General features: G+C 62.7%; 52 protein-coding genes and 4 tRNA genes (2 of these 56 running past the window's edge). 27 read left to right on the forward strand and 29 right to left on the reverse strand.

Features of this window, described 5'->3' with window-relative positions:
- From der to BM436_RS23815, 9 genes are all read left to right on the forward strand, one after another.
- Window positions 1-25, forward strand: the end of a protein-coding gene (gene der / locus BM436_RS23775; RefSeq protein WP_093558028.1) for a ribosome biogenesis GTPase Der. The gene continues 1319 nt to the left of window position 1, outside the view; only the last 25 of its 1344 coding nucleotides appear in the window; its start codon lies off the left edge, out of view; the stop codon is at window positions 23-25.
- 171 nt (window positions 26-196) lie between these two features.
- A complete protein-coding gene (hfq, locus tag BM436_RS23780) occupies window positions 197-433 on the forward strand; it encodes an RNA chaperone Hfq (RefSeq protein WP_093558029.1) in 237 nt (78 codons plus the stop codon).
- A 39-nt stretch (window positions 434-472) separates the two neighbouring features.
- Complete coding sequence (gene hflX / locus BM436_RS23785; protein ID WP_093558030.1) at window positions 473-1645, forward strand: GTPase HflX; 1173 nt, start codon at window positions 473-475, stop codon at window positions 1643-1645.
- A 1-nt stretch (window position 1646) separates the two neighbouring features.
- Complete coding sequence (gene hflK / locus BM436_RS23790; protein ID WP_093558031.1) at window positions 1647-2945, forward strand: FtsH protease activity modulator HflK; 1299 nt, start codon at window positions 1647-1649, stop codon at window positions 2943-2945.
- The gene (hflC, locus tag BM436_RS23795; RefSeq protein ID WP_093558032.1) at window positions 2945-3823 is read left to right on the forward strand and encodes a protease modulator HflC; all 879 of its coding nucleotides are present in this window, start codon (window positions 2945-2947) and stop codon (window positions 3821-3823) included. The genes hflK and hflC overlap by 1 nt, the downstream gene beginning before the upstream one ends.
- A gap of 242 nt (window positions 3824-4065) precedes the next feature.
- The gene (locus BM436_RS23800) at window positions 4066-5226 is read left to right on the forward strand and encodes an ATP phosphoribosyltransferase regulatory subunit (RefSeq protein WP_093558033.1); all 1161 of its coding nucleotides are present in this window, start codon (window positions 4066-4068) and stop codon (window positions 5224-5226) included.
- Window positions 5227-5230: 4 nt separating this feature from the next.
- Window positions 5231-6544, forward strand: coding sequence for an adenylosuccinate synthase (locus BM436_RS23805; protein WP_093558034.1), 1314 nt, complete (start codon window positions 5231-5233; stop codon window positions 6542-6544).
- Between the two features lie 11 nt (window positions 6545-6555).
- Complete coding sequence (locus tag BM436_RS23810) at window positions 6556-7101, forward strand: phosphoribosyltransferase (RefSeq protein ID WP_093558035.1); 546 nt, start codon at window positions 6556-6558, stop codon at window positions 7099-7101.
- 78 nt (window positions 7102-7179) lie between these two features.
- On the forward strand, window positions 7180-7776 hold the full coding sequence (locus BM436_RS23815; RefSeq protein ID WP_093558036.1) for a MarC family protein: 597 nt from the start codon (window positions 7180-7182) through the stop codon (window positions 7774-7776).
- 13 nt (window positions 7777-7789) lie between these two features.
- Here BM436_RS23815 and uvrB read toward each other — a convergent pair whose 3' ends face one another.
- Window positions 7790-9862: an excinuclease ABC subunit UvrB gene (gene uvrB, locus BM436_RS23820; protein WP_093558037.1), complete on the reverse strand. Its 2073-nt coding sequence runs from the start codon at window positions 9860-9862 to the stop codon at window positions 7790-7792.
- 134 nt (window positions 9863-9996) lie between these two features.
- Between uvrB and BM436_RS23825 the strand changes: the two genes are divergently transcribed.
- From BM436_RS23825 to BM436_RS23840, 4 genes are all read left to right on the forward strand, one after another.
- Window positions 9997-11199: an amino acid aminotransferase gene (locus tag BM436_RS23825; RefSeq protein WP_093558038.1), complete on the forward strand. Its 1203-nt coding sequence runs from the start codon at window positions 9997-9999 to the stop codon at window positions 11197-11199.
- Window positions 11200-11308: 109 nt separating this feature from the next.
- Window positions 11309-11384 (forward strand) — tRNA-Asn (locus BM436_RS23830).
- Between the two features lie 192 nt (window positions 11385-11576).
- The gene (locus BM436_RS23835; RefSeq protein ID WP_093558039.1) at window positions 11577-12653 is read left to right on the forward strand and encodes a sensor histidine kinase; all 1077 of its coding nucleotides are present in this window, start codon (window positions 11577-11579) and stop codon (window positions 12651-12653) included.
- A gap of 10 nt (window positions 12654-12663) precedes the next feature.
- A complete protein-coding gene (locus BM436_RS23840; protein ID WP_093558040.1) occupies window positions 12664-13452 on the forward strand; it encodes a LytR/AlgR family response regulator transcription factor in 789 nt (262 codons plus the stop codon).
- Between the two features lie 71 nt (window positions 13453-13523).
- Here BM436_RS23840 and BM436_RS23845 read toward each other — a convergent pair whose 3' ends face one another.
- The 5 genes from BM436_RS23845 to BM436_RS23865 are packed head-to-tail and all read right to left on the reverse strand — an operon-like array spanning window position 13524 to window position 17861.
- The gene (locus BM436_RS23845) at window positions 13524-14573 is read right to left on the reverse strand and encodes a hypothetical protein (RefSeq protein ID WP_093558041.1); all 1050 of its coding nucleotides are present in this window, start codon (window positions 14571-14573) and stop codon (window positions 13524-13526) included.
- The gene (locus tag BM436_RS23850; protein WP_093558042.1) at window positions 14570-15301 is read right to left on the reverse strand and encodes an outer membrane lipoprotein-sorting protein; all 732 of its coding nucleotides are present in this window, start codon (window positions 15299-15301) and stop codon (window positions 14570-14572) included. The genes BM436_RS23845 and BM436_RS23850 overlap by 4 nt, the downstream gene beginning before the upstream one ends.
- Window positions 15294-16523, reverse strand: coding sequence for an ABC transporter permease (locus BM436_RS23855; RefSeq protein ID WP_093558043.1), 1230 nt, complete (start codon window positions 16521-16523; stop codon window positions 15294-15296). The genes BM436_RS23850 and BM436_RS23855 overlap by 8 nt, the downstream gene beginning before the upstream one ends.
- Window positions 16513-17217, reverse strand: a complete 705-nt coding sequence (locus BM436_RS23860) for an ABC transporter ATP-binding protein (RefSeq protein WP_229490648.1) — start codon at window positions 17215-17217, stop codon at window positions 16513-16515. Before BM436_RS23860 ends, BM436_RS23855 begins: the two co-directional genes overlap by 11 nt.
- Window positions 17214-17861, reverse strand: coding sequence for a hypothetical protein (locus BM436_RS23865; RefSeq protein WP_093558044.1), 648 nt, complete (start codon window positions 17859-17861; stop codon window positions 17214-17216). The genes BM436_RS23860 and BM436_RS23865 overlap by 4 nt, the downstream gene beginning before the upstream one ends.
- A gap of 242 nt (window positions 17862-18103) precedes the next feature.
- Here BM436_RS23865 and BM436_RS23870 point away from each other — a divergent pair.
- Window positions 18104-18179, forward strand: a tRNA-Asn gene (locus BM436_RS23870).
- Between the two features lie 170 nt (window positions 18180-18349).
- Window positions 18350-19135 (forward strand): hypothetical protein, encoded by a 786-nt coding sequence (locus BM436_RS23875; protein ID WP_093558045.1) that lies wholly within the window; start codon window positions 18350-18352, stop codon window positions 19133-19135.
- Here the strand turns inward: BM436_RS23875 and BM436_RS23880 are convergent.
- The 3 genes from BM436_RS23880 to BM436_RS23890 form a co-directional block, all read right to left on the reverse strand.
- The gene (locus BM436_RS23880; protein WP_093558046.1) at window positions 19122-19334 is read right to left on the reverse strand and encodes a hypothetical protein; all 213 of its coding nucleotides are present in this window, start codon (window positions 19332-19334) and stop codon (window positions 19122-19124) included. The two genes, BM436_RS23875 and BM436_RS23880, sit on opposite strands and share 14 nt — an antisense overlap.
- A 13-nt stretch (window positions 19335-19347) precedes the next feature.
- Window positions 19348-19962: a PEP-CTERM sorting domain-containing protein gene (locus tag BM436_RS23885; protein WP_143133290.1), complete on the reverse strand. Its 615-nt coding sequence runs from the start codon at window positions 19960-19962 to the stop codon at window positions 19348-19350.
- 125 nt (window positions 19963-20087) lie between these two features.
- Window positions 20088-20921, reverse strand: coding sequence for a DUF6597 domain-containing transcriptional factor (locus BM436_RS23890; RefSeq protein WP_093558048.1), 834 nt, complete (start codon window positions 20919-20921; stop codon window positions 20088-20090).
- A gap of 110 nt (window positions 20922-21031) precedes the next feature.
- Here BM436_RS23890 and BM436_RS23895 point away from each other — a divergent pair, with 110 nt between their 5' ends.
- Complete coding sequence (locus tag BM436_RS23895) at window positions 21032-21664, forward strand: glutathione S-transferase family protein (RefSeq protein WP_093558049.1); 633 nt, start codon at window positions 21032-21034, stop codon at window positions 21662-21664.
- A 22-nt stretch (window positions 21665-21686) separates the two neighbouring features.
- Here BM436_RS23895 and BM436_RS23900 read toward each other — a convergent pair whose 3' ends face one another.
- The 3 genes from BM436_RS23900 to BM436_RS23910 all read right to left on the reverse strand — a co-directional run bounded on the left by BM436_RS23900 (window position 21687) and on the right by BM436_RS23910 (window position 27314).
- On the reverse strand, window positions 21687-24140 hold the full coding sequence (locus tag BM436_RS23900; RefSeq protein WP_093558050.1) for a methyl-accepting chemotaxis protein: 2454 nt from the start codon (window positions 24138-24140) through the stop codon (window positions 21687-21689).
- A 7-nt stretch (window positions 24141-24147) separates the two neighbouring features.
- Window positions 24148-25290 (reverse strand): ABC transporter substrate-binding protein, encoded by a 1143-nt coding sequence (locus BM436_RS23905; protein ID WP_229490649.1) that lies wholly within the window; start codon window positions 25288-25290, stop codon window positions 24148-24150.
- 143 nt (window positions 25291-25433) lie between these two features.
- On the reverse strand, window positions 25434-27314 hold the full coding sequence (locus tag BM436_RS23910) for a tetratricopeptide repeat protein (RefSeq protein WP_143133291.1): 1881 nt from the start codon (window positions 27312-27314) through the stop codon (window positions 25434-25436).
- Between the two features lie 260 nt (window positions 27315-27574).
- Between BM436_RS23910 and BM436_RS23915 the strand changes: the two genes are divergently transcribed.
- From BM436_RS23915 to BM436_RS23925, 3 genes are all read left to right on the forward strand, one after another.
- Window positions 27575-28669: a sensor histidine kinase gene (locus BM436_RS23915; RefSeq protein ID WP_177307453.1), complete on the forward strand. Its 1095-nt coding sequence runs from the start codon at window positions 27575-27577 to the stop codon at window positions 28667-28669.
- Window positions 28666-29424 carry a LytR/AlgR family response regulator transcription factor gene (locus BM436_RS23920; RefSeq protein WP_093558053.1) on the forward strand — a complete coding sequence of 253 codons (759 nt, stop codon included), beginning with the start codon at window positions 28666-28668 and terminating at the stop codon, window positions 29422-29424. Before BM436_RS23915 ends, BM436_RS23920 begins: the two co-directional genes overlap by 4 nt.
- 91 nt (window positions 29425-29515) lie before the next feature.
- A complete protein-coding gene (locus BM436_RS23925; RefSeq protein ID WP_093558054.1) occupies window positions 29516-31534 on the forward strand; it encodes a DUF6351 family protein in 2019 nt (672 codons plus the stop codon).
- A 12-nt stretch (window positions 31535-31546) separates the two neighbouring features.
- On the opposite strand, the gene BM436_RS23930 is transcribed toward BM436_RS23925, so the two are convergent.
- Entirely contained in the window at window positions 31547-32317 is a 771-nt protein-coding gene (locus BM436_RS23930) for a substrate-binding periplasmic protein (RefSeq protein WP_093558055.1), read from the reverse strand.
- A 194-nt stretch (window positions 32318-32511) separates the two neighbouring features.
- On the opposite strand from BM436_RS23930, the gene BM436_RS23935 reads away from it, so the two are divergent.
- On the forward strand, window positions 32512-34728 hold the full coding sequence (locus BM436_RS23935) for a TonB-dependent receptor (RefSeq protein WP_093558056.1): 2217 nt from the start codon (window positions 32512-32514) through the stop codon (window positions 34726-34728).
- Between the two features lie 83 nt (window positions 34729-34811).
- Window positions 34812-34887, forward strand: a tRNA-Asn gene (locus BM436_RS23940).
- A 338-nt stretch (window positions 34888-35225) separates the two neighbouring features.
- Here BM436_RS23940 and BM436_RS36435 read toward each other — a convergent pair.
- From BM436_RS36435 to BM436_RS23965, 10 genes are all read right to left on the reverse strand, one after another.
- Window positions 35226-35990: an ATP-binding protein gene (locus BM436_RS36435; RefSeq protein ID WP_143133292.1), complete on the reverse strand. Its 765-nt coding sequence runs from the start codon at window positions 35988-35990 to the stop codon at window positions 35226-35228.
- Window positions 35991-36303: 313 nt separating this feature from the next.
- Window positions 36304-37653 (reverse strand): HEPN domain-containing protein, encoded by a 1350-nt coding sequence (locus tag BM436_RS36440; protein ID WP_143133293.1) that lies wholly within the window; start codon window positions 37651-37653, stop codon window positions 36304-36306.
- Between the two features lie 853 nt (window positions 37654-38506).
- Window positions 38507-39100 carry a DUF4276 family protein gene (locus BM436_RS36445; RefSeq protein WP_177307455.1) on the reverse strand — a complete coding sequence of 198 codons (594 nt, stop codon included), beginning with the start codon at window positions 39098-39100 and terminating at the stop codon, window positions 38507-38509.
- Window positions 39097-40254, reverse strand: a complete 1158-nt coding sequence (locus BM436_RS23945; RefSeq protein ID WP_093558057.1) for an AAA family ATPase — start codon at window positions 40252-40254, stop codon at window positions 39097-39099. Before BM436_RS23945 ends, BM436_RS36445 begins: the two co-directional genes overlap by 4 nt.
- A gap of 29 nt (window positions 40255-40283) precedes the next feature.
- Window positions 40284-40880 carry a hypothetical protein gene (locus BM436_RS36450; protein ID WP_143133295.1) on the reverse strand — a complete coding sequence of 199 codons (597 nt, stop codon included), beginning with the start codon at window positions 40878-40880 and terminating at the stop codon, window positions 40284-40286.
- A 599-nt stretch (window positions 40881-41479) separates the two neighbouring features.
- Window positions 41480-41578: a DUF5076 domain-containing protein gene (locus BM436_RS38730; protein WP_143133296.1), complete on the reverse strand. Its 99-nt coding sequence runs from the start codon at window positions 41576-41578 to the stop codon at window positions 41480-41482.
- A gap of 72 nt (window positions 41579-41650) precedes the next feature.
- Entirely contained in the window at window positions 41651-42052 is a 402-nt protein-coding gene (locus BM436_RS23950; protein ID WP_093558058.1) for a DUF7668 domain-containing protein, read from the reverse strand.
- A 414-nt stretch (window positions 42053-42466) separates the two neighbouring features.
- On the reverse strand, window positions 42467-42796 hold the full coding sequence (locus BM436_RS23955) for a DUF2322 family protein (RefSeq protein WP_093558059.1): 330 nt from the start codon (window positions 42794-42796) through the stop codon (window positions 42467-42469).
- A 146-nt stretch (window positions 42797-42942) separates the two neighbouring features.
- On the reverse strand, window positions 42943-45045 hold the full coding sequence (locus BM436_RS23960; RefSeq protein ID WP_218164917.1) for a PQQ-dependent sugar dehydrogenase: 2103 nt from the start codon (window positions 45043-45045) through the stop codon (window positions 42943-42945).
- A gap of 267 nt (window positions 45046-45312) precedes the next feature.
- Window positions 45313-45711, reverse strand: coding sequence for a VOC family protein (locus BM436_RS23965; protein ID WP_093558060.1), 399 nt, complete (start codon window positions 45709-45711; stop codon window positions 45313-45315).
- A gap of 353 nt (window positions 45712-46064) precedes the next feature.
- Between BM436_RS23965 and BM436_RS23970 the strand changes: the two genes are divergently transcribed.
- Entirely contained in the window at window positions 46065-46436 is a 372-nt protein-coding gene (locus BM436_RS23970; protein ID WP_218164918.1) for a BlaI/MecI/CopY family transcriptional regulator, read from the forward strand.
- Entirely contained in the window at window positions 46436-47857 is a 1422-nt protein-coding gene (locus BM436_RS23975) for a M56 family metallopeptidase (protein WP_093558061.1), read from the forward strand. Before BM436_RS23970 ends, BM436_RS23975 begins: the two co-directional genes overlap by 1 nt.
- 58 nt (window positions 47858-47915) lie before the next feature.
- Here the strand turns inward: BM436_RS23975 and BM436_RS23980 are convergent, their stop codons facing one another.
- On the reverse strand, window positions 47916-48830 hold the full coding sequence (locus tag BM436_RS23980; RefSeq protein WP_093558062.1) for a LysR family transcriptional regulator: 915 nt from the start codon (window positions 48828-48830) through the stop codon (window positions 47916-47918).
- Window positions 48831-48931: 101 nt separating this feature from the next.
- On the opposite strand from BM436_RS23980, the gene BM436_RS23985 reads away from it, so the two are divergent.
- Entirely contained in the window at window positions 48932-49765 is an 834-nt protein-coding gene (locus BM436_RS23985; protein ID WP_093558063.1) for an NAD(P)H-dependent oxidoreductase, read from the forward strand.
- Window positions 49766-49787: 22 nt separating this feature from the next.
- On the opposite strand, the gene BM436_RS23990 is transcribed toward BM436_RS23985, so the two are convergent.
- Window positions 49788-51590, reverse strand: a complete 1803-nt coding sequence (locus tag BM436_RS23990; RefSeq protein WP_093558064.1) for a DUF4214 domain-containing protein — start codon at window positions 51588-51590, stop codon at window positions 49788-49790.
- Window positions 51591-51875: 285 nt separating this feature from the next.
- Window positions 51876-52466 carry a YdeI/OmpD-associated family protein gene (locus BM436_RS24000; RefSeq protein ID WP_093558066.1) on the reverse strand — a complete coding sequence of 197 codons (591 nt, stop codon included), beginning with the start codon at window positions 52464-52466 and terminating at the stop codon, window positions 51876-51878.
- Between the two features lie 172 nt (window positions 52467-52638).
- Here BM436_RS24000 and BM436_RS24005 point away from each other — a divergent pair, with 172 nt between their 5' ends.
- The 3 genes from BM436_RS24005 (at window position 52639) to BM436_RS24015 (ending at window position 53930) form a co-directional block, all read left to right on the forward strand.
- Window positions 52639-52890 carry a type II toxin-antitoxin system Phd/YefM family antitoxin gene (locus BM436_RS24005; RefSeq protein ID WP_093558067.1) on the forward strand — a complete coding sequence of 84 codons (252 nt, stop codon included), beginning with the start codon at window positions 52639-52641 and terminating at the stop codon, window positions 52888-52890.
- A gap of 169 nt (window positions 52891-53059) precedes the next feature.
- The gene (locus BM436_RS24010; RefSeq protein WP_093558068.1) at window positions 53060-53758 is read left to right on the forward strand and encodes a DUF3334 family protein; all 699 of its coding nucleotides are present in this window, start codon (window positions 53060-53062) and stop codon (window positions 53756-53758) included.
- Window positions 53759-53854: 96 nt separating this feature from the next.
- Window positions 53855-53930, forward strand: a tRNA-Asn gene (locus BM436_RS24015).
- Window positions 53931-54009: 79 nt separating this feature from the next.
- Here the strand turns inward: BM436_RS24015 and BM436_RS24020 are convergent.
- From BM436_RS24020 to BM436_RS24030, 3 genes are all read right to left on the reverse strand, one after another.
- A complete protein-coding gene (locus BM436_RS24020; protein WP_093558069.1) occupies window positions 54010-54693 on the reverse strand; it encodes a gamma-glutamylcyclotransferase in 684 nt (227 codons plus the stop codon).
- Window positions 54694-54702: 9 nt separating this feature from the next.
- Window positions 54703-56025: an LLM class flavin-dependent oxidoreductase gene (locus tag BM436_RS24025; RefSeq protein ID WP_093558070.1), complete on the reverse strand. Its 1323-nt coding sequence runs from the start codon at window positions 56023-56025 to the stop codon at window positions 54703-54705.
- Between the two features lie 94 nt (window positions 56026-56119).
- Window positions 56120-56598, reverse strand: partial view of an NAD(P)H-dependent oxidoreductase gene (locus tag BM436_RS24030; protein WP_218164919.1) — the 3' portion only. Its footprint extends 238 nt past the window's final position; 479 of the gene's 717 nt are visible here — the last part of the coding sequence; its start codon lies beyond the right edge, outside the window; its stop codon occupies window positions 56120-56122.

The raw sequence follows: 56598 nt of genomic DNA on the forward strand, positions 1-56598 counted from the left end.
TCCGTTCGATAAGCGCGAGAAATAATCACGATAATTAGCAGAAAATAATGTAAGCCGTGCACGTCTCGCACTGCACAAAAAGCAAAAACAGGTTACAGTAGCTTGGAAGCATTATTCTCCCGTAGAGAGTGGTGCTTGGCACTTGAAAAACCGCGAGTCGCCTCCATTCTTATACAACAACATCATCGGAGCTGTTATGAGCAACAAAGGGCAATTGTTACAAGACCCATTCCTGAACGCGCTGCGCAAGGAACACGTACCGGTCTCGATCTATCTGGTCAACGGCATCAAGCTGCAGGGCCATATCGAATCGTTCGACCAGTATGTCGTCCTGCTGCGCAACACCGTCACGCAGATGGTGTACAAGCACGCCATTTCCACGGTGGTGCCGGCCCGCGCGGTCAATCTGAACATTGATTCCGAGGCGGAATAAAGCGTTGAGCTTTCGCCTCCCAACCTGCCTGACCGTCGTATGCGCGCAGCTTTAGTCGGGGTGGACTTCGGTCAGGGCGATTTCGCCGCCAGCGTCGAGGAACTGTCCCTGCTCGCCCGCTCGGCCGGCGTCGAGCCCGTCACCACGATCACGGGCAAGCGCTCCAGCCCCGACGCCGCCTATTTCGTCGGCAGCGGCAAGGCCGACGAGATCGGCTTCGCGGTGCAGGACCTCCAGCTCGAAATCGTCATCTTCAACCACGCGCTGTCGCCCGCCCAGCAGCGCAACCTGGAAAAGCGCCTGAACATCCGCGTGCTGGACCGGACCAGCCTGATCCTCGACATCTTCGCCCAACGCGCCCAGAGCCACGAGGGCAAGCTGCAGGTCGAGCTGGCGCAGCTGCAGCATCTGGCCACGCGCCTGATCCGCGGCTGGACCCACTTGGAACGCCAGAAGGGCGGTATCGGCCTGCGCGGCCCCGGTGAAACCCAGCTCGAGACCGACCGCCGGCTGATCGGCGAGCGCGTCAAGATGCTGCGCGCCCGGCTCTCCAAGCTGCGCAAGCAGCACGAGACCCAGCGCCGCTCGCGCGGCCGCAGCCACACCTTCTCCGTGTCCCTGGTCGGCTACACCAACGCCGGCAAATCCACGCTGTTCAACGCCATGACCAAGGCCGGCGTGTACGTCGCCGACCAGTTGTTCGCCACGCTGGACACCACCTCGCGCCGCGTCTACATGGGCGAGGAGGTGGGCAACGTGGTGGTGTCGGACACGGTGGGCTTCGTGCGCGAACTGCCGCACCAGCTGGTGGCGGCCTTCCGCGCCACGCTGGAGGAGACCATCCACGCGGACCTGCTGCTGCACGTGGTCGACGCGGCCAGCCCGGTGCGCATGGAGCAGATCGAGCAGGTCAACCTGGTGCTCAAGGAGATCGGCGCCGATCACATCCCCCAGATCCTGGTGTGGAACAAGATCGACGCGGCCGGCCTGGAGCCGACGGTCGAACGCGATGAATATGATAAGATTTCCCGCGTCTTCACCAGCGCCCGCACGGGCGCCGGCATGGACCTGCTGCGCGGCGCCATCACCGAGGCCGCCAAGTCCGCACCTGGCATGGCTTATCTGTACGAGGCGCCGGACGGCGAGCCCGACGACGATGTAGCGGGCGAACCGGACGGCCATTCCACTTTTACCCAAGTCGGATCACATTAGTATGCCTTTTTCCTCCATAAAGAAAAAAATAGGCTTGAAGCTGACCCTGAACGATCCCCGCTGGGGCCCGGACAAGGACAACAACAAGCAGGCCCAAGAAGGCAAGAAACCCGGCGAGGGCGGCCCCCCCGACCTCGACCAGCTGTGGCGCGACTTCAACCAGCGCCTGAACGGCCTGTTCGGCAACAAGAACCGCAACGGCGGCAACGGTTCCGGCGGCGGCGGCAATGGCGGCGGCGACATGCGCGGCGCGGGCATCACGGCCGGCGCGGTGGGCGCGATCGCGGCGCTGGTGTGGCTGGCCAGCGGCGCCTTCATCGTGCAGGAGGGCCAGACCGGCGTGGTGTTCACGTTCGGCAAGGTCAGCCACACGACCCCGGCCGGCTTCAACTGGCGCTGGCCCTACCCGTTCCAGAGCGACGAGACGGTCAACGTGTCGCAGGTGCGCACCGTCGAGGTGGGCTACCGCACCAACGTCAAGAACAAGCAGGCGCGCGAATCGCTGATGCTGACCGACGACGAGAACATCATCGACATCCAGTTCGCGGTGCAGTACCGCCTGAAGGACCCGGTGGCCTGGATCATCAACAACAGCGACCCGCAGGAAACCGTGCGCCAGGTGGCCGAGACGTCGATCCGCGAGATCGTCGGCAAGAGCAAGATGGACTTCGTGCTGTACGAGGGCCGCGAGAAGGTGGCCTACGAGACCCAGCAGCTGATGCAGCAGATCCTGGACCGCTACGCGTCCGGCGCGCAGATCACCAACGTGACCATGCAGGGCGTGCAGCCTCCGGAGCAGGTGCAGGCGGCGTTCGACGACGCCGTCAAGGCCGGCCAGGACCGCGAGCGCCTGAAGAACGAGGGCCAGGCCTACGCCAACGACGTGGTGCCGAAGGCGCGCGGCGCCGCGGCGCGCCTGTTGCAGGAGGCCGAGGCCTACCGCTCGATGGTGGTGGAGAACGCGGAGGGTAACGCCGCCCGCTTCAAATCCGTGCTGACCGAATACCAGAAGGCGCCGGCCGTCACGCGCGACCGCATGTACCTGGACACCATGCAGCAGATCTTCACCAGCACCAGCAAGGTGATGGTGGACTCCAAGTCCGGCAGCAACCTGCTGTACCTGCCGATGGACAAGCTGATCGCCCAGGCCGCGGCCAGCGACGCGGCGACCCGCGCCAACGCCGCGCCGCCGCCGCCCACCGCCGTGATGCTGCCGAACGAGGGCCTGCCCTCGGTCGACATCGCCCGTCCCCGCGACAGCCGCTCGCGCGAATCCTCACGTGACCGGGAGAGCCGTTAATGAACCGCATAGTAACCATCCTGGTGACGGGCTTCATCGCCCTGATGCTGCTGTCCTCCACCGTGTTCCTGGTCGACCAGCGCCGCTACGCCATCGTGTTCGCGCTGGGCGAGGTCAAGCAGGTGATCAGCACCCCGGGCCTGCACTTCAAGCTGCCGCCGCCGTTCCAGAACGTGTTGTACCTGGACAAGCGCATCATGACCATGGACTCGGCCGACGCCGACCGTTTCATCACGGCCGAGAAGATGAACATCCTGATCGACTCGTTCGTCAAATGGCGCATCGCCGAGCCCAAGCTGTACTTCGTCTCCTTCGGCGGCGACGAGACCCGGGCGCGCGACCGCATGTCGCAGATCGTCAAGGCGGCGCTGAACGACGAGATCACCAAGCGCACCGTGCGCGAAGTGATCTCGGGCCAGCGCGGCAAGGTGATGGAGTCCATCGTCACCAAGGTGATCACCGAGTCCAAGCAGATCGGCGTCGAGATCATCGACGTGCGCCTCAAGCGCGTGGACTATGTCGAGCAGATCAACAACTCCGTGTACGAGCGCATGAAGGCCGAGCGCAGCCGCGTGGCCAACGAGCTGCGTTCGACCGGTTCGGCCGACTCGGAGAAGATCCGCGCCGACGCCGACCGCCAGCGCACCGTGGTGCTGGCCGAGGCCTACCGCGAGGCGGAGACCATCCGCGGCCAGGGCGACGGCAAGGCCAGCCAAATCTACGCCGAGGCCTTCGGCCGCAACCCGGAGTTCTACAAGTTCTACCGCAGCCTGGACGCCTACCGCAACTCGTTCAAGAGCAAGGGCGACGTGATGGTGGTGGACCCGAACTCGGACTTCTTCAAGTACTTCAAGAACCCCGGCAGCGGCGGCAAGTAATTCAAAACCGGGGACAGACCCGCGTTCCGCGTCGCAAATCCAAGTGTTGGCTCGTGGCGCGGAGGGTCTGTCCCCTGTGCCACGGGTTGGGTTTTCCACCCTCCGCCCCCGTCTTTTCGTTGGCACTTATTCCATCAAACCGCATTTTCGCGTAAAATATGCGGTTCGGCCCTCCGATTGCCGCATGCGTCCCCTGAAGACGCATAGACGATATCTCAACTACACCGTTTCCGGTTTTCTCCATGCCGAATTGGCTATTGCCCGAACATATAGCGGACGTATTGCCGTCCGAAGCGCGCAAGATCGAAGAGCTGCGCCGCCAGATGCTGGATAACTTCCGCCTCTACGGCTACGAACTCGTCATGCCGCCCCTGCTGGAATACGTCGAGTCCCTGATGACCGGCGCCGGCCAGGACACCGAGCTGCGCACCTTCAAGCTGGTCGACCAGATCTCCGGCCGCATGCTGGGCCTGCGCGCGGACATGACCACGCAAGTGGCCCGCATCGACGCCCACCTCTTGAACCGCAACTCCGTCACCCGCCTGTGCTACGCCGGCAGCGTGCTGCACACCCGTCCGTCGGGCCTGCACACCACCCGCGAGCCGCTGCAGATCGGCGCCGAGATCTACGGCCACGCCGGCCTCGAGGCCGACGCCGAGATCCAGGAACTGGCGCTGGCCTCGCTGGCCATGGCCGGCTTCACCGACGTGCGCCTGGACCTGTCGCATGTCGGCGTGCTGCGCGCCATCCTGGCCGAGGACCCGGCCGCCGCGAAGGACGAGGCCGCGCTGTACCTGCTGCTGCGCGCCAAGGACGTGCCGGGCCTGGAAACGCAGACCGCCGGCTACGCGCCCGCCATCCGCGCCGCGCTGCTGGCCCTGCCCAGCCTGTACGGCGACGTGGAAGTGCTCAAGCGTGCGCGCGACGTGCTGCCGGACCTGCCGGGCATCGCCAAGGCGCTGGCCGAACTGGCCGCGCTGGCCGCGTCGGCCATCGGCCGCGCCGACGTCGCGATCGACCTGGCCGACCTGCGCGGCTACCAGTACGAGAGCGGCGCGATGTTCGCGCTGTACGTGCCGGGCCTGCCGAACGCGGTGGCGCGCGGCGGCCGCTACGACCATGTCGGCGAAGCCTTCGGCCGGGCCCGTCCCGCCACCGGCTTCTCGATGGACCTGCGCGAGCTGGCGCGCCTGCTGCCGACGGCGGAGCGCAAGCATTCGATCCGCGCGCCGTGGGGCAACGCGCCCGAGCTGAAAGAGAAAATCGCCGAGTTGCGCAAGGCCGGCGAAGTGGTGATCCAGAGTCTGCCGGGTCACAGCAATGAACAGGACGAGTTCGAGTGCGACCGCGCGCTGGTGCTCGACGATAGTGGTAGCAACTGGATTCTTAAAAACTTAGGTTAGTGTGATGTCAAAGAAAAACATGGCAAAGAACGTCGTTGTCATCGGTACCCAGTGGGGCGATGAAGGCAAAGGTAAAATCGTTGATTGGCTGACCGATCACGCCCAGGGCGTGGTGCGCTTCCAGGGCGGCCACAACGCCGGCCACACGCTGGTCATCGGCGGCGTGAAGACCGCGCTGCAGCTGATCCCGTCGGGCATCATGCGCCCGGGCGTGGCCTGCTACATCGGCAACGGCGTGGTGGTGTCGGTGCCGGACGTGCTGCGCGAAATCGACAAGCTCGAAGCGGTCGGCGTGGAAGTGGCCTCGCGCCTGAAGATCTCCGAAGCCTGCCCCGTGATCCTGCCTTACCACAGCGCGCTCGACGCCGCCCGTGAGACGGCGCGCGGCGCGGCCAAGATCGGCACCACCGGCAAGGGCATCGGCCCGGCCTACGAGGACAAGGTCGCGCGCCGCGCGATCCGCGTCGCCGACCTGCTGAACGAGGAACGTTTCGCCGAGAAGCTGCGCGAAAACCTGGACTACCACAACTTCGTGCTGGAAAACTACCTGAAGGCCCCGAAGGTCGACTACCAGAAGACCCTGGACGACGCGCTGGCCTACGTGCCGCGCCTGCGCCCGATGGTGGCCGACGTGTCGAGCGCGCTGTACGCCGCGCACAAGGCCGGCGGCAACCTGCTGTTCGAAGGCGCCCAGGGCTCGCTGCTGGACGTGGACCACGGCACCTATCCGTTCGTCACCTCGTCGAACTGCGTGGCCGGCAACGCCGCCGCCGGCGCCGGCGTGGGTCCGGGCATGCTGCACTACATCCTGGGCATCACCAAGGCCTACACCACGCGCGTCGGTTCCGGCCCGTTCCCGTCGGAGCTGCCGACGGACGCCGGCGTCGGCCACCACCTGTCGTCGGTCGGCCACGAGTTCGGCACCGTCACGGGCCGCGCCCGCCGCTGCGGCTGGTTCGACGCCGCGCTGCTGCGCCGCTCGGTCCAGATCAACGGCGTGTCCGGCATGTGCATCACCAAGCTGGACGTCATGGACGGCCTGGAGACCATCAAGATCTGCACCAGCTACACGCTGGATGGCCGCACCGTGGATATCTTCCCGGTCGGCGCGGAAGACGCAGCTCGCTGCCAGCCCATCTACGAAGAGATGCCGGGCTGGAGCGAGAGCACCGTCGGCGCTAAATCGCTGGCGGCGCTGCCTGCAAACGCGCGCGCTTACATCAAGCGCATTGAGGAACTGGTTGGCGTGCCAGTCGACATGGTTTCCACCGGTCCGGACCGCGAAGAGACCATCGTGCTGCGCCATCCCTACGAATAAGAGAACCGCATATGAGCACTCCCCCATCCGACGACAAGCACCTGTGGGTGTCCTGGGATGAATACCACCGCCTGATCGAGCGCCTGGCGCTCAAGGTGCACGAATCGGGCTGGAAATTCGACCAGGTGTTGTGCCTGGCGCGCGGCGGAGTGCGTCCCGGCGACGTGTTCTCGCGTATCTTCGACGTGCCGCTGGCGATCCTGTCGACCAGCTCCTACCGCGCCGACAAGGGCACGGTGCAGGGCGACCTGGACATCGCCAAGTACATGACGATGACCAAGGGCCCGCTGTCCGGCAAGATCCTGCTGGTGGACGACCTGGCCGATTCCGGCGTGACCCTGATGAAGGTGATCGACCACCTGAAGGCCAACTTCGACGGCGTGACCGAGGTGAAGACGGCCGTGATCTGGACCAAGGGCAGCTCGGCCTTCCGTCCGGACTACCAGATGCAGGAATTGCCGCACAATCCGTGGATCCACCAACCGTTCGAGGACTACGACGGCCTGCGCCCGCACCAGCTGGCGGCGTGGATCAAGAAGGGCGAGACCGCGGCGTAAGCCGCGTTGAAAAAGGGGTCAGGTTCGGTATTTTTTTAATACCGAACCTGACCCCTTTTTCTTTTTTAAGAGGGCGCCATGACGCAAGACTTCTTCCAGACCTTCATCCTGCTGTTGCTGGTGACCGACCCCTTCGGCAATGTGCCGCTGTTCGCCACCGCGCTGGCGCCGGTGCCGCCGGCGCGGCGCGCGAAAATCGTGGTGCGCGAGTGCATAATCGCCTTCGTCGTGCTGCTGGTGTTCATGTTCTTCGGCAGCCACTTCCTCAAGGCCCTGAGCCTGTCCGAGGCCTCGCTGCGCATCGCCGGCAGCGTGATCCTGATGCTGATCGCGATCCGCATGATCTTCCCGCACCCGGACGGCGTGCTGGGGCGCAGCGAGGGCGGCGAGCCGTTCATCGTGCCGCTGGCCATTCCCGCGCTGGCGGGGCCGTCGGCGCTGGCCACGGTGCTGCTGTTCTCGCGCGACAGCACCGGCGAGGTGCTGGTGCACGTGGCCGGGCTGGGCGCCGTGGTGGTGGTGTGGCTGGCCGTGTTCCTGGGCGCCGAGCGCCTGCAGAAGGTGCTCGGGCCGCAGGTGATGACGGCCTTCGAAAGGTTGATGGGCCTGATCCTGGCCGCGATGTCGATCGAGATGCTGCTGGGCGGCGTGCGCGAGTTCGTCAAGACCCTGTAGCCGGCCGTGGCGATCAGGCGATCACGTCGGCGCCCGGCGCGCCGAACAGCTGCTGCTTGAGCTTGTGCAGCTGGTCGCGCACCTGCGCGGCCTTCTCGAACTCCAGGTTCTTGGCGTGGTCCAGCATGGCCTTCTCGAGCCGCTTGATCTCCTTGCTGATCTGCTTCTCGCTCATGGCCTCGTACTTGGCCGCCTCCTCGGCCACCTCCAGCTGCTCGCGCGCGTCCTGCGGGCTGTAGACGCCGTCGATCATGTCCTTGATGATCTTGTGCACGCCGCGCGGCGTGATGCCGTTGGCCAGGTTGAAGGCGATCTGCTTGTTGCGCCGGCGCTCGGTCTCGCCGATGGCGCGCTCCATCGAATCGGTCATGCGGTCCGCGTACAGCAGCGCCACGCCGTTCAGGTTGCGCGCCGCGCGGCCGATGGTCTGGATCAGCGAGCGCTCGGAGCGCAGGAAGCCCTCCTTGTCCGCGTCCAGGATGGCCACCAGCGACACCTCCGGCAAGTCCAGGCCCTCGCGCAGCAGGTTGATGCCGACCACCACGTCGAAGGTGCCGATGCGCAGGTCGCGCAGGATTTCGACGCGCTCCACGGTCTCGATGTCGCTGTGCAGGTAGCGCACCTTGATGCCATGGTCGCTCAGGTACTCGGTCAGCTGCTCGGCCATGCGCTTGGTCAGCGTGGTCACCAGCACCCGCTCGTTCTTGGCGATGCGGTCGTTGATCTCGGACATCAGGTCGTCCACCTGGGTGCGGGCCGGGCGCACGATCACCATCGGGTCGACCAGGCCGGTGGGGCGCACCACCTGTTCGACCACGTTGTCCGAATGCGTCTTCTCGTAGTCGGCCGGCGTGGCCGAGACGAACACGGTCTGCCGCATCTTGCGCTCGAACTCCTCGAACTTCAATGGCCGGTTGTCCAGCGCGGACGGCAGGCGGAAGCCGTAGTCCACCAGGTTGGTCTTGCGCGAACGGTCGCCGTTGTACATGGCCGAGAGCTGGCCGATCAGCACGTGCGACTCGTCCAGGAACATCAGCGCGTCCTGCGGCAGGTAGTCCACCAGCGTCGGCGGCGGCTCGCCCGGCATGGCGCCGGACAGGTGGCGCGAATAGTTCTCGATGCCCTTGGTGAAGCCGATCTCGGCCATCATCTCCAGGTCGAAGCGGGTGCGCTGCTCCAGCCGCTGTTCCTCGATCAGCTTGTTCTCCTGGCGGAAGAACTCGAGCCGGTCGCGCAGCTCGGCCTTGATGGTCTCGACCGCGCGCAGCACGGTGGAGCGGGGCGTCACGTAGTGCGAGCCGGGGTAGACGGTGAAGCGCGGAATCTTTTGCTTGACGCGCCCCGTCAGCGGGTCGAACAGCTGGATCGATTCCAGCTCGTCGTCGAACATCTCCAGCCGCACCGCCAGCTCCGCGTGCTCGGCCGGGAAGATGTCGATGGTGTCGCCGCGCACGCGGAAGGTGCCGCGGCCGAAGTCGACCTCGTTGCGGGTGTACTGCATCTGGATCAGGCGGGCGATGATGTCGCGCTGGGCCACGCGGTCCTTCTGGCGCAGCGTCAGGATCATCTGGTGGTATTCGTTGGGATTGCCGATACCGTAGATGGCCGACACGGTGGCCACGATCACCACGTCGCGCCGCTCCATCAGCGACTTGGTGCAGGACAGGCGCATTTGCTCGATGTGCTCGTTGATCGACGAGTCCTTCTCGATGAACAGGTCGCGCTGCGGCACGTAGGCCTCGGGCTGGTAGTAATCGTAGTACGAGACGAAGTACTCGACCGCGTTCTCCGGGAAGAACTCGCGGAATTCACTGTAGAGCTGCGCGGCCAGCGTCTTGTTGGGCGCGAACACGATGGCGGGGCGGCCCATGCGGGCGATCACGTTGGCCATGGTGTAGGTCTTGCCGGAACCGGTCACGCCCAGCAGGGTCTGGTAGGACAGGCCGTCCGAAATACCCTCGCACAGGCCATCGATGGCGGTGGGCTGGTCGCCGGCGGGCGGGAAGGGCTGGTGCAGCTTGTAGGGCGAACCGGGGAAGGTGACGACGGTGGGCTCCGGCGAGCCGGGCGATTGCGAATCTTGCATTGGGGAAGACCTTTTACTCAGACCTTGATAGAATGTGCGATTGTTGCCGTTCACGACCGGATTTTGTTCGGGCGCCGGCAACTGTTGTTGCAAAACCTTGCTGCGAACCGCTTCTAATCGAATCCAATCTTATCATGACGACCCCTTCCGTTTTCAGCGCCATCGAGATGGCCCCGCGCGACCCGATCCTCGGTATCACCGAAGCCTTCAACGCCGACACCAACCCAGGCAAAATCAACCTGGGCGTGGGTGTCTATTATGACGACAATGGCAAGGTGCCGCTGCTCGCCTGCGTGAAGAAAGCAGAAGCGATTCTGATCGAGCAATCCGCCCCGCGCACCTACCTGCCGATCGAGGGCCTGGCGGCTTACGACAAGGCGGTGCAGGAACTGGTATTTGGCGCCGACAGCGCCGTGATTCAAGAGAAGCGCGCGGTCACCGTGCAAGCCATCGGCGGCACCGGCGCCCTGAAAATCGGCGCCGACTTCCTGCAGCGCTTCGCGCCGGGCGCCCAGGTCTACATCAGCGATCCGAGCTGGGAAAACCACCGCGCGCTGTTCGAAAGCGCCGGTTTCAAGGTCAACAACTACACCTATTACGACCCAAGCACCCACGGCGTGAACTTCGCCGGCATGCTGGCCGACCTGAAGGCCATGCCGGCCGGCTCCATCGTGCTGCTGCACGCCTGCTGCCACAACCCGACCGGCGCCGACCTGACCCAGGCCGAATGGGACCAGGTGATCGCCGTGATCGCCGCCAACAACCTGGTGCCGTTCCTGGACATGGCCTACCAGGGCTTTGGCGCCGGCATCGCCGAAGACGGCGCCGTGGTGCGCCGCTTCGCGGCCACCGGCGGCCCGCTGCTGGTGTCGAACTCCTTCTCCAAATCGTTCTCGCTGTACGGCGAGCGCGTGGGCGCGCTGAGCGTGGTGGCCTCGTCGGCCGAGGAAGCGTCGCGCCTGCTGTCGCAGCTGAAGCGCGTGGTGCGCACCAACTACTCCAACCCGCCGGTACACGGCGGCAAGACCGTCGCCACCGTGCTGACCAGCCCAGAGCTGCGCCAGCTGTGGGAAGACGAACTGGCCGGCATGCGCGTGCGCATCAAGGAAATGCGCGACGCGCTGGTGAAAAAGCTGAAAGAGAAGGCGCCATCGCACGACTTCGAATTCGTGCGCCAGCAGGTCGGCATGTTCTCGTACTCGGGCCTGACCAAGCAGCAGGTCGACGCGCTGCGCGCCGAATCGATCTACGCCGTGGACACCGGCCGCATTTGCGTGGCCGCGCTGAACTCGACCAACATCGACAAGGTCGTTGACGCGATCGCTAAAGTGCTCTAAAATCTTGTTTCTTCGAGCTGAACGAAAGAACGGCTCGAAAGGCGGCAGAAAGTACCGAAGGAAACGCTCTTGTGGGCTCGGATTCGACAGTATATAATGCGGCCTCTAATCCCTGATAGCTCAGTCGGTAGAGCGACGGACTGTTAATCCGCAGGTCCCTGGTTCGAGTCCAGGTCGGGGAGCCAGAACACGAAAAGCCACGTTGAAAAAACGTGGCTTTTTTCATTGACGCTCAAACGGCGGCACTGCGGGGCTGTCCCCGGTTTCGCTCCGTCGGCATCGCCTTCCGCTCCACCGGCGCCGGGTTTCATCGCATCGCGATTGCCAATAACGCAACGGCACGGGACAATGGCCCACCGTTCCCCTCGCGTGCCGCCATGTCCACCACCGTCTCCACCCGCAAGCCCGGCTTCCCGTTCCACCGCCTGATGCGCGACGGCGTGTACGTGGCCGTGTTCAACTTCATCTGCGGCCTCGTCGTCACCTACCTGATCAGCGACGGCACCCACCTGGCGCAAAACATGCTGATCTCGTACTGCATCGGCACCGTCGCCTTCCTGCTGATCGACGGCACCCGGCTGGCGCTGTGGGGCGAATCCGGCCGGCCCAACTGGCTGACATTCGCCGTGCTGCTGGCCGTGGCGGTGCCGGCCGCGCAATACGCGGGCGCGCGCCTCGCCGGCTGGCTGCTGGGCTATCGGCTGGACAAGCTGTACACGCTCGGCAGCCCGAACACCACCATCAGCCTGGTCATCACGCTGCTGGCTACCGGCGCCGCCACGCTGTTCTTCGCCAACCGCGACCGCATCCTGCGCGCGGAGGCCGAGCTGGCGCTGGAAAAGGCGCGCACCGAAACCGTGGCGCGCCAGGCGTTGCAGGCGCAACTCCAGTCGCTGCAGGCGCAGATCGAGCCGCACATGCTGTTCAACACCCTGGCCAACCTGCAAGGGCTGATCGCCATCGATCCCCCGCGCGCGCAGGAAATGCTGGACCTGCTGATCCAGTACCTGCGCGCCACGTTGACCTCCTCGCGCGCGGAGACCAACACGCTGGCGCAGGAATTCGAATTGATGAAGGCCTATCTTGGGCTGATGCGGATCCGCATGGGCGAACGCCTCAGCTACTCCTTCGAGCTGCCCAAGGAGTTGCGCAACGCCACCGTGCCGCCCATGCTGCTGCAGCCGCTGGTGGAGAACGCCATCGCCCACGGCCTGGAGCCCAAGGTGGCCGGCGGCCACGTGGCCGTCAGCGCGCAGCTGCGCGACGGCGTGCTGGTGCTGGCCGTGCGGGACGACGGCCGCGGCCCGGACGCCGGTCCCGGCAAGAAGGGCACCAATCTGGGCCTGTCCAACATCCGCGAGCGCCTGCGCGCCATGTACGGCGAACGCGCCGCGCTGACCCTGGAGGCGGCCGCGCCGGAAGGCGCCGTCGCCCGCATCACACTTCCCGCATAGAGACCACGCCATGCCCATCCAAGCCCTGATCGCAGAAGACGAACCGATACTCGCCGCCACCCTGGCCCACGCGCTCAAGCGCCTGTGGCCCGAGCTGGAACTGGTGGCCACCTGTCCCCACGGCGCGGACGCGTTGGAGAAGGCGCTGGCGCTGCGGCCGGACGTGCTGTTCCTCGATATCAAAATGCCCGGCAAGACGGGACTGGAGGCGGCCGAGGAACTGGCCGAGCAATGGGAGGGCGGCAAGCCCTTCCCGCAGATCGTGTTCGTGACCGCCTACGACGAATACGCGGTGGAGGCGTTCGACCGCGAGGCGGCCGACTACGTGCTCAAGCCGATCAGCGACGCGCGGCTGGGCAAGACGGTGGAACGGCTGAAGGCGCGCCTGGCCGCCAAGGCGCCGGGCGGCGGGCTGGACGACCTGCTGGGGCAGATGCGGGCGCTGATGCCTTCGCTGGCCGTGCCGACGGCCGAGCGGCTGACGATGATAAGGGCCGCCGTCGGCAACCAGGTGCGCATGATACCGATGGCGGACATCGTCTATTTCGAGGCGCTGGACAAATACGTGAACGTGGTGACGCGGGACGGCGAGGCGCTGATACGCATGAGCCTCAAGGAGCTGCTGCCGCAGCTGGACGACAAGGTGTTCTGGCAGGTGCATCGCGGCACCATCGTCAACTCCGGCTGCGTGCTGAGCGCGGTGCGCGACGAGGCGGGCAAGTTGTCGCTGCACATGCGGCATCGCGGCGAGCGCGTGCGGGTGAGCCCCCTGTATGCGCACCTGTTTCGGCAGATGTAAACGCCGGCCCGCAATACCGCTGACGCCGGTTTGGGGTCAGACCCCAAGCGGCGTCAGCAGTGTTGCGATTGCTAGAATGCATATTGCGCCGTCGCGACGGCGGTGTTGCGCACCAGCGTGCCCGCCGGCCCGCCGTTGTGCCGCAGGCTGGCGCTAAACAGCCACGGTCCCGGCTTCCACGACATCCCCACGCTGCTTATGCGGCTGCCGTTTTGCGGTTGCCACAGCACGTCCGCGAAGACATCCAGATCGCCGTCATTCTGCGACGCACGCAGCAGCAGGTTGCGCTGCTGCGCGCGCGGCGCCGTGCGGTCCAGCCAAGCCTCGCCCAGCACCGAGAACTTGCCGGCGTTGGTCCATGTGAATCCCGCCAGCGCCTTGCCGCCGCCTTCGCGGCGCTGCCAGCGCGGCGGCGCCACGCGGCTGAACGTCCACTCTTCATGCCGCTGCTGGAACAGCAGGGAGCCATGCATCTCCAGTTCCTCGGTGGCCACATGCGAGAACGACGCGCCGCCTTCCAGCCCGTTGCGCGCCGATACGCGCAGCACCGCGTATTCGTCGCGCGCGCCGTTCTGCCGATACAACCGCAGCGCCAGCGAACCGTCGTCGCGCGGCTGCGCACCGCGACCCTTGCCGGGGTTGGACAGTACCACCGTGACGGCGCGACTGGCGTCGAACGCTTCCCACGCCAGCATGGGCACGCCGTTCAGCGTGACCGGATTGAGCGCGCGGCGGTCTTCCTGCTGCACCACGTCCAATGGACGGAAGGCGTAGCCCACGTCCCAGCTCATCACCTTCTTGCCCACCGTGACAAAGCCCGCGCCCAGTGGACGCTCCAGCGTCAGCTCGTTCACGCGCAGCGCGGCGTTCGGACCATCGCCGCTGTCGTGCCGCGCGGTGAACACGCCGCGCAGCGCGTTCCGCAGCGGCGCGTTGAGCTGCCAGCGCAACTCGGCCTGTTCGAACGTGTTGCCGCGCGTGCCGCGCGCGTCCTCGCGCGACTCCAGCTGCGCGCGCAGATTGAGCGTGGCGCTGTCGTCGGCCCGCGCCGCGCCCGTGCCGGCGCAGGCGCTGGCCACAAGGAAGGCGGCGACGCGCGTCGCGATTGCCCGGCGCCTCATTGCGCCACGTCGTTGCGGCTCAGGTACATGGGATTGAACAACTCGTCGCCGAACTGGCGCGGCTTGTTGCTCACCATATGGACCTGCGTTTCGCGGCCGGTCTGGATCTCGTCCACCAGCGTCATGCGCGTGACGGAGTTGCGGCCGTCGCGCGTCTCCACCACAAAGTGCGCCTGCTTGACCTTGCGGTCCGACGCCGCGAACAGGTCCGCGTGCACGGGCCGGTAGTCGCTTTTGGCCACGTGCAGCAGCACGCGCTGGTAGCTGAGCGACTTGCGCAGCGCGGCCAATTCCAGTTCCAGGCACTGCACGCCGTCGACCTCCACCTCGCGCACCACCGAACCCTTGTAATCCCCCGCCCAGGTCATGTTCGCGATGTCGCCGGTGGACGCCTCGCCCAGCAGCTTCTGCATCGGCGTGATGCGCATGGCACGCGCGCTGCCCGGCACCAGCAGCCAGAAATCGTCGCCGGACATCAGCACCTTCAAGCCGGCCTCGCCGGCGGAGCGCGACAGCACCAGCGATTTGCCGCCCGGTTTCACCAGCACCTGGTAGCGTTTCTCCTTGTCCGGCTTGCCGCCCTTGAAGGTCCGCACCAGCGTTTCCACCTGGGCCGAGGCGTCCGGCAGGCGGAAGGCGTCGGCCTTTTTCAATATCGTTTCCACGTCGGCGGCGCCGGCGTGCCCCGCGGCCGCCAGCAGCGCGGCGAGCATGATCTTCTTAAACATGGCCCAGGGCTTCCACGACGGATTGATGCGCAGCCCTGCGGCTGATGAACCAGGACGCGGCGCCGGACAGCAGCGCCACCACGACGACGGCGCCCGCGTACATGGGCGCGGAGACGGCCACCACCAGCGGATAGCCATCGGTGCGGCCGGGAGGAGGGGGCATCTGGAAGCCGGACACCATCAGGAACAGCGCCACGCCGCCGGCCAGCAGCATGCCGGCGATGGCGCCGCCGCTGCCCAGCGCCAGGCCCTCCAGCGTGAACACGCGCATCACCTCGCCCGGCGTGGCGCCCATCGCGCGCAGGGTGCCGATCTCGCGGGTGCGCTCCAGCACGGCCATGGCCAAGGTGTTCGTCACCGAGAACAGCACGATCACCAGCACGATCACGCCCAGGAAGCCGAAGATGCGGTCGTACAGTCCCTTCACGCTCTTGTAGAACACGGCCTGGTCCAGCCAGGTGCGGATGTCCAGCCGGTCGCCGTGCGCGACGCGCAGCGCGGCGGCGGCGCCGTCGGTGCTGTCGATGTCGCGCAGGTACACGCTCAGCGAGCTGACCTTGGTCGTCAGCAGCAGCGACTGCGCGGTGGCCAGGTCCACCATCGCCAGGCGTTTGTCGATGTCCGCGATGCCGGTGCTGACCACGCCCTTCACCGTCACGTCCAGCGCGTTCAGGCTGCCGTTGGTGGTGGTCGTCATCAGCGTGAGCATGCTGCCCGGTCCCGCGCTCAGGATCTTCGCCAGGCCTTTGCCGATCACCACGCCGGGACCCTTGCCGGGCTGGCCGTCCAGCAGTTCGCCCGCCTCGCGCTTCATGAACGGACCCTTGACGACGAATTCCTGCGTCGCGTCCACGCCGGTGCCGAGGAAGATTTCGCTCTTGTCGCCATTGCTGATCAGGCCCGAGAACTGCAACCGAGGCAGCACGCGCTTCACGTCGGCCCGCGCCAGCAGTTCGCGCGCGAGCGCCTCCGGCTCCGGCAATCCATGCTCCAGCGGCATGTTCTCCACGCCGTCGAAGAACCTCGGCGCGGCCACCACCAGGTGGCCGGTGTCGCGCGCGCTGGCCTGGGCCAGGGACTGGTAGGTGTACAGCGCGAAGCCTCCACCCAGCAGCGCTGCGGCCGTGCCGGTGGCCGCGATGGCCAGCGTCACCAGCGAACGGCGGCGGTTGCGCGTGGCGTTCTTCAGCGCCATCGACAGCCATTTGAATTTAGTGAGCATGGCGCGCTCCCTCCAGCAGCACGCCGTCCGCCAGGGCCAGCGCGCGGTCGCAATGGCCCAGCATGCGGTCGTCGTGGGTGGCCACCAGGAAGGTGGTGCCGTGTTCGTGCGCCAGGTCCTTCATCAGCGCGATGATCTGGGCCGCGGTGGCCGCGTCCAGGTTAGCGGTCGGCTCGTCCGCGATCACCAGTTGCGGATGCTTGACGATGGCGCGCGCGATCGCCACCCGCTGGCGCTGGCCGCCGGACAGCTGGTCCGGACGGTGTTTGCCCAGGCCCGCCAGGCCCACGCGCTCCAGCGCCCCGTTCACGCGGCGGACACGCTCGGCGGCCGGCACGCCCAGCAGGTAAAGGGGAAAGTCGACATTGTCGTAGGCGTTCATCACCGGCACCAGGTTGAAGCTCTGGAACACGAAGCCGATGGTCTGGCGGCGCAGCAGCGTCTTGCGCGCGTCGTCGGCCGCCGGCAGCGGCTGGCCGGCGTACAGCATCTCGCCGCCGTCCGCGGTGTCCAGGAGGCCGCACAGGTTCAGCAGCGTGCTCTTGCCGCTGCCCGAGGGGCCGGTGATGGCGGCGATCTCGCCGCGCAGCACGGCCAGGTCCACGTTCCTCAGGGCGTGTATCGTGTTCCCGCCCAGCGTGAACGATTTGCTGATGCCGCGCAGCGACATCAATGGTTCGGCGGCGGCGTTCACAGACCCAGCTCCTTCAATCGGCTGCTGGCGCGCGCGGCCTCAGGCGCCTGCGGGGCGAGGGCGACGATCTGTTTCAGGTAGGCCGCTTCGTCGTCGCCGCGCTGCTCCGCCTTGGCGGTCCTGGCCGCGAGCGCCAGCAGGCGGGCCCGCACGGGCGGGGCGGCCTGGCCGAACACGCTGGACTTGAGCGCCGCCTCCAGCGCGCGCTTGCCGCTGGCGGAGCGGTTCATGAAGTCCGGCAGCGAGAGCAGGGTGGTGGCGGCCAGCATGCGCGTCTCCACGCTTTCCGGCGTGCCGTGGAACAGGGCCTCGTCGTGAGCGGGCGTGAGCTGGGCCAGCGCCTTCTCCACCGCGTCCGCGCCGTCCTCGGCGTATTTCAGCTTATTCCACGGCATGTAGGCGTCGCGGCCCAGGATGGCGGTGCCGGCGCCGGCGTAGGCGGCCAGCAGCGGATGGCCGGGATGACCGGCCGCCAGCGCGTTGAACTTTTCGATGGCTGCCTCGCAGGTCTTGCCGTCGCCGGACAGGCAGGCCATGAATTGCTGGCGCGCCTCCTTGAAACCGAAGGGGGCGGCTTCCCGCGGCGCGGCGGCAACGGAAACGCAGCTTGTGGCGAGGGCGAGGGCGGTGATGAACTCTTTCATGATCGGGTCTCCTGTGGTTGTATCGACAACGACAGGCTACCGATGCGTACTAGAGCCTTCCACGCGGATGCGACGAAACCGGGTTTTCAGCCCCCGAAACCGGGCAGCCAAGCGAGCTGAGCCCCATTTGGTGACTCGGCGTCCCCGCCATGCCCCCAATGGGGCTCAGCTCGCCAGCAGCGCAATTTTTTCGCCAAGCCCTAGTCAATCCGGAGTTTGGTCTATATAATTCGGGCCTCAATTCCCTGATAGCTCAGTCGGTAGAGCGACGGACTGTTAATCCGCAGGTCCCTGGTTCGAGTCCAGGTCGGGGAGCCAGAATATTGAACGGCCCCACGAGTAATCGTGGGGCCGTTTTCTTTTGGTCTGGTCCTCGGCTGGCTTGGCCGCGCTTGGCCTCGAACGGCGCTCTTAAGTTTGTGCTAACGAAGTGATGCCAGTATCGCTCGATTTCAACCACGCGATGGCGGCTTGTCATTCGATCCCGTATGCTCACCAGTCAAACTCGCGGCGCGCGCCGCGCACTCCAACTGTTCAAGTGCACGTTCGCGGCCTTGTTACTCCTGCTGCTGGCATACCTCTTCTTAGCGGCGAATCCCGAACCCATGTTCAAGTTCCGGACGACGTACCAGAACTACCATGTATGGTCAGACCGCCCGATCCCCGCCGGCATTACTGGTGTACTCGATGACGCTACTCGGCGCTGGCGGACCTCCACGCTGTATGACAGTCGCACCCGGGTTAATATATTTTTCTGCTACGAGCCTTGGCGATTGTGGTTCTATGGTGGGCGCTTTGACGCCTCGATGGGGGGCGCCGCGGCCGGGATCGTGGTGGAGAACGTCTTCATACGTGCTTCAGACATCGCAGCCAACCGCATCTATTCGCCAGGGCCGGGGCCGATCGCCGATGCGGATCAACGGCCCCTGTCGTATTTCATCGCCCATGAGGTGACACATAGCGACGTGGCGCGCCGGTTCGGGCGCTTGATGATGTTGCGTTATCCGATGTGGCTAGTCGAGGGGTATGCGGACTACGTGGGGAAAGGCGGGGACTTTGACTTCGATCTCAATCATAAGCTATTCATGGAAGGGGATCGCGCGATGAATTTCGGAAGCAGCGGACTGTATCGCGAGTTTCATTTGAAGACCGCGTACCTGCTTGATAAGCAGAGGAAGACGCTTTCTCAGGTGTTCTCTGATCCGCCTGGCGATGCTCAAGTGGAGACATGGCTACGCGAGTATCGGCCGCTGCGTGACTTCAAGGATCGGTAACAGTGCTCAACGGCTGATTTTGCCCATCCGACGAGTCGTGGATCTCCCGCATCGTGGCGACCACGCGGCCGGCCACCTCGCCGCCGCGCACCGCCACCGTGCAGGCCGACTGCGCCAGCGAGCTGGCCTGGTGCGCGGAGCTGGTGTTCCGCGAGGCGCGGTGCGTCAGCCGCTCGACCGAGGACACGGTCTCGGACAACGGACCGCCGCTCTCAAGTTGGCTTCCGGCGCAGGAAACAAATTCCTAGCAATCCAAGGCCCGCCAGCAGCTCGATGTACGCTTCCGGTTCAGGCACGGCGGGCAATGGCAGGGCCGAGTTGTACCAGAGCGCGCCATGCAGCGCGGCGGTGCTGCCGTTGCTGTACTGTTCAAAAGTCAAGGCAAGGTGATCGACGTTGCCATAGACATCAAAACCGAGATCGTAGATATGGAACGAACCCGTTGTCGAGCTTGGGTGGGCGTAGCCATAGCTGATGGCGAGCCCTGGATGAAGGGAGTTCGCCGTGGACGGTGACATCGCGTTGTCATACTGACCAATCGCAAGGGGAATGTTTTTCCCCGCCGTCCAAAAATTGCCAAACCACGATGGTAGAGGTTGAGGTTGGTTTCCACTCGTATCCAGCCAAAAATTCACGTTGCTGTGATTCTGGTCGACATTGATCACCAAGTGCCCATCCTTTGGAGTGGTAAGGTGGTAAGTCTGGCCCTGTCCCACCAGGTCGCCAGCGTCGGATCGCATCGACAGGAATGTCTTCTCCTGGTTGGCGCAGGCGAACGATGTCACCAGAAAGGCGGCGGTGCCGAGTAGTATTTTCAGAGTATTCATAAGATCGTTCTCCCCGCGCTCGCGCAACCGGCGTGCAGATATGTTGATCGAATACTGAGTATCCGCCGCTGGGAATCATGTAATTTTGATATTTGTCACGTGGGGGTTCCAGATCGCCACAGCCCTCAAACAGTAACGTCGCCGCCCTGCGCCAAGCAGCTGCGGCGATAATCGGCTGGCGGCTTGCCGACCAGTTTTTCAAAGTCGGACGTGAAGTGGGCCTGGTCGTAATAACCCAAGGCCAACGCCAGCTCGGACAGGTTGACTTCCACACCGCTGGACAGTTGATCGGCCGCGTCCAGCAGCCGGTTACGGCGGATCACCCACTTGGGGTTGATGCCGACGTATTCCTTGAACAGGATTTGCAGGCGCCGCATGCTTAGCTGGGCGCGCTCGGCCAACTCCTCCACCCGCGTCAGCCCCGGCGTTTCGCCGACGATCTTCAAAATGGCCTCAATCCGCGCCACCTGCGGATCGGCGGGCGGCAAGACGCGGCGGATGAGAGCGCTGGCGGCTGCGACCATGCCGGCATCGTCCGGCGCCGACAGCACGGCGTGCTCCACCTGCGCCTCGTCGCAATCGAACAGCGCCGACAACCGCAGCGTCTGGTCGGTGATGGTTTGCACCGGCTTGCCAAGCATCGCGCGGAACGCGCCGGGCCGGAAGCGCACCCCCAGCACACGACCGCTGCCGCGCTGCGTGTATTCAAACGCGCCCGTCATCACCCCGAACACTGCCGTCCGGCCTTGGTCGAATACCAGATGGATGCAGGGCGAGGGCAGGGTGCGCTGCACGTGGCTGGCGCCATCTGGCAAACGCCATTCGACCAGCCAGAAGTATTCGACTACGGCCGCCAGGTCCGGCGCCGGCAGGTAGCGCTCCAGACGGAACGCCTTTTTGGCGGCGGCCGGATTGACTACACCTTTAGGGCGGTCACGCACCTTGAGTAAGCTGGTCATGATGGTTGAGGCGGCGCGTAGTGGCCGTGTTCGCGTTTTTACAAGACGGGCATGATAGCAAGAGTTACCTTGCTGTTTTCATATTACTTGCCCCTCAACCGGAGACTCCCATGGCAACCCAATTGACCCTGCATCATTGCCCGCAATCCCGCTCCACTGGCGTCCTCGCGCTGCTGCGCGAGCTGGATGCGCCGTTCGAACTGCACCTGATGAACATGAAACGGGGCGAAAACCGGGCCCCCGCCTACCTGGCCATTAATCCACTGGGCAAGGTGCCGGCCATCACCCATGACGGCGCCGTCATCACCGAGCAGGTCGCGATCTACCAATACTTGGCCGAACTGTTCCCGGCCGCCGGCCTGGCGCCGGCGCTCGGCGATCCGTCGCGCGGCCCCTACCTGCGCTGGCTGGCGCTGTACGGCAGTTGCTTCGAACCGGCCGTGATCGACCATTGGATGCAGCGCCCGCCGACCGACAAGATGGCGTGTCCGTACGGCGACTTCGACAGCATCTTCACGTTGTTCACCGACCAGCTGGCCAAGGGGCCGTATCTGCTAGGCGACAAGTTCAGCGCCGTTGACGTTTTATGGGGTACATCGATAGGCTGGATGAATGCCTTCAAGCTGCTGCCGGAGTCGTCGCTGATCGCGGCTTACGCGGAGCGCATCGCCAGCCGTCCAGCCGTGATGGCCGCGAACGCCGAGGATGCCGAGCTCGCCGCCGCGCAAGCCCAAGCTGCTTGACTGGCCGGGGCAGACCGCCGCGCTACCGCAGTCTCAGCGAGGCGGCGCCTTGCGCGCGTCCAATGGCGCCCGGCCGTCCCGGCCGCTGCTCGTCCATCTCCACCCGCCACACGGAGATGGCCGACGCCAGTTCCCTGGCCTGGCGCGACAGCTCCTTGGCCGCCGTGGTGCTCTCGCTGGCCAGTTCGGCGTAGTTGCGCGTCATCTGGCCCAGCCCGGTGACGGCCAGGTTGACCTGGCCCACCTCGGCCAGCTGCGCCTGGCTGGCCGTGGCGATCTCGGCCACCAGGGCCGACACCTGCTGCACCTGCTCGACGATCTCGGCCATCGTGTCGCCCGAGCTGCGCACCAGGTTCGAGCCGGCCTCGATGCGCTCCACGCTGGCCTGGATGATGTCCTTGATCTCGCGCGCCGACTGGGTGGTCTTCTGCGCCAGCCCGCGCACCTCGGCGGCCACGACGGCGAAGCCGCGCCCGTGCTCGCCGGCGCGCGAGGCCTCGACGGCGGCGTTCAGCGCCAGGATGTTGGTCTGGAAGGCGATGCTGTCGATCACGCCGACGATGTCGGCGATCTTGGTCGACGAGTCGTGGATCTCCTGCATCGTGGCGACCACGCGGCCGGCCACCTCGCCGCCGCGCACCGCCACCGTGCTGGCCGACTGCGCCAGCGAACTGGCCTGGTGCGCCGAGCTGGTGTTCTGCGTGGCGCGGTGCGTCAGCCGCTCGACCGAGGACACGGTCTCGGACAGGCTGGCCGACTGCTCGCGGGTGCGCAGGCCCAGGTTCTCGTTGCCGTGCACGATGTCGCGCGCGCCCACGTTGACCTTTTGGCTGGCCGAGCGGATGTTGCCGACCACGTCGGTCAGCGTGGCCACCATGCGCGCCTGGGCGTTCAGCAGGCGCGCCGTCTCGTCGTCGCCGCGGGCGGCGGCGACCCGGCCCAGTTCGCCGCGCGAGACCGCCTCGGCCACGACGACCGCGTCGTCCAGGCTGCGCGTGATGCGGCGGATGGTGAGCACGCTGAGCAGGCCGGTGGCGACGATGATGGCGGCCGCCGCGCCCAGGATGATCAGCAGCGAAGAGTCGACCCGGCTGTCCACCGCCGCCACCACCTCCATCTGGCGCGCGCCGATGCTCTTCAGGCTGGCCTCGCCCGCCGTGGCCTTGTCGGCGGCCACGCTTTTCAGGCGCAGCATGGAGGCGTTCATCCGCTCTTCGCTGTTGAGCAGGCTGGTCTTGGCCTGCGCGATCTTGGCCACCGAGGCCGCCACCGATTGCATGGCGGCCAGCGCCTGCTCGACGTTCTGCCCGAACTGCGGACGCCCCATCTTCACCAGGCCGGCGCGCATCTCGTTCATCCTGCCCTCCAGGCGCGCGGTCAGCTTGCCGACCTCGGCGTTGATGGCGGCCACGTCGGCCGGCGTCGTCGCCAGCATCAGCAGGCGCAGGTCGGCCGTCACCTCGCGGATCTCCAGCGCGACCGCCTCGCTGCTGGCGACCACGCCGCCCGGCTCGTTGCGCAGGCGCAGCGCGCCCTCGAGTATCTGGTGCTGCTTGAAGGCCTGCACCTCCATGGTGTCGGTCAGCGTGCCGAGCTTCCTGGATTGTTCATCCAGCGGCGTCAGGATGGCCTTGCGCTTGTTCTGATAGCGGCTCTCGGCGTCGGGCTTGTTCGCCAGCACGGCCGCGCGCAGGGCGCTCAGGCCCTCGTTCTCGTTGACGTAGCTCTCGTACGTGGCCGTGGCCACCGCCTTGACCTCCTTCAGCACGTCCTCCGAGCCGGACGGCGGCGCCAGGCGCTGGATGCTGTCGACGGTGGCCTTGAGGCGCTCCTTGAGCGGGGTCAGGCGGAAGCGGTTGCCGACGGTGTCGGTCTCGTTGACGACCAGCGCCAGTTCCCGCAGCTTGACCTGCGCCATCAGCGCCGAGCGGGTGGCGTTGCCCAGGCGCCGGGACGCGTCCTGCGCGGCGTCGGCCGCCTTCACGGCGTCCACGCCGATGGCGTTGACGTTGTTGCGGGTCAGGGCGATGGCCTCCTGCGCCTGCGTCAGCGCCTGCTTCACGCTGTCGCTCTCCTTGCGGTAGGCGGCGTCGTCCGCCAGGCGCTTCTCCACCGCGCGCATGATCTCGGCCTGGGTGTCGCTGAAGTCGCTGGAGTCGGCGCGCAGGGCCGGGTTGAGGGCGGCCATGTCGGCGCCCAGCTTCTCGATCGCGCCCAGTTCCTGCCGTATCGCCTGGTCCGCGCTTTGCACCTCGTCCCGGCCCTTGGCCAGCGTCAGCTTGAACAGCGCGCCGACCAGGCGCTCGGTGCGCTGCTGCAGCTCGTGGGTCTTGTTCTGCAGCGGCGTGGCCTCGAGCGTCAGCGTGCGCAGGTCGGCCTGGATCGACGTCACAGCGGTGTAGCTGACCGCCGCGACGAACAGCAGGCCGGCGGTGGAGCACGCCGACAGGGCCAGTAGGCGGTGCGAGATCTTCATGGCGCGATCACTTCAGCTTGCTGATTTTTCCGTCGACGATGCGTGTCAGGAACACCTGGTTGAAGGCCTGGTGGTTGTCCGGCGCGAAGCTGACCGCCATGCCGCCCAGGTCCACGCCCTTCATCGCCTCCAGCGTCTGCATCAGCGTGGCGCGGGTGGGGGCCTTGCCGCTTTTCTCCAGCGCCGCCGCCATCACGCGCGCCGTCAGGCAGCCCTCGAAGTTGACGAAGCCGAAAGGCTCGCCGGTGTGCTTGGCGACCAGCGCGCGGCACTCGGCGGTGACGGCCAGCGTGTCGTCGTGCGGGAAGGGCACGACCTGCGAGATCACCACCCCGTCGCCGTCCTTGCCCACCTGGCTCACCAGGCTGTCGGTGCCGACGAAGGACACCGTCGCCAGCTGCGATTTCAGTCCGGCCGCGCGCGCCGCCTTGACGAAGGCCGCCAGCGGCGTGTAGGGGCCGACCATGACGATGGCGTCCGGCTTGGCGTTGAGCATGGCGGCCAGGCCGGTGTTGATGGCCACCGTGTTGCGCTCGAAGGTGCCGCGCGCGGCGACCGCCATGCCGCGCTGCTTCAGCGCCTTCTCGGTGCCGGACAGCACCGCCAGGCCGAAGCCGTCGTCCTGGTAGAACACGGCCACGCTCTTGGCGCCCTGGGCGACGAAGTGCGCCACCAGCGTCTCGGCCTCGTCGTCGTAGCTGGCGCGCACGTTGAAGATCTGCTTCGTCACGGGCTGGCGCAGCGACATCGCGCCGGTGAACAGGCCGACCAGCGGCACGTCCAGCTCCTTGACGATGGGGATGACGGCGTTGGCCGTCGGCGTGCCGACGTGGCCGAACAGGGCGAACACCTTCTCGCCCTCGATCATCTTGAGCGTCTCGTCGACGGCCTTGTTGGGTTCGTAGCCGTCGTCGGCCACGGACAGCCGGATTTGCCGGCCGTGGATGCCGCCCTTGGCGTTGACTTCCTTGAAATAAGCCTCGGCGCCGGCGCGCATGCCCTTGCCCAGGGCGGAGGCCGGCCCGGTCTGCACGTTGACCATGCCCAGTTTGATTTCAGTGTCGGTCACGCCCTCCTCGGCCATCGCGGACAGGGGCAGGAACAGCGCCGAGGCGGTGGCGATCAAGCGGGCTAGCTTCTGGGGCAACATTGGGGTCTCCTAGGGACGGTGCGTTGGGGGACCGGCGAGCCGGCACACCGCACCATCCTAGTTGACATTCAGCAATGTATCTATAAGGAAATGCCTCATACGCTGTAGTCAAATCCCTACAAGCGTTTCAAGCACGGCTGTCCTCAGCGGGTAAACGGCGTGTTGCCGATCGGCGTGTTGCCCATCGCCTTGTCCGGGGTGTCCAGGCTGGGGGCCTGGCCTTGCAGGTAGTGGCGCGCCTGTTCGACGCCGGCGCCGCTGACCACCGCTTGCATGACGCTGTCGTTGGCGATCGTCCATTCCTTGAACGCGGCGTCGGGCGCGGGCGCGCGGCGCAGCTCGGCCAGCAGTTCGTCGCGGTCCACCCCGGCCACCAGACGCGCCTGCCATTGGGTGGCCCAGGCGGCCATGGCGGGGTCGCGCCGGTCGTGGGCCAGTACGCTGAGGGCCTGGCGCGACTTGGCGCCGTTGCCGGCGTACGCGTGCACGAGGGCGGCGGCGCGGGTGTATTCCTTGACTTCGCGTCCATTGTTCCAGGCCAGCTGCGCGGCCGTCATGGCGGTTTCTGTCAGTTCCTCGCCGGAATCGAGCTCGCTGCGGAGCAGGGCGTAGGCCGCCTCGGCCGACGCCGGGTCGGCGTTGACGGCGTCCACCAAGTGGCGGCGGGCCGCTTCCAACGCGCCGGCCTTGGCGGCGCCCTGCTGCCGGCCCGCGGCGCGCAGGTGCGCCAGGCCCAGCAGATAAAGGGCTTCGGCGTTGCCCTTGTCGTCGCGGACGAGCGTGTCCAGGTAGGGGATGGCGTCCCGCGGATCGCCCCAGTCGATCTGCGCGCGGCTGAGGGCGGCGCGGGCCAGCGGATGGTTGGGCATGCCGCCGGGGTTGGCGCTCATCTTGCGCAGCAGCGCTTCGCCGGTGGCGCGGCCGGGGCAGGTTTTCAGCCTGGCGTCCATCATCACATAGTCGGTCACCGCGTCGGGCAGGCCGGTAAACGCGATCCGGGCGGTGGGCAGCGTGGGCACTTCCACCTGCATCACCTTGATGGAGGCGAGGCGATAGCGCCACAGCATCTCGCCGAGCTGGTCCGTCTTGATGCCGTAGGCCGTTTCGAAGGCCTGGGCGGCGGACATGTCGCGGTTGGCCAGGTTGAGGTAGCGCGCCAGCTTGCCGCGGTTCTCCTCCGAGGACAGCATGAAGTGGGTCAGCAGCCACGAACGGGCCGCGAACTCCAGCCTGACGCCCGCTTCGCCGGCGTAGTTGTGGCCCTTGCTGTCGTTATCGTCGAGCACGTCCGCATAACTCAGGCTGTAGCGGTGGCCGTCCTCGACGAAGTTCAGGTAGCGCCCCATGTTGAGGGGCGTTTTGCCGACCGCCAGTTGATTGTCCGAGAAGCGGACGTCGGCGAAATACTGCGCGAAGCCCTCGATGAACGAGAGCGGCGCGCGGATGTCGGTGTGGCGGTACAGGAAGTGGCGGGCATAGCCTTCGAACAGGAAGGACAGGGTGTCGTTGGCGGGGGCGGTGCTCAAACGCGCGTTCTCGATCCGGACAATGCGATCGAGCTGCACGCCGGCGGCTTGCACGCCCGCGCTGCAACTGTTGTACAGGCCGATGGCGTCGGCGGGGGCCTTGCCGGCGTGCTGGCCCAGGGCGCCGGGCTTGTTGTGGTAATACAGGGTGAGCTTGGGTTCGTGCGGCCGGGCCTTGAAGTAGGACTTGGTATAGACGCGCAGCAGGAAATCCAGGCGCTCCATATTGTGCAAGAGCTCCGCGACGCCCTGCTGCGAAGCGTCGGAGTAGACCACGAAGTGCTGGCTCTCCGCCTTGAACCACACGGACGGGTTTTTCTGGCCCTGGACCGTGACGCGCTGCTCCGCTGGCGCCGGGCTGGCCTGCTGGGCGCTGGCCGTGTGCGTGCACAGCAGGGCCAGCGCGGCCAGCGCGCAACTGGCGAGGGGCGATGCGATGGCGCGGCCTCGCAAGGCATCGATCGGTTCGAGACGGGCGGGCGCGGTGCGGGTATTCATCAGCGGAGGTCTTTCCTTCCCGGAGTGGCCGGGCTCAATCGGGCGATGCTAAACGACGGGCGCGCGGCGGCAAAGCCATGTGCCATGGTGTACGAAAAAATATAAGCGGATATGGCGGTTTTCACAACTCGGCGGGACTGTTCCGGAATGTCCGCCATGCCCGGGCCGATGCGCCCCACGAGATCGGGTTCGCTGTGGAGTGTGACGAACGCCGCCCCCACGGGGATAAGCCCCGGAACGCCGCTGCTATACTCCGCGCCATGAAACGTTCCCTCTCCTTGCCGGCATGGCTGCGGGCCTTGCTGATCAACTTCGCGCTGTGGGCGGCGCTGTGCGCGGTGGCCGGCATCACCACCTGGGGCGACGCCGAGCACGATGGCGACATGCGCAGCTACTGGCAGATGACGCTGGGCTGGTGGTGCGGCTACCTGGCGCTGATGGTGCAGAGCTATCTGCTGTACATGGTGTACCGGCGCTATCCCGCCTTGCTGGCCACGCCGCGCCGCATCGCGGCGGGCTATCTGGTCTATGTGGCGCTGGGCTGGCCCGGCGCGATGCTGGGACTGGCCTTCCGGCGCACCTTCAAACTGGACCGGGAACCCACGCTGGCCAACGCCTGGCACTACTGGGTGTCGATGAACAAGTTCGAATGGTTTGTCGTCTTCGTGCTGCTGACGATGGCCTTCGGCGCCGTGGCGGCGGTCCTGCTCTCGCGCCTGCGCCAGCAGCAGGACCGCGAGTTGGCGCAAACGCGGCTGTCGCTGGAGGTCCAGCGGCTGGCGGCGCTGCGCGGCCAGCTGGAACCGCACTTCATGTTCAACACGCTCAGCGCCATCGGCGCGATGGTGCGGGTGGACGACAAGCCGCTGGCGCTGGACGGCCTGGCGCGCCTGGGATCGCTGCTGCGCTACGCCTTGTCCAGCAGCGAACGGGATTGGGTGGACATGGAGGAGGAACTGCGATTCGTGCAGGACTATCTCGACTTGCAGCGCCTGCGTTTCGGCCCGCGCCTGCGGGTGCGCGTCGAGGGCGGGCACCTGCTGGGCGAGGGAATCGAATGCCCGCCCATGCTGCTGCAGCCGCTGGTGGAAAACGCGCTGCGGCACGACCTGGAGTGCCATGAGGATGCCAGCGACATCGTCATCGCGTTCAGCCGCGAGGACGCGCGCCTGCTGGCGCGGGTCAGCAATCCCATCCCGCTGCACGCGGCGCCCAAGGCGGGCCTGGGCATAGGCCTGCGCGGCACCCGCGCGCGCTTGCGCCTCGCCTATGGCGACGCGGCCTCGCTGACCGCCGGGGACGTCGGCGGCCGCTTCGTGGCCGAACTGCGCATCCCCTTGATGGCGGCGGCATGAGCGGCCAACCGAGGGTGCTCATCGTCGACGACGAGGCGCACGCGCGCATCAATTTGCGGCTGGCGCTGGAGGCGCTGCCCGGCTGGCGCGTGGCGGGCGAATGCGCCAGCGCCGCCGCCGCGCGCGCGCACCTGGCCTCCGACAGCGTGGACGTGCTGCTGCTGGACGTGCAGATGCCGCTCGAATCCGGGCTGGAACTGGCGCGGGAACTCAGCCGGCTCGACTCCCCGCCGCTGGTGGTTTTCGTTACCGCCCATCGCGGCCACGCGCTGGAGGCGTTCGACGCGCACGCGCTCGACTACGTCGTCAAGCCGGTGGACGAGCGCCGCCTGCGGCAGGCGCTGGAGCGCGCCGGCGCGCTGCTGGACCAGCGCGAAGCCTATGCGCGGGCGCTGCGCCTGTACACCGATCCCGCGCCCGGCTACTGGCGCTCGCTGACGGTACGCTCGGTGGGGCGGATCGACCGGGTCGACCTGGCCGACGTACTGTGGATAGAGAGCGCGGGGAACTATGTCTCGCTGCACCTGGCGCAGCGCGCGCTGCTGCATCGGAGCACGCTGGGGGAACTGGAGCGCTATCTCGATCCGGCCGATTTCCTTCGCATCCACCGGCGCGCGCTGGTGCGGCGCGGCCAGTTGCTCACGCTGCGCCAGACGCAGGAGGGCGGCTACGCGCTGGCGCTGCGCTGCGGGCAGGAACTGGCCGTCAGCGAGCGTTATGCGGCGGCGGTCAAAGCGGCATTGCGCGGCAGTTGACCGCTTGCCGCGCCGGTGCCCGGGAGGCGGCGAACGCGCGCTTTTTTGTGTACACTCGGGCAACATACCCACAACCGGGAGGCGCACCGTCATGAGATCTTGGACAGCTTGGAAATCATCCGCCGCCTGCGCGGCCATCGCAACGGGCCTGGCGGGATGCGGCCAAGTTCCCACCGCCGCCGATCCGGTTCCCGCGGCCGGCCTCGCACAGCAGCAACAGCAGCAGCCCTTCATCTGCCGCACGCAGGAATCCGGCCTGGGCCAGCCGCTGGTGGACAACCAGGACGGCATCGGCCACCCGGTGTTCGACGAGACCACCAATCAGCTGGTCGGCCACAGCAGGAATTGCAACGTCAAGACGCGCGTCCAATACTTCTACTTCACGGGCGCCCGCTTCAAGCCCTTCGATCCCGCGACCGGCTACGCCAAGCCGCCCGAGGACCTGAAGACCGCCAGCTACAAGGGCGCCGCGGTGCCGTTCGTCATCCGCGTCGAGGCGGGCACCATCAACCGCTTCATCTACACGGTCGCCATGCTGGCGCCCAAGGCCGACGCGCCGGAATGGAACCGCAAGCTGGTGTACTGGCTGCGCGGCGGCGTCGGCATCGGCCACCAGCAGGGCGTGGCCATGTGGTTCAACGACGCGGTGAGCGGCTCCGAGCGCAAGTTGCTGCCGAAGATACTGGAGCAGGGCTACGCCATCGTCAGCTCGTCCGGCAACGAGACCGGCGTGCACTACAACATGCGCCTGGCCGAGCAGACGGCCGCGATGACCAAGGCGCACTTCGTCGCCACCTACGGCCAGCCTAAATTCACCATCGGCATAGGTGGTTCGGGCGGCGCTGTCCAGCAGTACATGTTCGCGCAGAACCGGCCGGGATTGCTGGATGGCGGCATCCCCATCCAGTCCTATCCGGACATGGTGACGCAGACCATCCCCATCTCCGATTGCCCGCTGCTGGGACAGTACTTCAAGGAGGAGGTGGCGCTCGATCCCGCGTCGCCGTGGGCCAAGTGGAGCAACCAGACATGGATCGAGGGGATGAGCGCCAGCGACACCTCGCGCAACTCCCTGTTCAGCGGCGTGACCGGATCGACCGAGTGCATCAACGGCTGGAAGATGGCGATGCCGACGGTGCTCAACCCCCTGTTCAAGGACGACCGCTTCGACGTCGCCGCCAAGTTCTACCGCTACCCGTCCAACGCCCTCGCGAACGTGAAGTGGACGCACTGGAACGACCTGGCCGACGTGTACGGCACCGACAGCCAGGGCTATGCGCCGATTTCGGTGGACAACGTCGGCGTGCAATACGGCCTGCAGGCGCTGGCGCAAGGCCGGATCGGCGCCGATGAATTCTTGCGCGTCAACGCCTGCGCCGGCGGCTGGAAGGAGCAGCCGGACTTCGTGCCATGGGACCAGGGCGCCGACCCCTACGAGGCGCGCAACATGAAGCGCAGCGCGAGCTGCCGCGATCCGGCCGGCGCGCCCGCGCCGCGCAGGGAGGGCGACCTGTCCGCGATGCGCAAGGCCTATGCGTCCGGCCATGTGTTCACCGGCCAGCGCCTGGGCATACCGCTGATCGACCTGCGGCCCTATCTCGAGGCGGAGCTGAACATGCACAACTCGCGTCAATCCTTCTCGGTGCGCGCGCGCCTGCTGGAGGCGAATGCGGCGGAAGCGAAGAACCAGGTGATCTGGTTCACGCGGGCGGACACGGACCTGGCCAACGCCGTGGTGGAGGCCTTGTCGGTGCTGGACCGCCGCCTGAGCGACGGCGCGGCGCCCGCCGAATTCACCGACCGCTGCGTGGACGCCAAGGGCGCGGTGATCGCGTCCGGCCCGAACGTGTGGGACGGCATCCTGAACAAGGCGCCGCCGGGCGCGTGCGCCAAGGCGTATCCGATCTACACCAGTCCGCGCATGGTGGCGGGGGAGTCGATCAAGGGCGACATCTTCAAGTGCGCCTTGAAACCGGTGGCCGCCGCGCTGGCCGATGGCACCTATCCCGCCACCGTGCGGTTCACCGCGCAGCAGCAGGCCTGGCTGCACAGGATCTTCCCGCAGGGCGTGTGCGACTACAGCAAGGGCGACGTGGGGCGGCCCGGGTAGCGGCCCGGCGCCTTATTGCGCGGGCGCCTCGGGCGGCGGCGCCCAGCGCGTGTAGCGCGCGTTGATGCGCTCATAGGTGCCGTCCTGGCGCATCTCCGCCAGCGCCTTGTTCAGCTTGAGCACGATGTCGCCGGACAGGTCGTGGTGGCAGCCCAGGTACAGGTCCGAGTGGCCGAAGGTCAGCACCGGCACGATGCGCCCCGTCATTCCCGCCGCCGCCGTGATGGACACGCCGCGCTGGCGCGAAACGGCCCAATACTCGAAACGGTTGGCGACCAGCTTGGCGGGATTGAGCGAATCGGTCGGGGTCGGGTCCACCCGGAACTTGTTCGCCACCAGCCACTGCGTGATGACGTCCGACGCGGAGCCGCCGATCAGCGCGGAGCGCACGTCCTCCAGGCTGCGCGGGGCCAGCTTGTCCTCGGCGCGCGCGTACAGCACCCAGTCCATCTGCGCGATCGGGCCCACCCACTGGAACTGGTCCTCCCGCTCCTTGGTGCGCGCCATCGAAAAGGCGCAGTGCCCGGGCAGGTCGTGCGCGGACTGGTAGGCGCGAGGCCAGGGGGTGAAGCGCAGCGTGTAGGGCACGCCGGCGCGCTTGAACATCTCCTCCACCTTCTCCGTGGACAGGCCGACGACGCGGCCATCGGTCTGCATATTGTGCGGCGGGTCGTGCGCCGTCACCAGCGACAGCGGCGCGGCAAGCGCCGCGGGCAGGGCGAGCGTTGCGAGCAGGGACAGGCAGGGGAGGGCCTTGTTGCGCATGTGACGATTATATTGCATATCACATTCTGAAAAATGAATGTTGTTGCGTTTGTTGTATCGGATATATATAATTCCGACAAAATTTCCCCGACCGGGACAATGACACAAAAGGCCGCGCCCATCACGCGGCCTTTTGCTTTGCCCGGACACCAGAACAATGCGGGAATAGGGAGACACTTCGACAACGAGGCACGACCCATAAGGAATGTGAAATGATCAAGATGTCCAAGATGCACAAGCGTCTCTCCCGCACCGGCCGCGCCGTACTGGCCCTCAGCGCCCTGGCGCCCGCCGGCGTGGCGATGGCCCAGGAAGTCCAGCAGCAAGTCCAGGCCGGCCAGCTGGAAACCGTGACCGTGACGGCGCAGCGCCGCACCGAAAACATCCGCGACGTGCCGGTGTCCGTGTCGGCCCTGAAGGACGAAAAGCTGGACGTGATCCTCTCCGGCGGCCAGGACATCCGCGTCCTCTCCGGCAAGGTGCCCAGCCTGAACGTGGAATCGTCCACCGGCCGCGTGTTCCCGCGCTTCTACATCCGCGGCTACGGCAACGCCGACTTCAGCACCTTCGCCTCGCAACCCGTGTCGCTGATCTACGATGACGTGGTGCAGGAGAACCCCATCCTCAAGGGCTACCCGATGTTCGACCTGGCCGGCGTGGAAGTGCTGCGCGGCCCGCAAGGCACGCTGTTCGGCCGCAACACGCCGGCCGGCGTGGTCAAATTCGAATCCGCGAAGCCGAGCCTGAAAGGCATCGAGGGCTATTACAACCTGTCCTACGCCACCCACGGCACCGCCAACGTGGAAGGTGCCGTCAACGTGCCGCTGTCGAGCGAATGGGCGATGCGCGCCTCCGTGCTGCGCCAGCACCGCGACGACTACGTGTCCAACGTTTTCACCGGTGAAAACGACTCGATGGAAGGCTACAACGAGCACGCCGAGCGCGTGCAGTTCCTGTACAAGCCCAACGCCGCCTTCAACGCGCTGTTCAATGTGCACCAGCGCACCGGCGCCGGCAGCTCGCGCCTGTTCCGCGCCAACATCATCAAGAAGGGCACGAACGACCTGGTGGACGGCTTCGACGCCGAGAAGATCTACACCAACGGCCGGAACTACCAGAGCCTGAAAACCCAGGGCGGCAACGTGCGCCTGAGCTGGGACCTGGGCGCGGTGAAGCTGTACTCCATCACCGGCTACGAATCCGTGGCGCGCTACGTGAGCCGCGGCGACATCGACGGCGGCAACCCCACCAACGCCCCGGCCGTGCCGTTCCAGGTGGAGACGGCCGGCAGCATCCCCGACCTGAAGCAGTACTCGCAGGAGTTCCGCGTTGAATCGAAGCTGGCCGGCCCGTTGAACTGGCAGGCCGGCGTGTACTACTTCGACGAGGACGCCACCGGCTCCACCGACAACTTCAACGTCGCCGGCGCCCGCACCACGCGCGTGACCAGCAACCAGCAGAACACCGCCTGGGCGGCCTTTGGCTCCGTGAACTACGCCGTCAGCGACGCGTTCACCGTGCGCGGCGGCCTGCGCTACACCAAGGACAAGAAGGACTTCGCCACGCTGGAAACCATCAACACCGTGCTGACCGGCGCGCCGACGGTGGGCATCAGCAAGGACAAGTTCAACTGGGACCTGAGCGGCACCTACGCGCTGAACAAGGACGTGAGCGTGTACGGCCGCGTGGCGACCGGCTTCCGCGCGCCGAGCATCGCGGCCGCGTCCACCGCCGTGCCGATCACCGTGGCCGACGCGGAGACCATCGTCTCGTACGAGGCCGGCGTGAAGGCCGACCTGCTGAACCGCCGCGCCCGCGCCGCGCTGAGCGTGTACGACTACGACGTGAAGAACCAGCAGCTGACCGTGGTGGGTGGCAACTCCAACGTGACGAAGCTGATCAACGCCGCCAAGACCAAGGGCCGCGGCATCGAAGCCGAGATCGAAGGCTTCGTGACCAACGACTTCAAGGTCGCGCTGAGCGGCAGCTACAACTTCACCGAGATCAACGACCCGTCGCTGTCGGTGAACAAGTGCGCGCAATGCACGGTGCTGGACCCGATCAACGCGTCCGGCCGCGTGGTTATCGACGGCAACGCGCTGCCGCAGGCGCCGAAGTGGATATTCAACGCCAGCGCGCGCTACAACTGGCCGCTGGCCGACGGCAACCTGTTCGTGCTGACCGACTGGTCCTACCGCAGCAAGGTGAACTTCTTCCTGTACGAGTCGGTGGAGTTCACCGGCAAGGCCATGACCGAGGGCGGCCTGCGCGTGGGTTACAACTGGGCGGGCGGCAAGTACGAGGTGGCCGCGTTCGGCCGCAACATCACCGACACCCAGCGCATCACCGGTGGCATCGACTTCAACAACCTGACCGGCTTCATCAACGAGCCGCGGCAGTGGGGCGTGCAGTTCAAGGGCAGTTTCTAAGCCCAGGTTGGCTGTCCGGCCAAAGGCGGTAAACGCTGCGGTTGGACAGCCTGGCCAACGGCCGCTATAATTGCGGCCTCAATTCCCTGATAGCTCAGTCGGTAGAGCGACGGACTGTTAATCCGCAGGTCCCTGGTTCGAGTCCAGGTCGGGGAGCCAGAATTTGCTGCATGCCTAGAACCCAGCCCTTACCCGGTTGGGTTTTTTGCTTTCTAGGGCCAGTTTATTTGGCCGCTGGGAGAGCGTTGCGGGGCTGCTATGTCCGAGGGCATGGGGAGCGCTCCCGCGTGGCGTCTGGGGCACTATGCAGGCCTTGGTCGAATGGAGGAGGGCCTCAGGGAGCTTGGGAACTCGCATCAGATAAATGTCGGCGATCGCCCCAAAGCAGATTCACAAAATATCGAAAGAAACTCCAACTCCACAGTAAGCTACCGAATGCGAGGGACGAAAGGGATACGGCCGACAACTCAACGAGGCTTCACCGTGGCCACTGTTGGCTAACTCATCCTAGACATTCCTGACGCTCGGCGTGAAACACCGGATATGCCGGCTTCCTTTTCTCCGCATTGAATAATATCGTCCAGCACGCTACTAAAGCTGTGCGGAACCACAGTAAGGCGTAGTCCAAAATAAGTTCCTTGGAACGAGGTCGAGTCGACTCGGCGCACATGTTTTTGTCCAGTCATTTGTGCTGAGCCACTGCCAAATACAAACCACCCAAAGTTCGCTGCAAGTTCAGTTAGCACGAACAGCCCGAACCCCGAATTGCCATAGGTATTTGGTTCATCTTTCAATAAGAGTCCGGTTCTACTTACACCGGGCCGAACGGCCATACGGATAGCTTGTTCATCATCAGGAAGTTCACTGTCCGGCATCAATGTGGCTGTTAGTCCAACCCCTTCATCAATAATCGCAATTTCAACCTCGCCATTCGCCCAGCGCTGGCCGCTGATAAAGCACTCATCCACTTGCGCATGCTCAAATACATTTCGAATGATCTCACGCATGCAGTATGCGTAAGTTCGCAACTCTTCAGAGTCATCGCCAGAGCCAGCGACCACCGCTGCCAAGCTGCGAGAGACTTCCAGAATGGCGTCATACCAAGCCGTTATTCCTTCTGTATCTAAATCGACTGGGGGCCTAGCGAGATGCGTAATCGGAAGATAGCGTGCTGATCCTTTTGCTTCACCGATCAACCTTCCTTCGTCTATGTGAATGAAATCGAAGAACCCGAGATGCATTAGGTAGCTGTGCGCCTGCACCGATTGCTCTATGCCTCGATGCCAGGATTGGTAGCCACAAGAATGTCGGTACTCACGTCATTCACGTAATTTAGAGCCAGCTACAAGCATCGCTGTCGGAGTTGAATATCTCAAGCGACTAAAGTCGATAGCAACGTTATCCAAGTCACGTGTGGCATCCAATTCCTCCAATAGCCGAAATATGCTTGCGCGATCGAAGCGTGCGGGGATCGATATATCCACTGATGTCCTTTTGGAATCAGAGTTGCTTAAACAAAATTGTATGTCGAAAGGCGGGTTGCTTATCGCCGTAGCACTTAGTCGTAAATGGTATTTAAGGTCGCTCTCGGTCGATAAATGTGTTTTGCTTTGTGTGCAATTCGAGAATCGCATCCAGTTCAGTCTCGAGTATTAGCCATAAATATTTTCGACTAAGTTCGCTCATGGCAGTATCACGGCCATTGAGGGTATTAGTTGCTCCATGAACTAATTTTGATCGCAATTTGTAAATTTCGCGCACATCGACCCGTATGCATGAACGTTGGACAGGAATGCTGCCAAGCAGGAATGCACATCTGTCCGCGAGACGTTCCGTGATTCCGCCCGATTCGCTTTCCTCTCCAAGGGCAGCTTCAATACCGATACATGTGCTGATGTAACTTGGTACAGTCTCGTCATCTGCCATCGCATCGAAGGCCCATTCAAAAGCGCTCCTCAATGACCTAGTCTGTTCCTCATTGATTCGCTCTACAAGTAACGAGTACGAGCTCGATAACAAATTTTGTAAGTCGCGCTGCATGTCGCTATTGGAAATTACAGGTGGCCGAACCTGTCTCATTCCCCCGATGGTGTAAATTCTTATTCTAGTTAAATAATTTGACAAATTACGGCTGAGTTGAATGCGTCTAACCGGGCGACCATTTGCAAATGACTCCGTTGCCAAGGCGGTAAGGGCTGGATGAGCGAGAACGTCACTATCTGGACCAGTGCTTAACTTGTGAAAACCAGGATGAAAGCCATCGACCGCGAATGCGTTCTTAATAACGCCCATTTGAACACACCGCTTTAAGATAGAAGTCGCACTTAGCATGGCTGACTGTGTACGGGAAGATGATAAATATCCGCTGATCGTAACCCTTAAAAATGTTTGAGTATTGTCAACTTCGACGTCTGCCGAACTGCCAGTATCTGAAACCATACCTTGGAAGGTTGACTCTGCCGACAAGAAGTCAGACTTACGGCCGAAATCCCGGCTAACGAGCTGTATCGATGAACAGAACTCGGTGTCCGGAATAGTCTGCATCTGAGGCAGTGGAAAGAAAACTTGATAAGTTCGCGGAATCTCTGCTAATGCGTTTATCAATTCCTCGCTTAGTAATCTCGCCTTTTCGACAGAAAGAGGTCTAGCTCGAAGCTTTAGTCCAACATTGAGTCGACGCAATATCGGCCTAGCTTCCTCAAAGAGAAAAGTAACTATGTCATCCGCTGACATCCAATCGCCGAAATACTTTAAGGCAGACTCGGCAAAAATATGAGTTGCTGGGTTCCACGCTGCAAGTATTTCGTTATCGATGACGGTCATGCCACTTAGTGTCGCAGCAAGTTTTATTGCAAGCGCTCGCCTAGCCTCATCCCCAAACTTTGCACGTGTATGTCGGCTTTCTTTGTTATCGTTTATTGCCATATTTATGTCGCGTGGTCAATCGATCGATCTGATCTGAGAAGTGAAGACGGCCCTGTTTGCTAAGTTGCTAAAAGGCAAGTCGCGCTATATGATGCCGGTGCCTATGACAAGAAGGATAGATGAAACTCAAATCGACCAGCATAGTCGTCCTTGTTTAATTGTACTAACCTTCTAGCTAGAAAAGTCACCATTTCTCCAATGAGGAAGCATCGCTTTACTTCCTAGAAAGTTAGTAAGCGGGAAAAGCGTACTGTCTCTCATTTCCCTGACCATTTAACGTCATATTCGTCGCAGGCTTCACCTTCCACTCATCTAGTTCAAAGTTACATCTTATTCGTCAGTAGACACTATGACAAGGGTTTGTCAGCGTTTAGTTACTCACGGGCCGGATGCATATCGCCATCTTACGGGGGGCGCAAATTGTCGTTAGGTGACCGACTACTTTGGTCAAGCTCAGACCCGAGCAGGATAACATGTTGCTCAAGGGGAAGTTCATACGTTCTCACGTCGGAACTCAAGGCTAAGTGGGGGAGCTCGAGTAGGACCGTAAGTGTAGAGTCAACTGTGGCTTCACTCGTGGACTCTTGGACAAGGTTTCTGAGGCGCAGAGAGGCCGTTGCAGGGCTGCGGCCCCTGACTGATAGCTGGGATAGCGAGGGCATGGAGACGCTCCCGCGTCGCACCTGGGGCCACTATGCAGGCCGTACGCGAATGGAAGAGGGCCTCAGGCAGCTTGGGAACTCGCATCAGATAACTGTCCGCTATCGCCCCAAAGCAGCCGCTCACACGACCGTGATATTGCGCAAGTTTTTTGTCAATCACGCCAACGTCCGCACATCCACCGATAAACATTTCATATGGTTTCTGCCAACCTAACCAAGTCTTGTCTTAGCAAACGTAGGCTCGGTGACCGATCTTCGGCAGCTTCGGGGTCCCATATTTGTCTAACGAAAGTGCTAAGCCGCTTGTTATAACCTAATCCTTGCGTAGCCATGCTTCCACGCTCAGCTATAAGGTCGTCGCGCACATCTCGAGCCGCTGAAGCCGCAAGACTTAATAAATGAGCCTTCGGATCCGCTAGGTCATCTGGTGCAGCAGGGAATTTATTTACGTTTTTCCCCATCATTTTTTTCATGCCACGATGATCAGCGAGGAGCCAGGACTCTACTTCTCGAACGGCCACATGGAATAGCAATGAATTCGGTGGCTTGGTCTTATTTAGCCATTCTACCTTTAGTTTTTCTACTGTCGGTATCGAGTCTAAGTCCGTAATTAACAACACCGGGGTTTGATGAGCCATTTCACAAAAACTAATGAACTTACTTTTCAAATAGCCGTTGCCACCCTTTCTAAGAACCAAATCAATCTGCAATCTAACTTCCGCCACGAGCCGAAGTCCTATCTGTTCGCTCAATTCATCCTCAACTGCAAGAACGACACCTCTCATTTCCATTGCCCCAATTTATCAATAGAAGTAGGCCGAGTTTTTGGCAGAATAACTTCTGCAACTGACAGGCCACTACGCAATGCGAGTACTTCAGCTGAATTGATCGACCTGACTTTTGTCCCCTCGGCCACAGGCTCCAAAAGCAATACGCCTCGACCGTCGATTCCAGAATTGCTTAGCAAAGCTTCGCTATGAGTACTGATTAACGTCTGCCTCCGGCGCTTGCGATCACGTTGAATTCTTTGAATCAACAATGGGATCTCCCTTACAATCCCGTCATTAAGCGATAGCTCAGGCTCCTCAAGAAGGAGCAGACTATCGCCTTCCAACAAGACCCATAGCAGACCTAAAAGCCGCAAAGTGCCATCCGAAAACTGATCCTCGCGCTGCCACCCCGCGTTAGGCCTGTAGTGCGAATACATCGCCTCAAGGTGAGGACGTCCGTTTATTTTGTCGGGCGTATAGCGAAGCTGCCGAAATTGCGGCACAGCTAATCCCAGAGCCTTTTCAATCTTTCCGAGTCTGGACTCGCGCGTCTTTAGGGGAGTTTTAGCAATTCTTTCGAGAAAACCCTGGCCAAAGGGATCATCATCAAGCCGTTGCCCGCCAATTAAATCCCCAAATTTCAACAATTGCGGAACGAGATGCAAATATGTTGTATCGGCGAAGAATTCTGCAAGTTCCCGGAATTCCGAATTAACTTGAATTTGTTCCAACGCGGTCTGCGTTAAGCGGACGACATCTTTTTTATCATCCTTCGTTGGACGATTCAGGATTTGCCTACTTTTATCCCACACTTGCTCTTTTGATATAAGCGTGCGCTGCGCGCCCTTACCTTCAGGCTTAAAACCAAGAATATACTTCCATCTAGGTTCCGCATCATCTTGGCTCTCCGAAATATGTACTTCAATCAACACCTCCGGGTCTGTACGAGCATGAAGGCATCTTAACTTTTGCACCCCCCCCCTGTCAGCAATAGCTTTTTGAAGGCCGCCACCCTGTGGTTTACTGATATCCCTTAAAAATCTGAAAACATCTAGAAAGTTCGATTTTCCAGCAGCATTCGCTCCCAAAATGTAAGTCCGCTCTCTCAACGGGACATTGACCTCACGAAAGTTACGCCAATTCTTGAGTATTAGATTTGTGATAATCATCGGTTATGGACTAGTTGAAGTGATCGCCGTTAGTCGGAATGCAATCGATTATTGCACAGTTGCGCGGAGGGAATGCAAATCAAGATTGTCGGCTTCAGGTCGTTATTGGCACTGAGCTTCAATGTCCTGAACGAAGCTCGGAAATTCTTCATCTGCATCTTGAAACACCCACACAACAGTGCGAGTCGGACCAGCATTTCTAAGTGCAAACGACTCCAATTGGGCTGCGAAATGCGCGATTCCTCTGGGACTGTAGCAGCTTCATAAGACCCCAACCCCGCAGCAAGAAACGAAAGGTAGTCGTAGAAATTGCGAGCCACGATTGCGGTCTCACCTTCGGCCCCCAAGAACACTATCGGCTGTTCCAACAAGTCAGGACAGGTTCGCACGATCCAGAATGCAGTGTAACCGCCAGAGCCATCTTGGCCAAAAACGCGAAATCTTGACCCATCCGCATTTGGATTGCCTGTCCAAGCCTGGAACCATTCGGCCGTTTCCTCAGCCGACTTGAATGCATCGTACGGCTCAAAATCAATACCTTCGCCATCCGCATATTCATAAGGCAGCTGATTTGCTTGATTCACCAATTCGGGAAGACAGTTTTTTTCATTCAACAATATTAGCATTCTTATTTATCTCCCAACGGTTTCGATGGACCGTTCTTGGCAGGATGGCGCCAGCGCTCTTTCAGTGAACTAAAGCAGGCGTGGACCACGAGAAGCACGAAGGTAACGATGCCAAGAACAATGCGACTGCGTTTTGTAAACAATTTCCGCATATGTCCTGCCAACATGCCCGTACCGAATATGTCCTACCAACATGCCCGTACCGAGTCCGAACGTCATATTCACGCCAAGTAGTGCAGCCACTGCCAAGCCAAGACCCATTCTAAATAACCAATGATTGCCTTGGGCACCTGACGAGTCTGCGCTTCACTATCTCTCATATTAATATGATTGCTTAATTGACAGCTTATCATACTGTTCATATGAAAAGATGTCCGCTTTTGGCCGTATTGTGCCGCTTAAGAAGATCCACCATGTATGTCTGATGAGGCGCAGCAAGTTCCCTGTTTAATCCAAAGTATTTTTTGCAGTGCAGTTTTTTCTGCCTTCTCATCTTCCGGATGAAGCGCTCAGGCAATATGTCGCGCCGCATCTACAAGGATGCGTTCCCCAAGCTCGCTCCTCATCAACGCCCATTCTATCCCTGTACATGCCAATCTTCAATGAGCAATATAACTGCTTTTCAGCATCCAGACACGCAGCATTTCCACCGAAGCAGGATCTCTTTCTGCGGCAGGAGGTATTGGACGCTCATTCATATAGTTCTATCTTTAAGTGTTCAATAGCGGTTATTGGCCGAGATGTGTCAGGAAACTAAATATTTTAGAAGCTTAGGGCACGTATACCATATAAACGTGAAATATATAGCCATCATCCGCCTCTAAAATCCGGGCCTGAAGTACAAGGTCACTGCTGCCTTCCTCTTGTGTCGAAAGGTCAATGAGTACATCCCAACGATCCCCAAGCCAAATACACACTGATGTGCTCCAAGTGGACTCAGGCAGGTCGATCAACTTTGCACCGTAATCTTCAATGGAATTCTGGATTTGTTCAGCAGTTGCAGCTGAAACCGGCGCGACACAGGGAATGCCTGACGCAAGCCGATAATCTTGACGCACAAACGCCGATACGATCTGAACCAAGATCGATCGCCAATCCGTTGGAATCGGACCTTCATTTCTATCGTCTTTTGTTACGGGAACTTCGTTGCGACATTCAGCTTGTGTTTGCATCTATCGATCCTTAGTAGCCAACTTCACTGGCCGCTTGCGACCGAATGCTGCCCTTGAACAGAATACCATGTATGTTGCTCAGGCAAAAGATGCATGAATTGTCACACTTGCGTGTCCGAGGCTGGGAACCCGGCGTGGTCGTGAGTTTGCAACCCAGACATGACGGGGCACCGCATACTGCCGGTTTATTGGGCCGCAGGGAGGGCGCTGGAACTTGCTAACCCATGAGGTCGAGTTCCACCGCACTGTTCTCCAGGTCACCGAACTGTTAATCCGCAGGTCCCTGGTTCGAGTCCAGGTGGGAGAGCCAGAATACAGAAAAGCCCAGCCTTCACCGGTTGGGCTTTTTGCATTGCGAGACGTGTTGCTTCTGGGGAGAAGCAGTCGGTGGTGCACCGGCTGCCAAGGCCGGGCTTAAAGTGCTTTCACCTGCAGAGTTTGATCCTGCGTTTTAATGTTGAACAGACGGTCAATGTTGGGGTGCTTGCCTGGGTTTGCGCGGGCGTCCTGCGTGTGTTCAGCATAAATCTTCAGGCCAACTTCCGCCGCTTCCGCAGTAATCGCGCCCAGCGCGTCAGCAAGCCAGGCGTAAACGCGAAGCGAGCCGGCCTGGCCTGGTTTATTTTCGATCTTTGCCACCGTAGTGCCCGCCTGATCGATCAGTTCGATTGCGGCCAACGTATCCCTGACAGGCAGCAGGGACAGGTTGTCTGAAAATTTATCGCTGAAGTTTGGCAGTTGCATAGGTACTCTTACAGGTGTTGGTTGGTGAAAAGAGTATTGTGTCATAGATGGCGTTTTGCCGGGCGGTGGACCATTTTTGCCTGCGGAAGTTCCGCGCCCGCCAGTCCAAGGCCCGTTGAGCGCTGGAGGCGCAAGCCACCACCCGCCTACGGCTTCAACATGATTTTCAAGATTTGTGTATTGGTATTGTTCGGCACACTATCCTTGTCCCCTGCGGCATCGCTGGTTGTCAGCCACAAATTGCCATCGATCGTCGGCTCCACAGTACGTATGCGGCCATAGGTGCCGACAAAAAATTGCCGCACGTTGATCAGGCTGGTTCCACTGATTTCGCTGCGATACAAACGCTTGCCGGACAAGCAGCCCACGTACAGGGAACTGCCGACGATGGCGATGCCGCTGCACGATGCCTCCGTATTTCGGTAGGTATATTTCGGCGCCACGTAGCCCGCTGTTGCGCAACCTGTCCCGGCGCGTGATATGACGCCTTCGCAATTCGGCCAGCCGTAGTTGCCGCCCTTGACGATCAAGTTGGTCTCGTCCAGCGAATCGCCAAATTCCTGTTCCCACAATCGCCCGCTGGCGTCGAACGCCAGTCCTTGGGGATTGCGATGCCCGTAACTCCAGACATAATTCCCAAACGGATTATCGGTCGGCGGGGTGCCATTCGGATTAAGTCGCAGTACCTTGCCGGAAAGTTGTTTGATGTCTTGCGCGAAGGGACCGTTTTGCCCGTCGCCCGTCGTCGCATACAGCTTGCCGTCCGGACCAAAACGGAGACGCCCGCCATTGTGGAATTTGTTGCGCCCAATGCCCTTCAACAATACCTCCAGCGATGCGATGTCGAGCTTCCCGTTCACATAGCGAAGGCGCACGATGCGGTTGTCGGTCGGGCTGGTGTGGTAGACGTAAAGCCAGGGATCCTGGTCCGGGAATCCGGCGGGGACGGCAATGCCCAGCAGGCCGCCTTCGCCATCGGTACCCTGGACGTTGGGAATGATGCCCAGCGAAGTTTTGGTGCCGGTGGTCGGGTCCAGCCGAATGATGTCGTGCGCGTCCCGGCGGCTGTACAGCACTGTTCCGTCCGGCAAGGCGGCCAGCCCCCACGGGATATCAGTCTCGACAGCTACCTGGGCCGCTGAGCAGATGACATCGGTGCAGCTCGTTCCCGAGGTCAAGGACAAGGTGGTCCCGCGCGGGGAGACGTTGCCTTGCGCATCGCGGGCGGCGACCGTGTACTGGTAGGTTGTGTTGGCGGCCAGCCCGGTGTCGGTGTACCCGAGCGTGCTGGTGCCGCCGATTTTCATGTTGTTGCGATAGATGTCGTATCCGGTGACGCCCACATTGTCGCTGGACGCGTTCCATGCCAACGTGGCCGTGGTCCCCGCCACTGTTCCGCGCAAGCCAGTCGGAACCGAGGGGGCTTGAGCGTCCGCCTCGCACTGCGGTACCTTGAGCTGAAGCGAAGTGCTGGCCTGCGAAACGTTGCCCGCGCCGTCGCGCGCATTGACGTACACGCCCCAGCTGGCGCCCGGCGTGAGCGTGAGCTGGGCAGTGAGCGTACTGGCGTTCACCGTCCCCAAGGCCTGGCCGTCGCGATAGATGTCGTAATAGGCGACGCCGACATTGTCGGTCGAGGCCTTCCACGTCAGCGTGGCGGAGCGGCACGTCAAGGCACTGATGGCCAACCCGCTCGGCGCCGTTGGCGCCTGCGTGTCGTTCGATGAAGGCGGCGCCGCGCTGAATGACCATTGTTGGTGGGCCAAACCCGCGCATCGCCACATATCGATGCCGGTGAGGTTGGCGGTGCGGCCGCCCATCACGGTCAGGCACAATCCGGAATGTACGCTGACAATTGTGTTGTCCGGCTTGATCGTCCATTTTTGATTGGCGCGGCCATGGCAGGGATAGGATTGCACGATTGCCTGGGGCAGGGTGCTTGCAGCCCTGACGTCCAGGCAGCGAGCGCCATCGAAGGTTCTTAGTTCGCCCGCCGCGGTGTATTCCCATTTCTGGTTGATCCCGCCGTGACAGTCGAAAATGATGGCGGCTGTTTCGGGCTGCTGGCTGCCCATGCTGATGTCCAGACACCGTTGCGAAGGGCCGCTCACCAGCAGTTGAGTTGGAGCCGCGGCGGAGGTGGGCGGCACGCCGCACGCTCCCAGGCCGGCGATCGCATGCAGTACCGCGAAACGGCGTGACTGCGGGCCTGCCTGCAAACCTTCGATGATGCGGATAGGTTTTATCACACTGTATCCTCACAGATGGTGTGATGCAGGCTAGCCGCAATGGGGCTACGGCCGCTCACATGGGAGACCGCTAACGTGCAGGCAATCGACTGCCTGAAAGTGCTGCGAGGTTAGCACCGAAATGCCGACCGAGTGTGTTTGATTGGTAGGCCATGGGTTTCAACGGCGCTGTCGCTCCAAGGAGGGGTTTGATGCCGCTGGTCCTGCGCGAAGCACAACCAGCTGTTATCCATAAAAGCCCTTGCATCGGCAAGGGCGCGATTTCGATCAGGCTTGAGACTCCGTCCAGACCAGGTTCCATAGATGGCCATCGATGTCCTCGAAACCCTGGTCATACATGAATCCATGGTCTTCGGCCGGATGCGGAATGCGGGCACCCGCGGCGGCAGCCTTGGCAATCAGGCTGTCCACTTCCTCCCGGCTTTCGCAGCTCAGGCACAAGACGACCTCATTGGCCTCCGTCGCGCGGGCGACGGGTTTGCCGGTCAATGACTGGAAGAACGGCTCGGTCGTCAGCATTGCGTATATGCAATCCTCCACGACGATCATGAAAGCCGCGTTCTCATTGGTGAATTCCGCTTTAAAGCTGAAACCGAGAGCGGAGAAGAAAGCCTTGGATTTGTCCAGCTGCCTGACCGGCAGGTTGACGATGAATTGTTTGTTCATGATGTCGCCTCATGGAAAAGTGGATCAAATAATGAATTGCACTATGACGACGAACGGCGTGGGAGGAAATCGACAGGCGCTCCCCTAGGCTCGCGACGAACTGACAAGTCGGCGTAGCCAGCGCGGTAAGCGTTGTGATCACGCGTTTCGCCTCTGATGAGCTGGGGGCGTCACGCATCGCCAGGTCGTCATAGTACAGCCTGGCGTAGATATTCCCCGCTGCCGCGGCAGTGCCGAACAAGCCGCGCGCCTGGCAAACATCCTTGGCTACAGCTATGTGGTCGGTGCGCAGTTGACATTTTCGATTACACCTGTAATCATCTGGTCAATTACACGTGTAACCGAGGTGTCCCATGGAAGCCATTTCAATCAGCGAAGCCGAATCCGCCGTCATGGAAGTCTTGTGGTCGCGCCACCCGCTGGCCGCCGAAGACATCGCCGCGGCCTTGCGCAGTGAGCGCGACTGGCAAGACGCCACCATCAAGACCCTGATTGGCCGCCTGTTGAAAAAAGGCGCCGTCAGCGCCACGCAGGAAGGGCGTCGCTACCTTTACAGCCCCACCCTGGAACGCGAGGCCTGGTTGACGCAGGAGAGCGCCAGCATGCTTGAGCGCCTGTTCGGTGGCCGCGTCGCGCCCTTGGTCGCGCACTTCAGCAAGCAGCGCAAATTGAGCAAGCGCGATATCGCCGAGCTGCGTCGCATCATCGATGAGATGGAGTCCTGATGGACCACGCGTTCCACATGCTGGCCATCCTGTCCGCCGTGCTGGCGGCGGCGACGCTGCTGGTCCTCGCGCTGCGGCCGATGCTGAGCCGGGTTTTTGGGGCGGGCGTCGCTTACGCGTCCTGGCTGCTGCTGCCCATGGTGTTGATTGTCGGCTTGCTTCCGCGTCCGCTGCGGCAGGAGGCGCTGACCGCGTCGGCACAGTTCACGGCGCCCGCCATTGTCAAGCAAGCGATCGTTATCGTCGCCGCGTCCGAGGCGCCGCGCGTTCCCGCCGCCCCATTGATGGCCGCGTGGCTCGTGGGCGTGGCGCTGGCGCTGTGCGTCATGGCCCGGCAACATCGCCGCTTCCTGCGCGGCCTGGGCGAACTGCACGCCACGGGTGAGGATGGCGTCTACCGCGCCGCCAGTGACAGGGCAGGGCCGGCGCTGGTCGGCGTGCTGCGTCCAAAAATCGTGGTTCCCCGTGACTTTGAGTCGCGCTACACGCTGCGGGAGCAAGCGCTGATTCTTGCGCATGAGCGCGTGCACGCCCAGCGCGGCGATGCGCTGGCAAACGTCCTTGCAGGCATGCTGCTGGCGCTCTTCTGGTTTCATCCGCTGGCGCATGTGGCGGTGCGCCGCTTTCGCCTGGACCAGGAGCTGGCCTGCGACGCGGCCGTTCTCGATGATTTCCCCGAGGCCCGCCGCAGCTATGCTGACGCCATCCTCAAAACGCAGTTGGCCAGCAGTGGGCAAGCATTTGCCTGCACTTGGCAATCCATCCACCCATTAAAAGGACGCATCATGAGCATTGCACGGCCGCCTGTTGGAAAACAAATCCGCATCGCCGGTAAATGGACGCTTGCCATCGGCATCGCCGCGAGTTGCACCGCGGCCTGGGCGTTCGGGCCGCAGGCCGAGGCGCCGCTTGTCGCCAAGGCTGTTTCCGCACCCCAGGCGGTGGCTGCGCCTGGCGTCAAACCGTCGTCGACTCCCAAGAAGGCCGAGGCGGCCCCGGCGCTCGCTTCGGCGGCGGGCGCGCCGCGCGCCGCGCCTGCCGCCACGGCGGGCGGCACGGCCCCGTCGCCACAGCCGGCGCCAGCACCGGTGGCAGACCGCGTCGATGTCACTATCCAACTCAAGGTGAATGACAGCCGCGAGCAATCCATCGCCATGAAGGGTGTCGGGCTTGGTGACAACACGGCCAGCTTCTCCTCTGGCGAGGCGGAGGATCGCTGCAACTATGAGTTCCGTGTTCTGCCGGCACCGGGTGCCGACTTCTATCAGATCAACGCCATGGTGCACTGCACGAACAAGATGCCCTCGGCGCCACGTCTGGTCGCCAAACTGGGCCAGCCATCGCGCATCCGGGCGGGCGAGCAAAAAGCCACCGGTTTCGAGGGCTTCGACATGACCGTCCTTGTAAGTAAAGCCGAGTAAGCATGGCCACCGCCGGCATCGCGCGACATCTCGCCGATGCCATGGCGGATGCGGATTGTCACTGGCCGCGGGCTTGGCCGGACAACTCCATGACGACTTCACGTACCCAGCGTTGTCCGCTGTGGCCGTGATTGCGCTCGTGCCACAGCATGCTCACGGCGAAGCCCGGCACGGGGAAGGGACATTCGACCACCTTGAGCGCCTCGCGGGAAGCGCGCACCAGCCTCTCTGGCACCAGGGCCACGAAGTCGGACTGGGCGACGAGTCCTGGCACGAACAGGAACGATGCCGCGGAAAGCGCGACCTTGCGCTTGTAGCCTAGCGCCGCGAGCCCTTCGTCCACCGGGGTGGTGAAGTCGCCGCCGCGCAGCGAGACGATCACCTGGTCCAGTCTCGCGAACTGTTCCACCGTAAGCCCCCGCCGCAGCCCGGGATGCCGATGCCTGCCAATAAGCACGTAGCGCTCGTCGAACAGATGCCGGCTGCGCAGGCTGGCTGGGCCATGCTCGGGCGTCATCAGCGCCAAGTCCACCTGGCCGCTCGCCATCTGGGCTTCCAACTCGGCCGGATCAAGATGGCGCAAGGCGATCCGCACGCCGGGTGCCCGCTTGCGCAGCGCGATCGCCAAGGGCTGAACCACCGTCGCCTGCAGGTAGTCGGTGCAGGCGATGGTGACAGTGAGGCTGGCCTTTGCCGGGTTGAAGTTGCGGTGTTCGGCCAACGTGGCGCGCACCTGGTCCAGCGCCTGACGGAGCGGATCAAGCAAATCCATTGCCTTGGCGGTCGGTGTCATTCCGCGCTGCACCGGGATCAGCAGAGGGTCGTCGAATAGCTCGCGCAGGCGATTCAATTGCGCGCTGACCGCCGGCTGGCTGAGGTGCAGGCGTTCTGCCGCGTGGGTCACGTTCTGTTCCACCAGCAGGGTTTCCAGAGTGACGAGGAGATTGAGGTCTAGGCGTTTCTTGGTATCCATTCAATGGATGATAGATCAAAAATCATTGGATTTCACAGATAGCTGGTGGCGAGCCAAACTACGTCCAGTCCCCACACTCCACGTACTGTGAAAGCCAAACCATGCCATCAACCAGCGGAAAAAAAGTCCTGATCGTCCATGCCCACCCCGAGCGGACCTCCGTGACGAATCACCTTGTAGATATCGCTATTGAGGTGCTGAAGGCCCAAGGCCACGAAGTGCTGCAATCCGACCTGTACGCTATGGGATGGAAGGCGGTATTCGACGGCGAGGATTTTCCCGAACGCGCCAATCGGGAGCGGCTGTCTTTGATCGAGGAATCGGGATACGCCTTCGCCAACGGTTGCCAGACTCCGGACGTCGAAGAGGAGCAACGGAAGATCCAGGCGGCGGACGCGGTGATCTTGCTGTTCCCGCTGTGGTGGTTCAGCATGCCCGCGATCATGAAGGGGTGGGTGGACCGGGTGTGGGCCTATGGTTTGGCTTACGGTTACCAAGGGGCCGGCAACGCCTATCGCTATGGTGATGGCGGCTTTGCAGGGAAGCGCGCGCTGCTGGCGGTATCTGTTGGCGGGCCGGCGGAAGACTATTCGCCACGTGGCATCAACGGGCCGTTGGAGCAACTGCTCTTTCCCATCACGCACGGTACGCTGTTCTTTCCCGGCATGCAGGTGCTGCCCACCTTCGCGGTGTATGGGACCGTGCGCATCGAGGGCAACCGCATGACCGAGGTGGACGCCGCCTGGCGCGGGCGGGTGGAGCGCCTGTTTGACGACGCGCCGATTCCTTTCCGTCCGCAGAACGGAGGCGACTATCCAGACCGCCACGTGTTGGCCGACCATGTCGCGCCGACGCGGACGGGGTTGATGGTTCACGTCGTGGAGGCCCCTCGGCCCTCTGTGGCCGAGGAATGCGGCGTTCCTGTCCCCCGCTAGCCTTCTTGGGAGGTAAGGTTTTTCAGTCTATCGACCAAGTAAAGGGCTTGTACTCGAACCCGCCCCCGATGATCTTGGCGACCGCGTCAACGTTTTCCCGGCTTTCACTGAAATGGTTGAGCACCTGGGACGCGCTGGCCAGCTGCCGGTCCAGCACATCGACCCAGTATGCGTAGCCGCCCGCGTCGGGCGCGCGGTGCAGCACGTTGCTGTAGTAGCGCGTGACCAGTTCGGCATTCGTGGGCGTGTCGCCGTACAGCTTGCGGAACTCGGCCGACTGGGTGAAGCTCGACGCCACACTCTCCATGCTGGAGCCGAATTCCGTCACCGATAGCCAGTAACCGAGCCCCGCCGCGTCCGGCTTGCGGTCGAAGGCGGCCTGGTACAGGCGGTAGACCTTGCCGGCGTCGCCGTCGATGCCCACGTCCAGCGCCCACGACAGGTCGCTGAAGCGGATGCGCTCCACGCCGGTCAGCAGGTCCGTGCCCTGGTTGCCAAGCAGGTCCTCGACGCGCGTGGCGCCGTCGACTTGCGTGATGCGGACACTGCTCAGCAGCGCGGTGTAGCTGGCTGAGTCCAGGCCCGCGCCGCCGGCGACCACGTCGTTGCCCGCGTCGGACCAGAACAGGTCGCGGCCCGCGCCGCCATCGAGGGCGTCGTTGCCGGCGCCGCCCACCAGCAAATCGTCGCCCGCGCCGCCGTCGAGCGTGTCGTCCAGCACGCCGCCGTACAGGTAGTCGCGCTCGGCGGTGCCGTGCAGCGTCATGCCCTTGGATGAGCCGGACGGGGACATGCCCTGGGCGAAGTTGTCGCTGGTGAGCGTGTCCGCCTTCGTGTTGCGCAGCGCCACCACCGTGCGGAAGCCGGATTGCTGGCCGGCCGCGCCGTCCAGGTCTATTTGCACCAGCGTGTCGCCGCCGCTTTGCTGCAGCCGCAGGTGGCCGGTGGTGAAGAGATTCGCGGCGGGGGCGTCGCTGAACAACTGGTATGGATCGAGCACGTCGCCGCCCGCGCCGGTGGCGAAGTCGGTGATGGTGACGACGCTGGCCAAGCGCGGGGCGAACGCGAAGACGTCGCGGCCGGCGCCGCCGCTGGCGGTCACATCGCTGTCCGCAGAGTTGACATGCAGCAGGTCGTCGCCGTCGCCGCCGTCCATGATCGCGCCGCCGTTCACGACCAGCACGTCGTCGCCCGCGCCGCCGGACAATTTGTTCGTCCCCCGTGCGGCGGTCAGGAAATCGTTGCCGGCGCCGCCGCTCAGGACGTTGTCACCGGAGTCGTCGTACAGGTTGTCGTTGCCGTCGCCGCCGAAGAGCAGGTCGTCGCCGTCGCCGCCGAGGAGGGTGTCGTTGTCGCCGCCGCCGTGCAGGGTGTCGTTCCCGTCCCAGCCCTCCAGGTCATCGTTGCCGCCGTTGCCGGACAGCGTGTCCGCCAGGTTGGAGCCCACCAGGCGGTCCTCTCCGCCGGTGCCATCCAAACGCAGGGCGACAGGGCTCAGGCTGGTGGCGACCACCGTGTCGTAGGCCTGGTCGAGCGTGCCGCCGGCGGCGTCCCGGAGCAGTCCGGACGGGAAGATGACCTGGTAGCGGCCTCCGAAGCTCAAGTCCACGGACGGGTCCAGCGTGACGGTGTTGCCGGCGATGGTGATGCGGCCACTGGTGGCGATGTCCTCGGTCAGCACGGGGAAGCCGTCGTTGTACACGCTGCGCAGGACGATTTCGCCGCTGCCGGCGGTGACGGGGGCGTTGAAGGTCAGGATGATATTGGCCTTCGGTTCGGGTACGCCGGTGGCGAACGCAATGGACGTTAAGGACAGGGTGGTCATTGAATTTTTAAATGATTAATATTGCATTTATTGTACTTTGATCAATGTTTCACCGGCATCCCTCGGATCAAGCCTTTGACACCGTCGCCATGGCGGGAGGTAATCGCGGACAGCAGGAGCTTCCGGGACCCTCCAAAGTGCTGTACTGCCTGGGCTGGCTCGTTGGCGTCTATGCCGACCGGCGCGTGGTCCTCGCCGGCGGCGGCCGCGCCGCTGGCGCAGGCGAGTACGTATAGCGAGAACAGCGCCGCCTTTGGAGAGGCATGCGATGCCGTATATTCCGCGCTAATCGTTTAGCCCCTTTCCCTCGAAAATGTGCTGCATGTGCTTTTCGATGCGGGCCTCGCGCGTCTTCGATTGCTTGGCGTCGGAAAAGTGGAGTATGTATCCGCGTTGCCGGCCCGGCGTCAGCGCCTCGAAGGCGGTCTTCAACTCGGGGATTTCATCGAACTTGCTGCGCAGCTCCGCCGGGATGGGGAACTCCTCGGTTTTCTTGTACTCCACCTTCAAACCGGCTTTTTCCACCTGGATGGCTTCGCGTACATAGGCCTTCAACACGGCCTTCATCTTGACGATGTCCTTGACGCCCGTGAAGCGGATCTGCCGTCCGGCCTGCATGTTTTCGGTCTGCTGGATCAGGATGCCGTTGGGGTCCTTCATCAACGCGCCGTTGAAGAAGAGCAGGGCGCAGTACTCCTTGAAGCCGTGGATGAGCACGACGTTCTTGTCGTCCAGGGTGTAGCAAGGCACGCCCCACTTCAATTCCTCCGTCAGGTCGCAGGCCAGGACGATCTTGCGCAGCTCCGCGCACTCCTCCAGCCATTTCGTCTCGCTGAAATACGCATCAACTTTGGGGTTATGTTTTTCCTCTGTCATGGACGCCTTTCGAATTAATTCATGTGGGAGAAGCTATCGTCACGATACCTGCGTTGCGTCCGCGTTGTGCCTACCCAACGTTGTCGGAAACACCAATTATGAACTAATCCGCAGCCTTGATAAATGTCGTCTGCTAAAGTTTGAACTGTAAAGTTGATACGGGGGAGGCTCCATGCGCACATGGCAAATGAAAGAGGCGCAAGCGCGTTTGTCCAAGCTGGTAAAACTTGCACAAACCGAGGGACCACAAGCCATCACGCTGCGCGGAAAGTCGGTGGCGGTGGTTCTGGCGAGCCATGCTTTTGAGCAACTATCGCGCGACAAACAAGCGTTGGTAGACTTTATGCGGCAGTCTCCCTTGCATGGGCTCGACGAGATCGAGTTCGAGCGCGACCAAAGCGGCGCCCGCGAAGAGGACCTTTAAGCGTTGCAGACTCGCTGGAGGGGTGGACCGTCTCATAGACGGCCATAATTCCCCTTGAATGGTCGATTCAGGTGGACGGGACACTACTGGTTCAGTATTCTCTAGGGATGCGGCTAGGCAAGTCAAAGCTACAACACATAGTAACTGGAAAATAACAGGGGATTTGAGCATGGCAACGGAAGCGGATGACAAGGGTATCGTGTACGGAACAGAGGATTTGCTGACGAGTTTGTGTAACTCGGTCACGCGCGTCCTGGGCATCGCCACCCAACGCAAGGTGCATTACTCCGCCATGGTTCAGCGCATCACCAAGGTCGGCCTGAAGCCGGACATCGGCTGCTTCGTGCTGTTCGACGGCGGCTTCACGGGCCTCGTGGTGCTGAACTTCGGCAAGGAAACGGCGATGGAGATCTACGAGGACTACATGCTGCACATGGGCATGCCCAAGTCCGAGCTGGCCGGCTCCCACACCTCCGACGAGGTGTCCAACATCCTGGGCGAGTTGATGAACCAGATCGTCGGCGACTTCACCGGCAAGGTGCGCCGCGAGCTGCAAACCAACATCACGCAGAACCAGCCGAAGATGCTGGTGCTGACCAAGCAGGTGATGCTCAACGTGGATACGCCGCTGGACCGTCCCGAGATGCGCCGCGTGTCGTTCTACACCGAGAAGAACAATGTGTTCTACCTCGAGCTGGCCATCGACCGCACGGAGTTCGTGCGCCTGTACGATTTCGAACCCAACGAGGTGCCCGATCCGGACTCGCTGATGGAAAGCGCCGGCAAGAGTCACGAGGAGGAGCAGGCCGCCGCCAACTCCGCCGACGACGAGGCGCATGACGAACTGCTGAAGTCCTTGGGGATGTAAATCCGGCAGCTTCCAGGGCGCGGAGGAGGGGCGCTAAATTTTTCGCCGCCGCCCTAGGCAATTGCTGAATTGAACGATATAATTACGGCCTTCAATTCCCTGATAGCTCAGTCGGTAGAGCGACGGACTGTTAATCCGCAGGTCCCTGGTTCGAGTCCAGGTCGGGGAGCCAAAGAATTCAAGGGCCTGCGAGTGATCGCAGGCCCTTTTTCTTTGTGTTGCCGGAAACCGGGTCGCGGAAGCCAATACTTTTATCTGGTGAGCATGGCTTGCACCTGTTTTTCCAGCGCTGTCAGTTTGTGATCAAGAATGCCCACGTTTTTCAGGGACTCAACGGTGTTGCTGAGATAGTCCGAGCAACGCCCCATTTTCCCCACGGCCTTGGAGATGACCTGAGCCATTTCAGCTTGCGCAAGTTTCCCGGCGTATCTGGAATGGGAACGGTTTATGGTGAAGGTCACCGCCCTGATACGGCCTTCCGCTGTCGATACGGAAACCCAGCGCGGCGTATAGGCTCCGTCCGACATTTCTCTTCGCCATAACACTTTAAGCTCCTTGACAACGTCGGCGGCGGGGATGCGGTAGAGCACTCCCGAGCATACTCCGCCGTAGTCGAGGCCCAGTGTCAGCCCAGGCTGTTGCGGGCAACCGCGGCTTAATGAAGTCCACAGACAGAAGCTCCGGTGCCACCCATATACCTTTCCAATCCGCTTGGCATCGAAATGAAATGCGGGATTCCAGATAAGGGAACCATATCCGAACACCCAGATATCGGTTTGCCCGGGGTGGTCAATCAGTATGGACTGGAGGGAAGCTTCGAAATCCGCCTCGCTGAGCAATACCATGCCGGGTGTTTGAGCGGCCGCGCGCTGAATGGCGCCGGAAAGTATTTCATCGCGCGTTACCTGAAGTGTTGTTTTATCCATGGCTTCCATCAGCCCGCACTAACTAAAGTGCAGTTTGTTCGCGGGGCGCGGCAGGCCCAAATGATCTCGCAGCGTGCTGCCCTCATAGCTGCGGCGGTGAATGCCTTTTCTCTGAAGTTCCGGCACCACCTTGTCGACGAAATCGTCGATACCTTCCGGGACGGTATGGAACATCACCACAAAACCGTCGCAAGCCCGGGTTTCCAGCCATTCTTCCATTTGATCCGCGATCTCGGTCGCGGTGCCGATCATCTCCAGCCAGCCGGACTCTCCCGCGCGCTGGGCGAGTTGTCTGAGGGTGAGCCCTTCACGTTTGGCTAGATCTATCCATTCCTGGCGATTCCCTTTCCCCTCATTGGTGTCCGGTAGTTCCGGCAGCGGCTTGTCCAAGTCGTATCCCGAGACATCAACCCCCAGGCGGACCGAGAGGTTGGGGAGCATGCTGTCGATATGCACGAGGCTATCGAGGAGTTGCTTCTTCTTGTGCGCTTCCTCGGTCGTGTCGCCCACAATCACGAAAACTCCGGGCATGACTTTCAAGTGATCTGGATTTCGTCCTATCGCTTTCATCCGCCCTTTGACGTCGGCATAGAACGCGCGGCTAGCCTCTATCGACTTGGAGTTGCCGAAGATGAGTTCCGCGGTTTCCGCGGCAATTTGCCGTCCAGCGTCGGATGCCCCCGCCTGGGCGATGACAGGCCATCCCTGGACAGGTCTGGCTATGTTGAGTGGGCCTTTTACAGAGAAGTGTTTTCCCTTGTGGTCCAAGGTTTTTAAACGATCGGGATCGAAGAAAATCCCGTTCTCCTTATCCATCAGAAACGCGTCGTCCGCCCAGCTATCCCACAGGCCCGTGACCACCTTGAAAAATTCACGTGCCCGCTCATACCGATCCGTATGCTTGGGCGCATCTTGATAACTGAAATTGAGCGCCGCCTCCGGATTGACCGTTGTTACCAGGTTCCAGCCCGCGCGGCCGCCGCTCAAATGATCCAGCGAGGCAAATCTTCGGGCCACATGGAAGGGCTCGTCATAGGTCGTAGAACCCGTTGCGATCAGCCCGATTTTTTCGGTCACCGCGGCAAGCGCCGGGAGCAAAACCATCGGGTCGAAGGAGGTGACGGTCGCACTCCTCTTGAGCGCGGACATGGGCATATGCATCAGGGCTAAATGATCCGCCATGAAGAATGCGTCAAAGCATCCCCTTTCCAGCGTTTGCGCGAATTGTTTCAGCAGCGGCCAGCTGAAATTGGCGTCGGGTTGGGTGCCGGGATAGCGCCACCACGCGGTATGAATGCCTACCGGCCGCATGAAACCGGCAAGATGTAGCTGACGATGCATTTAAGCTCCTATTGGAATGAAATGTAATGGGTGGTTTAGCGGGAGGTGGCAAGCGGGGCGACGCGCGAACGAAGCCCGGCATGCCCTTACGGGCTTACATGGTCGCAAGCACGTCCGTCTTGGGAAAGCGTACCTTGGCCGCGGTGGCGTATTTGTCGGTAGCCGCGCGATACCCGACAGCGGCGGCCACGGCGGTCTCCAGGCCCTTCTGCTTCAGGCCAAGGATTTCATCGTATTTCTCCCGCTCGATACCCTCCAGCGGGCACGCGTCTATCCCCAGCAGGGCCGCGCTTGTCAGCAAATTGCCGAGAGCGATATACACCTGGTTGGTTGCCCATTGCCGCCGAATGGCGGGTTCGCGATTTTGGATGAGACTGCCAACCACCGAATCGCGATAGCTGCTCAGGGTGTCGTGGCTGGTCCCGCGGACTTTAACCATGTGATCCACGTGCGAATCAATGTCAGTCTCGCGCAGATCGCTTTTGACGGCGAACACCACCAGATGGGAGGCGTCAGCCACCTGGCGTTGTCCCCATGACGCCCGGACGAGTTGCTCGCGCTTTTCGGCTTGGG

Source organism: Pseudoduganella namucuonensis, from assembly GCF_900116645.1.
GTDB lineage: Bacteria > Pseudomonadota > Gammaproteobacteria > Burkholderiales > Burkholderiaceae_D > Rugamonas > Rugamonas namucuonensis.

Bases quoted from the DNA above. Each gene is read 5' to 3' on its own strand.
- hfq (WP_093558029.1), top strand. From the start codon at position 197: ATGAGCAACAAAGGGCAATTGTTACAAGACCCATTCCTGAACGCGCTG.
- hflX (WP_093558030.1), top strand. From the start codon at position 473: ATGCGCGCAGCTTTAGTCGGGGTGGACTTCGGTCAGGGCGATTTCGCC.
- hflK (WP_093558031.1), top strand. From the start codon at position 1,647: ATGCCTTTTTCCTCCATAAAGAAAAAAATAGGCTTGAAGCTGACCCTG.
- hflC (WP_093558032.1), top strand. From the start codon at position 2,945: ATGAACCGCATAGTAACCATCCTGGTGACGGGCTTCATCGCCCTGATG.
- BM436_RS23800 (WP_093558033.1), top strand. From the start codon at position 4,066: ATGCCGAATTGGCTATTGCCCGAACATATAGCGGACGTATTGCCGTCC.
- BM436_RS23805 (WP_093558034.1), top strand. From the start codon at position 5,231: ATGTCAAAGAAAAACATGGCAAAGAACGTCGTTGTCATCGGTACCCAG.
- BM436_RS23810 (WP_093558035.1), top strand. From the start codon at position 6,556: ATGAGCACTCCCCCATCCGACGACAAGCACCTGTGGGTGTCCTGGGAT.
- BM436_RS23815 (WP_093558036.1), top strand. From the start codon at position 7,180: ATGACGCAAGACTTCTTCCAGACCTTCATCCTGCTGTTGCTGGTGACC.
- uvrB (WP_093558037.1), bottom strand. From the start codon at position 9,862: ATGCAAGATTCGCAATCGCCCGGCTCGCCGGAGCCCACCGTCGTCACC.
- BM436_RS23825 (WP_093558038.1), top strand. From the start codon at position 9,997: ATGACGACCCCTTCCGTTTTCAGCGCCATCGAGATGGCCCCGCGCGAC.
- BM436_RS23835 (WP_093558039.1), top strand. From the start codon at position 11,577: ATGTCCACCACCGTCTCCACCCGCAAGCCCGGCTTCCCGTTCCACCGC.
- BM436_RS23840 (WP_093558040.1), top strand. From the start codon at position 12,664: ATGCCCATCCAAGCCCTGATCGCAGAAGACGAACCGATACTCGCCGCC.
- BM436_RS23845 (WP_093558041.1), bottom strand. From the start codon at position 14,573: ATGAGGCGCCGGGCAATCGCGACGCGCGTCGCCGCCTTCCTTGTGGCC.
- BM436_RS23850 (WP_093558042.1), bottom strand. From the start codon at position 15,301: ATGTTTAAGAAGATCATGCTCGCCGCGCTGCTGGCGGCCGCGGGGCAC.
- BM436_RS23855 (WP_093558043.1), bottom strand. From the start codon at position 16,523: ATGCTCACTAAATTCAAATGGCTGTCGATGGCGCTGAAGAACGCCACG.
- BM436_RS23865 (WP_093558044.1), bottom strand. From the start codon at position 17,861: ATGAAAGAGTTCATCACCGCCCTCGCCCTCGCCACAAGCTGCGTTTCC.
- BM436_RS23875 (WP_093558045.1), top strand. From the start codon at position 18,350: ATGCTCACCAGTCAAACTCGCGGCGCGCGCCGCGCACTCCAACTGTTC.
- BM436_RS23885 (WP_143133290.1), bottom strand. From the start codon at position 19,962: ATGAATACTCTGAAAATACTACTCGGCACCGCCGCCTTTCTGGTGACA.
- BM436_RS23890 (WP_093558048.1), bottom strand. From the start codon at position 20,921: ATGACCAGCTTACTCAAGGTGCGTGACCGCCCTAAAGGTGTAGTCAAT.
- BM436_RS23895 (WP_093558049.1), top strand. From the start codon at position 21,032: ATGGCAACCCAATTGACCCTGCATCATTGCCCGCAATCCCGCTCCACT.
- BM436_RS23900 (WP_093558050.1), bottom strand. From the start codon at position 24,140: ATGAAGATCTCGCACCGCCTACTGGCCCTGTCGGCGTGCTCCACCGCC.
- BM436_RS23905 (WP_229490649.1), bottom strand. From the start codon at position 25,290: ATGTTGCCCCAGAAGCTAGCCCGCTTGATCGCCACCGCCTCGGCGCTG.
- BM436_RS23910 (WP_143133291.1), bottom strand. From the start codon at position 27,314: ATGAATACCCGCACCGCGCCCGCCCGTCTCGAACCGATCGATGCCTTG.
- BM436_RS23915 (WP_177307453.1), top strand. From the start codon at position 27,575: ATGAAACGTTCCCTCTCCTTGCCGGCATGGCTGCGGGCCTTGCTGATC.
- BM436_RS23920 (WP_093558053.1), top strand. From the start codon at position 28,666: ATGAGCGGCCAACCGAGGGTGCTCATCGTCGACGACGAGGCGCACGCG.
- BM436_RS23925 (WP_093558054.1), top strand. From the start codon at position 29,516: ATGAGATCTTGGACAGCTTGGAAATCATCCGCCGCCTGCGCGGCCATC.
- BM436_RS23930 (WP_093558055.1), bottom strand. From the start codon at position 32,317: ATGCAATATAATCGTCACATGCGCAACAAGGCCCTCCCCTGCCTGTCC.
- BM436_RS23935 (WP_093558056.1), top strand. From the start codon at position 32,512: ATGATCAAGATGTCCAAGATGCACAAGCGTCTCTCCCGCACCGGCCGC.
- BM436_RS36440 (WP_143133293.1), bottom strand. From the start codon at position 37,653: ATGGCAATAAACGATAACAAAGAAAGCCGACATACACGTGCAAAGTTT.
- BM436_RS36445 (WP_177307455.1), bottom strand. From the start codon at position 39,100: ATGAGAGGTGTCGTTCTTGCAGTTGAGGATGAATTGAGCGAACAGATA.
- BM436_RS23945 (WP_093558057.1), bottom strand. From the start codon at position 40,254: ATGATTATCACAAATCTAATACTCAAGAATTGGCGTAACTTTCGTGAG.
- BM436_RS36450 (WP_143133295.1), bottom strand. From the start codon at position 40,880: ATGCTAATATTGTTGAATGAAAAAAACTGTCTTCCCGAATTGGTGAAT.
- BM436_RS38730 (WP_143133296.1), bottom strand. From the start codon at position 41,578: ATGAATGAGCGTCCAATACCTCCTGCCGCAGAAAGAGATCCTGCTTCG.
- BM436_RS23950 (WP_093558058.1), bottom strand. From the start codon at position 42,052: ATGCAAACACAAGCTGAATGTCGCAACGAAGTTCCCGTAACAAAAGAC.
- BM436_RS23955 (WP_093558059.1), bottom strand. From the start codon at position 42,796: ATGCAACTGCCAAACTTCAGCGATAAATTTTCAGACAACCTGTCCCTG.
- BM436_RS23965 (WP_093558060.1), bottom strand. From the start codon at position 45,711: ATGAACAAACAATTCATCGTCAACCTGCCGGTCAGGCAGCTGGACAAA.
- BM436_RS23970 (WP_218164918.1), top strand. From the start codon at position 46,065: ATGGAAGCCATTTCAATCAGCGAAGCCGAATCCGCCGTCATGGAAGTC.
- BM436_RS23975 (WP_093558061.1), top strand. From the start codon at position 46,436: ATGGACCACGCGTTCCACATGCTGGCCATCCTGTCCGCCGTGCTGGCG.
- BM436_RS23980 (WP_093558062.1), bottom strand. From the start codon at position 48,830: ATGGATACCAAGAAACGCCTAGACCTCAATCTCCTCGTCACTCTGGAA.
- BM436_RS23985 (WP_093558063.1), top strand. From the start codon at position 48,932: ATGCCATCAACCAGCGGAAAAAAAGTCCTGATCGTCCATGCCCACCCC.
- BM436_RS23990 (WP_093558064.1), bottom strand. From the start codon at position 51,590: ATGACCACCCTGTCCTTAACGTCCATTGCGTTCGCCACCGGCGTACCC.
- BM436_RS24000 (WP_093558066.1), bottom strand. From the start codon at position 52,466: ATGACAGAGGAAAAACATAACCCCAAAGTTGATGCGTATTTCAGCGAG.
- BM436_RS24005 (WP_093558067.1), top strand. From the start codon at position 52,639: ATGCGCACATGGCAAATGAAAGAGGCGCAAGCGCGTTTGTCCAAGCTG.
- BM436_RS24010 (WP_093558068.1), top strand. From the start codon at position 53,060: ATGGCAACGGAAGCGGATGACAAGGGTATCGTGTACGGAACAGAGGAT.
- BM436_RS24020 (WP_093558069.1), bottom strand. From the start codon at position 54,693: ATGGAAGCCATGGATAAAACAACACTTCAGGTAACGCGCGATGAAATA.
- BM436_RS24025 (WP_093558070.1), bottom strand. From the start codon at position 56,025: ATGCATCGTCAGCTACATCTTGCCGGTTTCATGCGGCCGGTAGGCATT.